Genomic DNA, 55,850 nt, shown 5'->3' on the forward strand with positions numbered 1-55,850 from the left:
CCCTCGCTCCATTACCGACGTGTTGTCACGGCAACAGGGTTAACTCCTACGTAACCGTCCTCGCTCCGTCCGACGCGAGACCGCGGAGTTCCGCTAGGTGGGCGGGTGGTTGCCGGGTCCACGACGACTGGAGCCGTCGACGTACCCTGGCACCTTGGACGGACGAGTTCTCCGCCTACCTCTCCCACAGCGTTTCGATACGCTCCTCGACGCGATCGAGGACGAGGCGACAGACGTCGCGATGGTCATCCGGCCACCGAGCGTTCTCGGCGTTGGTCCGACTGGCGTCCGGCGGCGGGTGGAAGTGCTCCCGCGAGTTGTGCGTGTTCGGATGCCGGTCCCAGCGACACGCCCACACGCTGTCCCGCTGCTCCTCTCTGTAGTGAAACGAGAAGTCGTCGTTGCGATACCAGCGGATATCGAGGTGAGCGGACGCGTCCGTTGGATAATACTCCCCCGCCAATTCGACGCGGAGATGTAACTTCCCCTCGATGATCTCAGCTGACTCGGACATGTTGTGCCCAGTAAATCGAGACCGCATCCGCTCCAACACCGGCCGATCCACGGGCGCGGGACTCGCGCCGTCTTCCGCCGGCACCATTAGCTATGCGATGGCGCCGTCGAGCCTGCGACCTTCTGCCGGGCCCGCTCGTGTAGTCGTCGGTCCTCGATAGCGGTCGCCCAGTCGCCCAGATCCGCGTACACGTCGTCGACGCGCTCGGCGTCGAACGCGAGGACGTCGACGGCGGCGGGAGTGTCGGCGTCGTACTCCTCTTGATACTCCTCGACCCGGTCGGTCAACTCCGAGACGCGGGCCTGCAGTTCATCGACGGTGTGCTCGCGTGACAGCTCGTTCACCCGTCGCCATTCGAAGTAGTCGTCGTTGCGCTCGTATCTGACGGGACGTCCCTCGTGCCGGATGACGATACCGAGGTCGGCGTAGAAGGACAGGTGCGTCCGCGCCGACTCCGCCGAACAGTCCGCCCGATCGGCGATCTCGGCGGCCGTCATCGGGTCCCGGGCGTGCAGTACCGCCCCGTACACGCGTTGCTTCGTGTCCTCCCCTTCGAACGGTCGGTCGAACGGGGGAGGGCCGTCGCGGCCGGCGTCGTCCGTCATACGTCTACCATCGGATTGAGCGTACATATTTTTTCCGGAGCAAAAATATAGGGGCTGACGGTGATCCGTTTCCCTGGTTCGATTCGGCACGACCCCGCGTCGCCACCCCGGCGCCAGCACCGGACAGGACAAGACGTATGCCGCGCTCGTGAAATGTCCACACCGAATGGTGCCCTCCACACCGCTCACGAGACGACGGACCCTCCTCGCCGTCGCGGGCGCGCTCGCCGGCCTCGCCGGCTGTAACGCACGGGAGCGCTCCTCGCCCACGGCGACGCCGACGGTCCCCGACCGCGAGGACGACCCCGACTCGGTTCCGCCGCACCGCCGACTCCGCGGGGCGACCGACGACCCGCTGCTCTGGCTCCCCGACGAAACGACGCCCGGCGACGAGTCGAACCGCCGTCGGCCGACGTTCGTCGCGACACGCGAGGCGGCCGAGCGGATCCGGTTCGCCGACGTCGAGGGTGCCGACGACGCCAGGGCGTTCCTCGAGGAGACGGCGTTCGACTCCGAGACCGTCTTCGTCGAGTACCTCTCCGTGCGGAGCTGCTACGAACTCCAGTTGTGTAGGGTGTCGTGGTCGGAGACCGAGATCGACACGCAGTTCGGGCGCGTGCTCCGGGACGCGGAGGTCGCCTGCGAGGCCGAGGCCCGCGAGTCGACGGCGTGGTTGATCCGGATCTCCGGAGCGTTCGATCCCGACCGGATCACCCGGTTCGGAACGGGCGTGGGCGGCGACTCCTGTGGAGCGGGCGGCCCTCCACGGGAGCGCGAGGGACCGATCACCGCCGACGCGGTGCCGGCGACGAACGGATCGGCGACCACCGAGCCTCCGGAGGGCGACGATGGCTGATCGGACCCGTCGCCGGGTGGTCGCGTGCGTCGGGACCGCACTCGGGGCATCTCTGGCCGGCTGTTCGGCCCTGCCGTTCGGAGACCGGGAGCCGACGATCGCGGGCGACGACCTCGCGGCGATCGCTTCGGAGCCGACGCCGTCGATCCCCGATCGCCTCCCGGTCGACATCGACCCCTCGTACCTCGGATCGGTGGCGGACACGGTCCGCGAGCGGCTCGATACGGTCCCGGCGCCGTTGGACGCCAGCCACGTGCCGAACGGCGCGATGCGGGCGGACCTCGCTCACGCCCGCGCGCACGCGACCGAGGCACTCGCGGCTGCGGACGACGCGCCGACGCCGTGGGAGCGCGCCGACCGGCTCCGACGGGCACGCGGTCGGGCCGGATATCTCGCGGGCGGGTGGGCCGCGGTCGATGACGACCGGACGATCCCGGACGTGCGTGGCGACGCCGAGAGGCTCCGCGAGGACCTCGCCGACTTCCGACGCGCGTGGGCCTACGTCGGCGCCGATCCGATCGACTCCGTCGTGGTTCACCACGCGATCGGTGACCTGCTCCGCGGGTGTATCGCCGACCTGAACGACGTGCTGTCGGCGCGGGAGCGCGCGTCGACGACGGCCCTCGACGTCGCCGAGGCCGACGAAGCCCTCGCCGGCGCTCGCGGGGCGTTACGCGATGCGGACCACCTCTTCGGCCGGCTCGCCGACGCCGACGGCGTTCGCGACCGCCGCGAGACGTTCGCGTCGGCGGCCGCCACGCTCGCGGCCCGCGTCGACGAGCGCCGCCGCGCGGTCGTGAGTACCGAGACGGCGACGGGTGACGCTCGAACCGGTCCTCCCGCCGTGTACGCGTTGGCCGAACTACGGGAGCGGTTCGAGTACGCCGACGACGTCGGGGAGGCGAGGCGAACCGGGGCGTTTCCGCGGGCGATCCTCGCGGCACACGACGAACTCGCGACGATCGGCGCCGTCGAGCGACTCCGCGAGCGAGTCGACGCCGGCGAGGTGATCGATCCCGAGTCGGCCGAGGACGTGCGCGCGATCCGGAGCGACGCTCGGGAGGCGCTCGTCGAGGCCCGCCGGGAGAGCGCGTACCCGACGCTCGACCGGCGCCGACTCCACGAACTCGCGGCCGGGTTCGCCTACGTCGACGACTCGCTCGGCCGATACGACGCCGACGACGAGATCGAGATCGCGCGTTTGCGGAGGGAGCTGGCGAGATACGTCTCCATCGGAGCGACCGCCCGGGCCGTCGGTGACGCCAGCGCGTCGGTCGCGGACGTGTTCGACGCGACCGGGTGAGCGATCTGTCTCGCCACTGGGCCGATGGTTCGACTGTTGCTTCAGTTCGTCCAGCCCGTCTCGCCTGGTGCTATTGAACCGGTCGTCGATCGATAAGAAGAGGTACGAGTGACAGAGCATGCACCCATCACGGCATCGATCTGAGGCGTCTGGCGTGACCGGGAACCGACAACCACGAACGGAATACCGGGCCTTTGTGCGGCAGGTCGTGGCTCGACTATCTGTTCGATGTCTTGCTTCTGAACTCTTTTTTCAGGTGCATCCAGCCGAGCTCCGGCATGTTCTTCAGGAAGTCCCAGACAGCCCTCGGGCCCGCCTCGACCAGCACGCGGATGGCGCCCTTCTTCGGGGTAAAGAAAAGCGGCCGCCCCCGATAGATATCCCGTTCGTAGATCCGGTCGTTCTCCCGTCGCTCGAGCACCTCCCTGACCTTGTTCACGTGGTTCCAGTCGCCCCGCATCACGACGACCCCGTCCGGATTGATGACGTGCACCGAGTTCGGCATCCCGCCGTATTTCCGGTGGGTCGTCCCCTCGAGATCGTCCACGAGGACCGTGCGATCGACATCGTAGTCAGCCGCGAACTTCCTCGCGCGTTCCAGTTTGTCCTGGAACGATTGATGCGCGTCGCAGTGCTCTCCCGGGTGAGCCTCCCGCGTGTACAAGAGGATGAATACGACGTCCTCGAACGCTTGAGAGAGTTTGTCCATAGAGCGGACCTTCGAATCGGTAATCGGACACGTGAGGCTGCCCGTCTCCAGGACCACCCAGGATCCCCTGAAATCCGAAAGGCTGACCGAATTCCCGTCGAGCGTGGCCGCCTCGAAATCGGGGGCCTCGTCACCCGGTCTAGGGCCGTCGAACCTTTTGAAATCGTAATACTCCGGCCCGAAATGCCGGTAATTGTACGTGTCCGTGGCGTCTCCGCGTGCCGTTTCGGGGGTCTCCGTGGTGCTCATACCGGTTGGGTACGGCGTAGAGAAGAGTTAGATGACTGCCTAGCATGATCGGTAGTACATATGAGAGCCGTTCGGGGAGGCGTTGATCGGTGTCCGCAGCCAGGATCGCAGCGAGGAACGCACGTCGTATGAGGGCGGTCACGTTCACCCTCGGACAGCCGTCCGGTTCACATCTTTCCTCCCGTATGTTTGGCCCGGACTCGGAGTTCGAACGGGACCGGATTTATCACCTGAACGTCCTGGCGGACGAAACTGTCGTCCTGCTCGGCAGGCTGCGCGGTGACCTAGATGACGCAGCGAGGCTGTTGAGCGAGAACGCGGACGTCCTTGGTCACAGCATCTCCAGCGAGCAGGGCGGGAGTGCGCTCGTGTTTGTCCATGCTCGACCGCCACCCGAACTCAAGCAGTTCCTCACGCTTCCACGCTCCCACGAGGTGTTTTTCGACTTCCCCATCCGGGGCACGCGGGACGGGCGACTCCGCGTGGTTTTGATCGGAGAAACGAATCAGGTGATCAACGAGGCCCTCGCGGACCTACCGCCAGCACTTGATGTATCCATCGAACGGATCGGGCCCTATCTGGAGACGGGGCCGCCGCTGCTTGCCCAGTTGACGGACCGTCAACGGGAGGTGCTCGGTGTCGCCCTCGATCTCGGGTACTATGACGTGCCACGCCGGGCGACTCATCGGGACATCGCCGACCGATTAGGACTTTCCGTCGGAACGGTAGGGGAACACCTCCAGAAAATCGAGTCCCGAGTGTTCGAGGCGTTCCGATCCTCCCCCCTCGATTGAAGTAACCTCCACGGTTTGGTGCGTATTCGATTTCAGTTCCGCGTCATGAGAAGCTGTAGTCAGCACGGCCACTACGATCTGTCATTCTTTCAGGGAGTCGATAGGCGATTCTCGCTTACAACTGATGTCAGACCGATCGCTTCCGGGACTGGTATCGACTTCGTCGCCGACCGTCGCTCTCGGAGTCGAACTTGCAAGTAGTCGTCCCACAAAATGTGCGACGACGCGGGCACGCAGCCACTCTAGTAGACCGCGGAGATACTGTTGAGCCGCGCGGGGACGCGTCAGTAGGCTCGACTGACACCCTCCCCCGCCGTGTCGGCTCCCACCAGGTGTCAGCCTGTTCGCTGAGCTTCCTCGTCGGTGAGGTATACCACGAGTCGGTTGCGGCCACGGCCGCCTGTATCGGCGACGACTTTCCGTGGTGAATCGCTCGCGAGCGCTTCGAGCTTCTCGAAGACCCGCCGTACCTCCGTCGAAGAGAGTTGTTCGTCGCGTTTCAACCCGAGTTTCTCTTTGACCGTTGCCGCTGTGACGGTGATCCGGCAGCCGTAGGCGTCGTTCGCACGCGTTCCCCACTCGCCGAGGTGGCTGAGCAAGTCACGACAGCGGTGATGCACAGCGTAGACGCGGTCGGTGATGTCGCTGGGACCGTACTTGAGCAGGCGCGTGAGCCGATCCTCGCTCGCGCCGCCGAGTACGTCCTCGGTGTCGATGCCAACCGAATCGGCGACTGATTCGACGATCCGGCGGAGGCGGGTCGTCTCGTGTCGCTGCGACTCGTCTGACGTGGTCGTCTCCTCGGTGCTGACAGTTCGAGCTTGGAGACATTCGATGAGCGACCCGTGCTCGTCGAGGAACGCTTCCTGGTCGTCGGTGAGATAGCCGCTCTCGTCGCCGACGATGAGTTCGTCCAGCCACGAAAGATGCCGGTCGTGTTTGATGTCGACCATGCGCTCAAGCCGGTCGACGCGCTCTTCGAGGTCGGCGATACGCTGTTGTTGCTCGTCGATCGTCTCGCGTTGCTCGGCGATCACAGCTCGTTGTTCGCGGATGAGTTCGGCGATCTCCTCGGTCGTTGGCTGGGCATCAGTCTGGGACTGCTCGGCGTTGTCACTCATGGTGTCGGTTTGTAGCGGGTAGTTGGCTGGCGAAATGGCGGACGCGGTGGTGTGGCGCGCCTACTCGGGGTCACCCCACTGTGGCGTCAGTATGCATTCAGCGGGGTCCTCACCGTCTCCTGGGTCGAAGCGCGCGATCGCCCACCGCGCGTGGTATGCGATATCGACGAGGGCTTTGGGAACCACTGTTGTCTCTGCAGGCAGCGTACAGACGATCGTGTCGCCATCGGCGTCCGCAGTGTCGACTGGTGTCTGGGATTCGAGGACTGTCACAAGGTCCTGGGTGGAGATCGTTCGGAAGCCGACCTCATACACGCTCCAGCGATCGTAGCTTTCCCGCACCAACAGCAGCGAGGATCGGGGTTCCCCGAGGAGATCACTGAGCCGACGGTTCAGCTCTTCGACGGTCATGTCGAGGTCGGCCGCGCAGGTGACCGCCGAGAACTCGGTCGGGAACTCGTAGGTGTCGGTGAGATACTCCCAGAGCTCATCTCCCTCTTGCCAGAGGCGGGTTCCGATGATCGTCATCGATTCGAGTGGGGTTTCGTTGTCGGGAAGCAGGAGGCCATCAGGGCTGGTGGTGAGTTGGATGCGGTCGGCAGTTGGCGTCTCGACGATCGCCGTGGTCTCACGACATTCAACGACGGTGACTGGCTGCTCACGGCCGTCCCACGTGAGAATATGTCCCTCACACAGATCCTCGACGGTGAGTGGAGCGATCGCATAGGGTGCAGTGGGTGTGGTCATTCGGTGTAGCGGTGGCTGCGCGCGACCGCGAGTTGCATCGCCTGGCGAATGTGATACCGCGCGTCGGCGTCTGCGGTCCGGTGGAGTGCCCTCCCGAGGCGCTCCGTCAGTGGGTCTGTCTCGAGTGGCCCAGGGAGTTGACAGCCACACGGGCCGGCTCGGGCACTCCCCGGGCCGGCGACCGACAGGGTCGCGACCGGGTCGCCGCAGTTGGGGCAACTCGGGAACAACTCACGGGCGCCGTGACTGTCGGGATCGAGGACCCTGCCGAGGCGGTCGTACTCGGTTTGAAGGAGTTCCTGGCCGGCATCGGTGAGGAAGTAGTTCCCGTCGATGCTGGTGAGCAGGCCCCTCTCGGTGAGCCCTTCGAGCGCTTCCTCGTACCGGTCGAGATCGGGGTCTGTGTCGGGGATGAGGTAGCTGATCCCGTGCGTGAAGGGCCGGTCAGTTCGGTTGCGGCGGTCGTGCTCGAGACGCGCGATGAGATACAGCGTGGTGCGCTCGATGGAAGGGAGGTCTGTCCAGGCGGCGTCTGCGGCCTCGTTGCGGTGATGTGGGTTGTTCATTGGAGGATACCGTTGGTGGTGGGCGTTGGATAGATCGATGCGGTATATGAGTGGAGGCTCATTTGCAACCCTCCGCGAGCACGAGAGTAAGTTGGTCGCGACGGCGCCGAAGGAGGTCGTACCCGGCGTCGGTGAGTCCGTACTCGTTCGTCCGGTTGTCGACACTCGTTTTCGTGATGAGTTCTTGGTCCGCGAGGTCGTCGAGGATCGGGTAGAGTCGGCCGTGGTTGATCGGCTTGTTGTAGAGGTCTTCGAGGACGTCTCGGATGGCAAGGCCGTACGTGAGTTCGTCCTCGCGTTCGAGCCTAGCAATCGCAAACAGGACGTTGGCCTCGAAGGCTGTGAGATCCGTCCAAGTTAGCTGGGTGCTGGTGCCCCCGTCGGCGATGGTGAGGGCACCGAACCTGCGCGTGGGTGTAGGATGCATACACGCAGCGCGGAGTGCGCCCATAAGGTATTGCACTGCTTGTTCGTCGTCGTATCCGGCACGTTGAAGCCGGGTGAGGCGTGATATGCTCATGTCGCTTCGAGGAGCGGAATTGACCGCTCCGGGTTCTTTGCGACCCCACGCGGCGGTTCGGTGCGAGTACACCGGGCCGCTGTTATGCGTGGGCGGGTGCGCCGCGTAGCGTCGCTTGGCTTTTGTCTATCACTGAGCCCACTTAGTAGTTTCCACGTGGAATCTAGTTTCCACATAGGATATTTTGGGAGAGGTACAGTTTTCCTATTCGAAGAGGATTCGGAAACATGGCCGGTCGAAAACGGCAGGTGAGCGATTCTGAGATCCTTCGTCAGTTTGCGCTTTCTGCTGAGCCTGTGCTTGTCGCCTCAGAGTTGGCAGAGGTATTCGATATGAGTCGCCAAGGTATCTTCGACCGACTGCAGCAGCTTGAGGAGGAGGGGTACGTCGAAAGTGCGATGAAGGCGTCTGCTCGCGTTTGGTGGCTGACGTCTGAGGGAAAGCGCTACGTGGCTGAATCGTCTGAATAATCGTTGACCCACCAAACGTAACCATTGCCGACGCTTTTTCTGCTGACACGGCCTTCCTCGAGAAGATCTTGAAGTCTCTCATTGATTCCTGTCCTCGTCATCGAAAGCCGCGTGGCAACGTCTCTTGCTGACGCAACAGGCCCACTCGTAGACCTGATGGCGTCGATAATTTCTGTGTCGGTGACTTTCTGATTCCCGTGTTCTGAACTCATGTCTCTTAGACTGCTTTTGCTTCCGCGTGGCAAAAATATTATGTAGTCACCGGTACATTGCATAGACAGGCACAGGCGGCTCCATTCGGGCGAATATTTCACAGAATTGCCCCGGTGTTGCAGCACCGGAGCCGGGCTGTGTCAGAACAATCTATGTCCGAGACAAGCCCGTCGCTTGCTAACGGCGACTCGACGAATAAGGGTACCGACGACAACCGCTCTCCCACGCTTGCCAGGTGGTCTACATGACCCGAATCTACGGCGTCACCTGCGTCTCCTGTGGGTCCGTGATGCTGCGCGGGTCTGGCGATGCCCGCATCTGCTCGCGGTGTGGACTCGACCACGGCGCACCCGCACCCCAATGAGGAACTGCCGTGTCGAGCAGCGACGCCAGGCCGACCAGCTCGCCGACACACTCGCGTTGAACGAGTCAGTGATCGCCGTCGATGTCTCGACTCCCGATGTCGGCGCTCGCGACGGCTGGATCATCGAGGCGACGCTCGATCGCGCGTCGATCTCGACCGGTGTGTTGCGGACGCTGGCGGCTGGCGGTGCGATCGTCGTGGACGCGAGCCAACAGGGGCCGACGAATATGGTTGTGACGGCGACGATCTGAATCGGCAGTATGATTTCATTTGATCAAGAAAACGAATACTATAACAAAAAATTGTAATATAATTTAATATTCTAAATCAAAGGCGTCGCTACCCACCAGGTCGGCCATGCACAGGCTCCTCTGAAATCAGGTCGGACAACTGGTAGAGACGGACGTCATCACGCGTTTCAGCGACTCGCTTGAGATCCTCCGTATAGCCGGAACGGCTAAACAAGACGTACAGCGGCTCCCCGTCTGCTGGTTTTTCCGACCACTGAACCTTCGAGGCCGTTCGTTCGAGATCGGCGAGAACACCCTCGCTGACAGGTCGAGCGGTGAACTTGCATTCGCCAGCGACGAGTCCCTCGTCGGCGAGACCGAGAACATCCAGTTCGTGGTCCTTGAACCACCACTGTCCGATGTCACGGAACCGTCTGTCGACGAGGCTCGGGAGTTTCACCTGGCAAAGCCGTTCGAACAGCGGACTCACATAATTCGCCAGCTCGGGTGCGACGAGTTCGTCGTAGGCGTCGTCGTCAAGCAAGCGCAACTGGTCCTGATTGCCGTACACGAATCGGAACCAGAACCGGAACAGCGGCGCCGAGATACGATATCGACCGCGTTTCGAGGCCGTCGGTGATTCCGTCACGGGAATGTGGCGCTCGACGAGGCGGAGTCTGCGGAGCTTCTGGAGGTACGTGCTAAGCGATCCGGATTCCATACCAGCCATGCCCGCGATCTCGTTCGGGGTTCGGCGTCCGTGGGCGAGCGCACGGAGAATACTGAAGTACGTGTTCGGCTGTCGGAGTTCGGTTCGGAGCAGGAACTCGGGTTCGGAGTACAGAAGCCCGCGTTCCGACAGGATCGTCTGTTGAACGTTCGGTCCCAACTGCTGGTCCGGGTCGATCGTTTGGAGGTAGTACGGCGTGCCGCCGTAGATTGACCACGCGGTGACGGCAGTCTCGGGATCGTACTCCGGAAAGAACTGGCGTGCATCGGAGACCCCGAGGGGCATGAGATCGATCGTGGCCGTCCGCCGACCGTACAGCGGTGCGCCTCCGGAGAGCACCTTCTCCTCCATCACGCTGATCGACGAGCCGACAAGGACGAGCGTCATCCCGGTTTCCTGTAGCTCTAGATCCCACACTCGCTGGATCCGTGAGGGAAGCGAGTCATCCTCCTCGATGAGGAACGGGAACTCGTCGATAACGACGACGGCGTCTTCGGTACCGAGTGTCTCGAGGAGCGCCTCCCAGTCACGGCGGACGTTCTGTAGTGACGGGAATTGAGCGGTGGCGGTCTCGGCAAACTGTTCGAGTTGGTTCTGTGCCGTTGACTCGACTGCCTGGTAGTAGACAGCGGAATCCCGATCGGCGATGGATCGGCGGACGAGTTCGCTTTTTCCGAGCCGACGGCGGCCGTACATCACGACGAGATCCGCCGACTCGGACTCGTAACAGTCCCTAAGCTGCTCGAGCTCGGCGGCTCGATCAACGAAGCGATCCATATCAGTAGTGGCACTCTCGCAGTCGTAGAACTTACGATTTCAGAAATCGCAATTTCAGAAATAGCGATTTCGTTATTGACGGTTCCCGTGGGATCAATACGACTTCGCTGGCGCCGTGGAGATCTCTCGGACCGACGAGGGCTTGTCGCTCGGCGATGCGAGGGTCGCCGCATACATGCAGCGAGAACGTGTGACGAAGGAGAGGTCACACAGACGATTTCAGGACTCCAAGCTGGGTTCCTCGAGCGCGTCTCGCAGATGCTTCATCGTGAAGACCTTCGTCAGGCCGTCACAGTCGATCGCGTCGTTGACGTCACGCAGCGGTGTCCGGTCACTGTAGGAGCCATCGATCCGCGGCTCGCCGTCGGCAGGGTCGGATAGCGGCCCGATGATCGCGTGATGTGCGGCCTTCCGGGAGACGGCCGCCCACAACACGTCATCGGCATCCAACTCGCTCATCTTGTCGAAGTCGCGGGGGGCGGCCTCCGGGGCGTCGTTGTTCTTGCGCTCGCCTTCACCCACGACCACGACGTTTCGGTCCGCATCCAGACCGGCAACGTCGACGCGATACTCCATCTCCGGCGGTTCATAATACGGAGTGACCTCCTCCCGCGCCTGAAGGCGCGGGAATCCCACCACGGGATTTCAGCCCGAGCGCAGCCCTGTGGTTTCAAGACGCATACGTTCCAAGCGTCTCCTGCTGGGCTTCAGCATCGGCTTGGCTGTCTTGTGGCGCGGTCAAACGCGCCCCATCCTCAGCCGAGTCATCGTCGTTCGGGTGTTCTCTGGAACGACTCTCTCCGCTGAGGTAGCGGTCTGCAATGTTCACCGCTCCGTTCACGTCCGCTTGGTACTCGTCCATCCAACACGCATCGTTCGTACACTTGAACGTCGCCCGCTTCGGACGATACCCAACCTCACCGCACGCGTGGCACTCCTTCGACGTGTTGCGCGGGTTCTCCGTCTCGACGGGGATGCCCTTCTCGACGGCCTTGTACCGGATCTGCGCGTGGAGTTTGGCGAACCTCCAACCGTGGAGACGGCGGTTCATATACTCGCTGTAATCCATCGACTCCCGTATGTACGTCAGGTCTTCCAGAACGAGAACGGGGTTCTCGACGGACTCAGCGTACTTCACGACTTCTCGGGTGACGCGGTGGAACACGTCGTCTATCTGGTTCCACAGGTCGTCACCGAACGACTCTGCGATATGCTCGCTTCCGCGCGTCTGGAGTCGCCGTGTGGCAGTGAAGTAGATCTTGCGGAGCCGACGGACAGTCTTGCCCTCGTCGGCCCACAGTTCGGGAGCGGTCGGAGAACCGTGCCTGTCGCGGTGACACACCGTGACGAGCGACGCTTCTCCAATATCGACACCGATGGGCGTCGGTTCCTCGGTGGACGCCTCGGAACCGTCCTCCACGTCGCGGGTGGCGGTGACGTGGAGGAACCACGTCCCGTCCCGCTCGAACAGCCGACTCTCGCCCATCTCCGCGTCGCCAGCGTGCAACGCTTCCAGCCAGTCCCGTTGTTCGGGGTTCGGCTGTGCTGGCATCCAGAGGTGGTAGTCCTCGTGGTGCGGGATCTTGACGTACCACTCGATTGCGTTCTCGGGCTTGTGATCGAGCCGTAGACCCTCGTTTGTGAAGCGGACAGGGTGGTCATCGTGAAGTTCGCCCGCGTTGTACGTCGTCGTCAACTGCGGGACGTACTTCTTGAGCGCGTTCTTCGCGTACCCGCTCAGGTCGTAGTTGACCACCACGTCGTTCGCTTCGGTCTGTGTGATACAGCCAGCATCGAAGGCGTCGTGAAGCGCCTGCTGGTACGCCTCTCGCGTCTCTCGGAGTTTCCTCCGCTTGTGTGCGTTCGGCTGAACCAGTTTCAGCTCCAGTGTCTTTGTGAGTTCGCTCACGACTCGTCCTCCTCGTGACGTCGCAAGAACGCCGATAGCGTTCTTGCTGGCCAAACAGAACTCATGAGTTCTGTTGACGCTGGATGTAGTTCGTAATCGTCTCGCTGGAGACGTGTCCCGCCGTCCCTGCGTAGTAGCCCCTCGCCCACTTGATCTTCTCACCGTCGTGGTCGGCGTGTCTGTGGTTGTACTTCCGCGAACTGATGCCTTTGAACCAGTTGGCGAGAAGCGACGGAGCGTGTTTCGGCGGGCTACTGACGAACAGGTGAATGTGGTCGGGTTGAACGGTCAAGTCAAGGATCTCGATGCCCTTGTCGTCGGCTATTTCGTGGATGATGGTTCGCACACGGTCTGCGACCTCGTTGACGAGTACCGAGTTCCGGTACTTCGGCACCCACACTATGTGGTAGTTGAGGTTGTAGGTCGCGTGCCGTGTGGTCTTCATCCGTATTACACACCATGTCTGTGTTGTGTGTTAAAACTACTGTATCAGGTGGGAAATCTAGCCATAGCGTCGTCGGTAGGACTGTACGCTATCGTCCGCTTGACCCCGCCTAAAGACGGGGATATGCGCTCGTGACTCTATCACGATACGATCGCCGGCATCGGCGATCATCTATCCATCTCTCGTAGGGTTCTCGCAGTTTGACCGAGTTCCAGCCGTATTCTTCCCTCTGTCGATGGATACAGAGGATCGGTTCAACAATTGGAACTCTCCGGCGGTCGTACCGTGGTCGGAAGTGAGGCCTCAGAGCGTCGTTCACGACGAATTTCCTTTCTCGTTGGTTCAGGACACCGTCCGCCTCTCGGTGTCGATCACTTCCAAACCCTCACCGACAGTCAGCGTGAGCGTTTCATCACCGATGGTGAACGTGAAGTTCGCTTTGAACGGCTCGGTGGAGACGACCTCCTCTTCGTAATCGGTCAGCGTTCCCAACGCCTGGTTGATCTCGTCGGGTGTCAGTGGATTGACTCCGTGTGAAGCCAGGAACGCGAGGAGATCGGTATCATCGAGGAGACAGCCGGGTGCGATCGCGTTGTACTCGTAGTTGCAGTTCGTGCAGTATCCCTCGAATCGAGCCGCGTATCGGCGGCCACACTGTTCACAGGTTTCCTCAACGGTGTCGTGATCAGCACAGACCGTGACGGAGTGTTCGAGCGGGGCCGAGCATCGCGAGCAGACGCCGCTGCTGTCCGCGACGAAATCGACGTGTCGCCATGTCCATGCCGCGTCGAGAACGCTCGCAGCGCTGCGACCGCGCGTTCCCGCAGGCGGGAAATAAAAGAACCCGAGCGTGCCGTACTCCGTGAACCGTCGGTCACCGGGCGAAGAGAACTGTTTGAACCCCGGACACTCGGTACAGTTCAACTCCACCCGCCCGTCTCGGAACTCCACCTCGATGGGAGCCGAGCAGAACGGACATCGGTGGTCGGTCGTCGTCGGCTCGATACGGGGCGTCTCCGTGACCGCTCCCGAGAGGACGGCCTCGACGACCCGCCGGCCCGCGTCCTCGATTTCGTATCCCTCGTCCGTCTTCCGGACGAAGTGGCCGACGAGTTTGTCGAGGTGGTAACTGTAGTTCGCGGAATCGTCGTATTCGATCCGATCGAACAACTCCGAGTACGTCAGCGGACCGTCCGCTACGGCGAGCGTTTCGAGGACGGTGAGACGGGTCTCGTTCCCGAGCACTGCGAACGCCTCCTCGGGGGACAGCGTCGCGGATTCGTTGTCTGACATAGGAGTGGTTATCGGCCCTTCTACTGATGGACGCAATACTCTTCGGCCGAGTTCACCGTGAGATGACCGACGGTCGAGAGGCCACGACTGGACCACCCCTACCACGCTCCTCTCCGCGAATACTCAATATTCTTAGAATAATTCCGTACAGATTACTGTTATCATCGTGCTGTGCTTGATTGTCATTGGATGACAGAACCCACACCAGTTCCATGGGCATCGGTCGAGCGACGGGGACCAGCACTCTTCCTCAGCGCGGGTGTTCTCCTGGTCGTTGCCGCGGTCTACTACGCGGTCCCGCTGTTGCTCGAGAACGTCGAGCTTAGCTCGTGGCTCGGACTCACGGTCTTACTCGGCCGGTTAATCACACTCCTTGGGATCGCAGGACTCACCGTCCGACTTGTGAATCGGTCGTCTCGTGCAGTGAAAGTGGCTCGAGTCGTCGTGGCAGTCGCAGTGGCCCTCACAGGGGGGCTGTTGGTGTCGGCGGTCCTAGAAAACCTCGGCGTCGGTGTCCCGATCATCGCCGTATTCGGTCTCGGGACCATCGTCCTCTCGATCGTCACGTACGGGTTGGTCGGCGTACTGATCCTACGAACGGGCGCACACGCTCCGGTGATCGGCGGTCTCTTGTTGGCCGCGACGGGCGGGCTGCTGTTCGGGTTCTTTGGCCAGGCGGTACTCCCTGAGAACGTCGTCGGTGCCGTGACCGAGAGTGTTCTGGCGGTCACGAGCCTCGCCATCGGCTACCGACTCAGAATCGGGGTTGAGTCGACACCGCCATCGGATGCAGTATCGGAGACATCCCCTCACCGATAGCCCGCTGCCCCGCCGCTCAATTCCGCCGTGAACACCGTCGCCCGATCACGACCGTGAGTGCGCGAGATACGCAGTCCCGACCTACCAGTCGTTTTCACAGGATTAGCAGGATGACGAACAGAACGGAAGCTATGAGCAGGAGGAGAAGAAACCAGCGGCTTCCGCTTTCATCGCTTTTCTGGAGCTGTTCGCCTCGGTGTTTTGAGTGTGACTGTTGTTCGTACCCCGTGTCATCGTTCATCTTGTTTCTTTATCGAAGGACTAGGAAATAAATCCACCTTCACGGTCCCTTCTTATCAGTTGTTTTGGAGAAATATATTGAATTAATAGAATTTCAGCAGATTTCAACAAGTTGCGATCCTGCTGCATACACCCTCTACATTCAGCAGACATCATTTGCCACCAATTGAACCAGTGGTCATACCGTGAAGTCGAACGCACGTCTGCGGTACCTCCGGTGAAACGCTGTCACTCGTCTTGGATTGCCTTCAGGTCGAGTCGTGGAGCAAACGATTCGTACGCCTCGTCACTTGAAACGATCGTGTCATTATCAGATTCGACGAGGTGGAGTGCATCAAAGGGGGAGAATCCGTGGTCTTCGACGTCGGTTGCAGCTGCGACGACGGTATCCACGTCCCCTCGAACGTCCAGTAGGGCAGCCGCATTTGTCATCAACCCACGACTGAAGTCGTGGGCTTGTCCGTGGACTCCCGGTCTGCCGACGAATCGTCGGAGGCGGTGTACTCGCCATTCCCGTTCAACATCCCAGACTTGAGGGCGAGATGACCGTCGCCCAACCCCGAGGGGCGTTTGCCCTCGGGTACAGTTAGCAATTTGAGGCCGATGTTCTTCGCCGCGTTGTAGTCGCCGTCAACCGAGTACCCACACTCGGTACACTCGAACCATCCATCCGAATTACGGTTCGTGCTGGATTGATGGCCGCACTTCGAGCAGGTCTGACTCGTAAACGCAGGCGGTATTTGCTCGACACGAATACCGTACTCGCTGGCCTTGTACGCGAGCATTTCTTGGAGTTCGCGGAACGCCCAGTTGTGCATCTGACGCTTCACTTGGTCGTTCCCGTTGTCCATTCGCTCGCGGATGTGGGTTAGGCGTTCGACGGCGATGTACGAGCAGTCGTGGGCGTCTGCTTCCTCCACGATACGTCGAGAGATCGTGTGCAGGCGGTTCAGCACGAAGCGGGTTTCTCGCCCCGACAGTCGCCGGAGTACCTGCTTGGCGGAGCGAGTGCCTTTGTGCTGAAGGCTTCGACGCACGCGGAAGTAGTGGTTCTGACCCCACAACAGTTCGCCACCGTCGTAGAACGACCCCGTACTGGTCACGGCGACGTTCTTCAGGTTCAAATCCACACCGAGAACCGTGTCACCGTCGCGTTCTTCGACCTCTTTTTTGATGACGATGTGGAGGTAGAACGCATCCTCGTCCTCGCGGTAGTGGAGCGTTCCCATCCGCTTCTCGTACTCGTCATCGTCGAGATAGGACTTCTGGTAGTCTCCGAGAACGTAGTCGACGGCGACTCGTCCGTCGATGGTCGAGAGGGTGGCGGACCTGTCCTTGATTGTCAGCGTCCGCTTGTCGTAGACTGCTGAGGATTCGGTGAACTGTGGGAGTGGTCGGCTGTTTCCCTTCTTCCAGTCTGCGACGGTGCTTTTCATCGCTTCGACGGCTTTCGAGTAGGCACGAACGCAGAGGTTCGCGGGTAGGTCGGTCTCGTCTCGGAGGTCGTAGTACACCTTGTCGTGTATCTTCGACTTGTTGAGGATGAAGTAGCCGTCGTCGTTCCTGCCGTGTTGGACGGTGTAGTTGCAGGCGTGGTTGAACTGCTCGATAGTCTGATGGAGGTCATCTTCTCGGTCTTCTGGAACCGAGAGTTTGACTGGGATAGTTCGCTTGACCTCCATCTGTAACCTCACATGCGAGGCATTATTTTATAAATTCTGCGACTGTCGTAGGGGAGTCGGACGGCTATCGCTCGTGGATTGTGGAGTCGATTGTCGGATTCCTCCCACGGCTAAAGCCGTGGGCTTCCTCCTTGTGTCTCTGTGACACAGAGGTCCTCGATCGTCACATCCCGGCCGAGGGCATCGGTGAACGTCCGCATCATCGCTCCCCAGAACGCTTCGAACGTCTCCGGGGGGTCGTCGAATTTGAACGCCCGCGCGACGTGTCTCCGGAGTTCGTCGTCGATTCGGTGGGTCGATGTGTCGGAGTCGCTCATCGCAGGTACTCGTAGGCTGCGTGAACCAGTCGGTCTGTCTCCCACGTTCGTGGGTGGGTTTATTAAGCCACAGCCCGGTCAGCCGCTCTCGGCCAGTCCTGGACGCCGGAGGAGACAAGAATCCGCTACGTCGCGTCGAGAAGGCTGGCGAGCAGGTTCTTCTGTGCCCGCTGGAGGTGTTCTCTGACGGTCGAGGCATCGATTCCGAGCTCCGTCGCGAGGTCGTCAGTCGTTGCCTCCCGGGGGACGTCGAAGTACCCGTGTCCGAACGCGAGCGTGAGGACCTCCCGTTGACGCGCCGTCAACGCGTCGAGTGGGTCGCGTGGCCCCTCGTAGTCGGTGAGCGTCCGGAGGACTGGATTCGCCCCGGTGGAACTGAACTCCTCGACGCGGTCGGATAGCGCGTCCTGTTCCCCGACGAGTGTAATGTCGATGCCCTCCCGGGTTACTTCGAGTTCGTTTTGCGAGGCGTCGGACTCGTGGTGCGGCGCGACTTCGTCCTGCACTGCAGGGACCGCCAGTTTGCAGAGATACGTCGTGTGGTCAGAACTGGTCACCTCTTCCCACCACTCGAGATTCGGGATCGAGGAGAACCTCGCGCCGGAGATGGGTTCGGCGACCTCGATCACGAGCAGACAGCCGGGCCGACCACACTGTAGCTCGCTGACGTTCTCGAGACCCGCCTCTCGAACCGACGTGACGAACTCCTCGATACCCAACGCTTCGAGTTGGTCGATCGGAAGGTGAACGGTCGCTTCGCGCATCGTGTCGACCGTGGGATACCGATCCCGTAAACCCCGACACCGGTACTCCGGCGTACGGACGAGAGTCTCTGATCGCCCCGACTGAGATCGAAGTCCGTGCAGTGGTCAGCGTGTGAACGGCAGCGAGTCTTTCGCGGACTGGACAGCGATCCGACTGAGCATGTGAACCGGCCCGCGTTTGGGGAGGCTTTCGACCACGTCGAGCATGTCAGGCGAGTCGCTGCCGGCCAGTGAGAACGTCCATTCGGATTCTGCCTCGAACCGCTCGAGTGCCTCCGTGACACGCTCTCGGACGGCACTCGGCTCGACGGTCAGGTATTCACCGCGATCCAGTAGGACGGAGCCGTCAACGACGACTGTTTCCACGTCCGCCGGTGCGGCGTGGCCGACGAGCTGGCCGGACACGTTTGTCGAGGGAGTGAACTTTGGCACGTCCCACTCGAGGACGATCAGGTCCGCACGCTTGCCGGGCTCCAGACTGCCGATCTCGTCGTCGACACCGAGCGCTCGCGCGCCCTCGATCGTCAGCATCCGCAACAGCTCCACGGAGTCGAACTGGTTGGCACCGTTCTTCAGGTTGGCTGCGAGCCGCGCTTGCCTCGCCTCCCCGAACAGATTGTAGGAGTCGTGCCAGTAGTGGTCGTCGATCCCCAATCCGACAGCCACACCTGCCGCGCGGAGCTGTGGAACCGGCGTCCACTGCATATCCGGGTCAACATTCCAGTGACAGAAGACGGACGGACAGTGTACGACCGACACGCCGGCCTCGGCGGTCCGTTCGATGTCTTCCTCGTCGGCGACGCGATAGTGTGCTCCCACCAGGCGGTCGTTCAATAGCCCGACCTCATCGAGCAGGTCCAGTGAATCATCACCGCCGCTTGAGCGCGCTACCGTATTGCTCTGCTCCAGTTCCAACAAGTGCGTGTGGATCATGATGTCGGGATACTCTGTCGCAAGATCCGCACACTGTTCCCAGAGATCTCCGGTAACCGACCAGTCGTCGTGCGGACAGAGCGTCGCCCGGATTCGGTCATCGTAGCTCCCGTGGTATTCCTCGGCAAACGACCGGAATCGGTCGACCTGCTCGTCAACCGGATGATCCCAAAAGAGGTCGGAAATACTCGGTCCGAAGAACCCCCGGAGTCCGGTCTCGGCGTAGGCGTCGATACCCGCTCGTGGCCGAGCATCCATCGAATTCACCGTCGTTACGCCGCCGCGAAGGAAATTGAGTGCAGCCAACTCCATGCCCGCCTGTATGAGATAGTCGAGATCGCCGGTCCAGAAGTCGTCATACAGCGCAGTCATCCGGCTCGTCAGCTCCGTGAGATCCATGTCACTGACCGCCCCGAACAACGGCGTCAACTCCAGATGCGTATGCGCGTTCACGAGGCCCGGCATGACGAGCGTTCCGTCGCCGTCGATGACGCGGTCGGCGCCGCAGGTCGGATCTCGCTCGCGCGTGGCCCGTACCTCGGTGATCTCGTTGTCCTCGATCACCACTGTCCCACTTTCGAAGATCCTGTTGTCCTCGTCAACTGTCACGATCACGGCGTCGTGAATCACGAGGTCCGCTTCGTCCCTCGTGCTGCTGGCACCGACGGAGGACTCTTGATCTGTTGGGGACGTCATATCTGATCAAATCCGTTTGTGAGATACGTGACTGTAGAGTGTTTCGGAGCCAGAACTGTGATCTGTCAGTCCAGTCTCTCGGCAGTGAATGCGTTTTCTACTTCGAATCAGTGGTATCACGGGCCATGTGATTCGTTTACCGTCCGAATTTCACAGGGTGGTGGGGTCAGCGTTTTTGCGAACAACTAGAGGGAAGATACGCGTTGTCAAGATGACAGAAATCCGATGAAGTCCAGACAATATCAGAAGCGACTGCCCCGCTGGGATAGCTGGGTCGGGGCCGATGCTAACCAAGTGCCAAGAGCTGTTCAGCACCCACCTCGTTATCCTGCCGGTCGGTCACGAGTGTCACGTACACCGTCTCGGCAGCGACCGCTAGCCCGTCGAGGTGGTCCTCGAATTGCAATCTCCAGAGGACTGTTCCCGAAGACAAGTCGAGCGCCACAAGCGACGTGTGGCCTGGTGCAGTTGTTTCCACGGACCGATCGTGCGCGAGTGCCAGCAGCGTGTCGTTTCCGGCGGCGAGTTCGGTCACCTCCCGGTCAAGTTGCCTCGTCCATTCGATAGTACCCGCGTGTGAAGCGGCCCGGATCCGACGGTCGCCTAACGCGGTCACCACGAGGTTGTCTGTCACCACTGGCGGCGTCGGGCTGCTAACCGGCTCCGGTGTCCCTTCAGTGGGTCTGAGTGGTGGCGCGGCGATTCTCCACCGTTCGTCGCCGGATGCCCTATCGAGCGCACGGAGCTTGCCGCCGGGCTCGCCCTCGTCCGTGGCCGTAACGAAGACGAGATCGTCGGTAACAGCCGGACTGATCGTGATTCGAGTGTCAGTAACGAACGGAGACGGAGGGAATGACCACTTCGTCGCTGCTTGTTCGCTCACATGGGCAGGAGTATCGTCGTCAGGATCTTGCCAGGGCAATTCGATCGGATTCCCAGTCAGGTCCACGGCCTCCGCAGTGAACGACGTCGCGACGTATGCCGTCTGATCGAGAATAGCGGGGGAGCCTCGGGCATCGTGGGGAGAGGCCCACGTTATGTCACCGTTCGCGTCAAGGGCTGAAAAATATCCGCCGTATTGCAGGTAGAGTCGTCCATTGGCGATCGTTCCGCTCGCGGTATTCGCGCCGTGACACGGGGTTCCGTGCCAGGTCTGTTCGCCGTCATCGAGATCGAGACCGAACACGCACTCCGGGCCCGTAATATACGCCCTGTCGGTCCCGAGCGTCGGCGTTGGATATCCCCACGGCTCCGATTGGGATCGCCAGACTACCTTGCCATCGGCGGTCCGGAGTCCGACTGTGTCTCCCTCGGCATTCATGACGACACGGTCGTTCCGAACCATCGGCTCATGGCAGAACTCAAATGATTGCCGCCATCGGACAGCGGGGGTAGAGCGTGGGACTACTGCGTCTGGATTATATCGACTGTTCCGCCTGTCGTATCCGTTCGTCGGCCAGTCATCGGATCCGGAAGCGGCGCTTGGGAGCGGGGTCGCTTGCTGTCCACTTGGGAGTGCCGCGCATCCACTGAGGCTACTGACGACACCGACTATGCCAGTACGGAGCACCGCCCGTCTGGAGGGAGAACGGGAAACCATCACGCGTGCCGGGATTTCGGAATCTAATAAATGCTATTATGAGAAATATATAGAAATGCGTGCTGACAGCACCACAGTTTCGGAGGATGGGCCAGTACCGGGTCACATATCCGCTCATTCAGCGTACTTCTTCCAACTATTTGCTCTATTTCCCCTCATCCAAGACATCCCAATCGAATGTTTGTGGGAAATTGCGTGGATTTGGGTGCTGCTACAGAGCGTCGCCACTCCCAATCGGCGACCCCAGTGGGGAATCGGTCGCTCAGTCAGGCGGAATCAACGCCGAAGCGACGATCTCGACACATTCACCCGCAGTTAGCACGGGTGCGTAGTCCATTTCTCCATCGACGCCCGCTTTCAGCAGAAAGTCCGTGAGTCGCCAGATGTTGTACAGCAGCACGGCGAATATGAAGTAGAACAACCGCACGCGGTAGTCCTTCGATGATGTCTTCGCGAGAAAATCGCCTTTGATGCTCTTGTATTCGTTTTCGATCTGCCAGCGCCGACTGTAGCGCCGACAGAACGTTTCGGCCTCCTCGGGGCCGACTCGGAGATTCGTCGCGAAGACGGTCGTCCCCTCGCCGCTCGTCGAGGGAACGTACAGGAACCGCATTGGGTGTGATCCAGTTTCGACGTGGACGAACGCGGATTCAACAGCGACCGCCTGGTTGTCTTCGTCCATCCGTTTGATTGCCTCGCGTTCGGAGCTGGTGATGCGCTTCGGGATAAGGTAGTTCACGTCAAGGTTCGAGAGCGTCTGGAAGACGCGCATCGAGTCGAACTCCCGGTCGCAGAGCACCGTCTCAATGGGGACGTGCTCTTTCGCCCGGTGGACGAGACGCCGGACAACGCGGTGGATCTGGTTTGACCGGTTGTCATCCCACGCTGAACTCTCGCGCACTGGCTCGACCGCGAGGACGAGCGGGATGTTTTGACCGATGATCGAGAGGGTTGTGAACTTGAACGCTCGGCCCTCGCCGTCTTTCGTCCCGCTTACCATCGGCATCTCTTCGACATCCCCGTAGTAGGGAATAGTCGTGATGTCGATGGCGGCAGTAACAGGCCGCCGGAAGGACGTTTCGGAGGCGATGGCCGAGAGCAAACGATCCGTCGTCTCATTAAATCCATCTACGAGGTCTTCGGGGTCGAATTGTTTGACGGCGCGGAGGTGGGTGTCGCCATGCGGGCCGTACTCTTCCCCTCGCCGATACTGGAACCGGGCTGATCCCTGGGCGGTACCACAGCCGGCCATCCCCATGAACGTCTGTAACTCACAGAATTGTGTGTCCTCGTAGGAGGCGTTCGCGGCCCGGCCGGAGTCAAAGTAGCCGAAGGCGTGATCACGCGCGAGCCGCGTCGTCTGGACAATCTCGTCCTGCGAGAACGAATCAACCTCCACTGAGTCCTCCTCTCCTAGAGGCTCGTCGACGATCTCTGCTTTGGGGCGAACTGCGGGCGCGGGTATGTCGCGATCGTGGACTTCTTTGACGACGAAGTGAGCCGCGGTCTGCACGTACTCCTGAACAGCGTCGTCGAATCGATTCCGCCACGCCCGCGAGAACGCCGATGCGTCGGGCACTCGACTGAAGCCAAAGATCGTGGCCACTTCCGGTTGCCGGGTCAGTCGTCGTGCGAATTCGGCATACGAATCACCCGTAATCTCCATGAAAACGAACCCGAGGACCATCGCCCGAAAGGAGAGCGGAGCAGGATGCCACGCTGGATACCCATCTTCGAGTGTGTCGATTGAGCGTTCCAGATTTTCGAATACGGTGACAATATCGGTCTTGCGGAGGTCGGTTCGGATGTCGATCCCGAACTGATACGCTTCACAGAGAGAGCGCATCCGGGATTCGCTATGAGCAGTCGTATCGTTCACGTAAGCGGATGGAAGGAGCGGATCGATATTAAATGAGGAAACGCATTGAACTCGTACTTTGAGATTATAGAAGTCGAGACCGTTTATTGCAAGGACCAGGTTTGTTAAATAGATCGGTTAGTGCGTCTCTGACTGATGCCGGCGCTCTTCAAGGAACTGTTGCATTTGCTCAAGTGCTTTCTGTGCTTCAATTCGATTTTCGTTCAAATTCGACACCGTTGGATCTGGGAGATCAAGTTCATCGGCAAGCATAATAAGTCGGTCGAGGAGCGTGATCTCGAGTCGTTCGTTGATCATTCCAATGCTGATTACATCCAGATCCCGGAGGTCGTCGTCCTCTACCTCGGCCACGAACTGGTCTTTCTCGGCAAGCAGACCCTCCATAATCGGGCTCCCTTGCTCACGGGGCTCCATATCGAGCACCGCGAAAATTTCCTCGATGCGGTCGATCTGGTCAACCGTGTCGCCTTCGTGGCCACCGAAGATCGCTCGTACCTCTTCGCTCGCAGCAGCATCGGAAAGATCGCTGTGCAGATCGAGGATTTCGATCTCGGCGTGGTAGAGTTTCCGGAGTTCCCGGTCGAATAGCTCGCGTTTCGATGTAATCGACATAACTCACACCCCCTCCAGCTCCTCATCAGAGAGCTGCTCGCGCAGGCACTCCTGAACAACGTCTGTGTCGACAGCACCGCTCTCCATCAGCAGATAGAGACTGCCGGCGGACAAGGGTTCGTCCGACTGAAGCCCCTCGAGGAGTTCTGGAATCCCCACATCCGTCGCATCGATGTCCAGCGAGACCGCGTCGACGAGCAGCCCATCTCGATGCCCGGCGCGACGAAGGGCGGTCGTGAACATCCGCTCCGGAACCGTCCCCTCCGATGTCTGCCCGTCACGCATCAGCGCGGCGATACCAATCGTCCGGAGGAGAAACGCCAGTCCATCACGAACCCCGGCTTGGAGATCCTCGTCCGCGTTTTGCCAGTGTTGTCCCCCATCGGAGATCTCACCAAATATCTCGTGCCACTCTTCATCGTCGAGTTCGTCGAGCAGGATCGAGAAATCGAGCATCGAATTATAGACGCGTTCACGGATGTCGCGTCGGCGCTGATACCGTTGCTGTTTCGCGTGTTGCCCCTCGTAGACCTTTTCCCCGGTCAACCACCGCCGATCTTCGGTGGTGAGCATCGCGTTCTTCCTGCCGGTCATAAAGGCGATGAAGGTGGGAAGCAGAATAAAACCCCGTCAAAGTAAATCGATTCTAATAGACTACTGTGGGAAAACGATTTATCCCCAAGGAACAATGGTGAAGTATGGTGCCAGAAAGCGACCGACCTCCGGTAGAGGGAAATAAGGAAGAAACAGAGGTTCCGATCGGTGACACTCCAGACGCTCTCGCGCAGAGCTACACTATGTGGCGCTGTAGCGAATGTGGAGAGATAGGTGATCTTACAGACAAAGAAGTCCTCCCAGAGCAGTGTCCGGACTGTAACGCATCGAAGGAAGCGTTATTCTACAGAGAAGAGGACTGACTCGACCGTCTTTTCTGTAGAATGGACGTCAAACTCCGGATGGGTACCGTCGCCGACGCCGGCCTCTCGCCAAACAGCACACCGACCCTGTTTGACCCTCCGAAGCTCGGCCAGAACCCCGAAATACCAGCGCTGATCTGGTCGCTCTTATCGTTTACTACGGTCTATCAACGACAGTCAATCGGTGTATCGGACGAAAAGGTTCACAAATAGCACTATCTCACTGGGAACGATGGAAGAGGAGCACCGGGTAGAAAAAGACCAATCAGATGGGTTGTCGGTATCGATGCCGACGCTCCGGGAGGCGACGTGGACCTGGGCGCGGGTTGCAGCATCCAGCTTCGGGGGACCGGCCGGCCAGATTGCGGTCATGTTCCGGTACGTCGTCGAGGAACGCGGCTGGGTGAGCGAGCGACGCTTCCTTCACGCCCTCAACTACACGATGTTGTTGCCCGGGCCGGAAGCCCAGCAGTTGTCCGTCTATCTCGGCTGGCTTCTCAATGGGACCAGAGGGGGGCTCATCGCTGGGTGGTTGTTCGTCCTCCCCGGCTTTCTCTCGATCCTCGCACTGAGTATCCTCTACGTTACCTACCGGGAACTCACGGTCGTGACGGGCCTGCTCTTCGGTCTCAAGGCCGCCGTGCTCGTGATCGTGTTCGCGGCCGTCCTCAGTCTGAGCCGGCAAGTGTTCGAAAACCGGGCGATGGTCCTGCTCGCCGTCGCTGCGTTCATCGGCATGTACGTCTTCAATGTCTCGTTCCCCATCATCGTCATCGGCGCAGGGCTGATCGGGTATCTCGGCTACCGACTCGCTCCGGACACGTTCACCGTGATGACCGGGCACGACGCGGACGCCACCACAGCAGTCATCTCCGATGCGCCAGCCGACGGCCGTCCATCCAGACGGCAGGCGTTGGTGACGCTAGCCACCTGGCTGGTCGTCTGGTTCGGGCCGCTTCTCGTACTCGGTGCCCTCCTCGGCCGCAGCAGCGTCCTCGTTCAGGAAGGACTGTTCTTCAGTCTCGTCGCGGCGGTGTCGTTCGGCGGAGCGTACGCGGCGCTCGCGTACGTTGCCCAAGAGGCGGTCCTCACCTACGAGTGGCTGCTGCCCGGCGAGATGCTGGATGGTCTCGGATTCGCAGGGACGACACCGGGGCCGCTCATCCAGGTTGTCCAGTTCGTCGGGTTCATGGGGGCCTACCGGAATCCAGGTACCCTGGATCCGTTGGTCGCCGGTATCGCAGGCTCGGTCGTCGTTACGTGGGTGACCTTCGTTCCGAGCTTTCTGTGGATCTTTGTTGGCGCCCCGTACATCGAATACCTTCGTGGTCGAACATCTATCACGGCGGCATTATCGGCGGTCACCGCCGCCGTCGTCGGCGTCATCGTGAACCTCGGCCTCTGGTTCGCCGTCCAGACACTCTTCGATTCAACTATTCTCGTCGACAGCTACGGAATGCAGCTGCTCCTTCCGATCGTAACATCGGTCAATCTTCCGGCGCTCGGGATCGCGGGACTCGCTGGAGTCCTCCACCTTCGATTCAACCAGAGTGTCCTTCGGACGATCGGGGTGGGTATCGTCGCAGGTATCGTCTACGAACTACTGGTCGCTCTCTGACCCCCTGCCGAGCGACCCGTCGAAACTGGCACAGGAACAGAGAGGTTTATTGTCCAATAAACGATTCCGGGGCGTTCTCGTAGAGTTCCCACATCGTGACTGCTGCGTCTCGGACGTCGTCAGCCCGCGGATGGGACTCGTCGATGAGGTCGTTCCAAGTGAGCAATCCCGGGAACACGAGGGGCAGCGTGTACGTTTCGATACGGTCCCAGTCAGGTGTGGCGCCGGTGAACTCCGTCGCAACGAGTTCGGTCGGCCCGGCCGTATACTGGTCGCCGGCGTAGTCGGGTTCGGCCCCGAGTCCGAGCTTGTAGGGGTACCCGACCCAGTGCCAGCGCTGTCCGGCGCCGTGGTGGACGGCCGGCGTCCAGGTGTAGACCCCGCCCGGTTCCAGCTGTGTCGTATCCAGCGGATGGTCTGTCTGTAGGTCGCGCCACATCTCGACGACCCACTCGCCATCATCCCAGACCCCACTCGCCTTCCAGTCCGCCGCGCTCCCCACAGGGTCGCGGAGCGGCCGGCGTGGAATCATCGCTCCTTCCCACTCCGCGACGGTCGGGTCGAACGGCACGGCGTCCTCCATCTCCAGTGCGTACGTGCCCTCCTGCTGATCGGGGAACGTCCCGTCACGAATCTCGTGGTAATCGAGTGCTCCACCCTCCACGACCGCAGGGTCCCACATGAGCTCGGGGCCGTCCTCGGGATCCCACTCCTGAGTTGTGTACGTGTTGTGGCCCTGGTCGCTGTGGCGATAGTCGAGGACGTGGTGGTCCGTGCCGAATCCCTTGGGATTGCTCCGGTGGGCCCGCCACATCGGGAGGTCGAGGAACACGCCCTCTCGCTTGAGACGTTCGAGCTCCGTTTGCGATTTCATTTCCCGCCAGTCGTTTTCCCACCACTCGCCATCGCAGGCTTGCGGAATGTACTTCCGGATATCTGTCTTGTCGAGGCCATCCGGGCCGAAATGCTCGTGCGCCTGTACCTCGGGTTCCGGAACCTCGCTGGGCAACGACCGCATTCCGTCGTGGACAGTCAACCAACCGCCGAACTCCTCGAAGCCCCTGACTGAGCCGTCGTCGAGCAGAAAACTCACGCGGTCCTCGTAGAACCCAGTGTGCTCTGGGTTCTCGGTAGCGGTCACCCACGGCGACGGATCCGCAAACTGCCGCCACTCTCCGTCCTGATACACCAGCATGTCGTGGATCCACCCGCCGGGGTGGGGCTGATCCCAGCGGAATCGGAAGTAGATGCGGTCCGAACTGAAGGCGATCTGTGTATCCAAGTGTTTCAACGTCTCCGCTGGCAGCCAATCCTCAGTCATCGTGGACGGCCCCCGGAATCGCAGACCATCGAGGTATAGTCACGGGTTGGTGGCTAGGTTTCTGGTTCATGGGTGTGGACACACTCGGTAAATCTGTTTGAGTTAGCCGTCCATAAGAATCTATATACCTGGGCGTTCACGTTGTGAGTATGATGAGCGGGTTCCCCATTCGAACAACAGGCAGTATTCCAGGAAACGTACGTTTGCGGTGGACCGAATCACATGACCAAACACGGCATACTCGCAAGAACCTATGAGTCAGGAACAGGTTTCCGTCGACGTAGAGGAAACGGGCCCACTGGACACCTTCCGGCAGTTCTTCGCCCTCGAGCGAGACGTACTGGTACTGTCGCTGGCGATGTTCGCGTTCAGCCTCGGCTTCCAGATGACCAGTCGATTCATCCCCGAGTACATCGTCGCACTCGGAGCGTCCGGATTCGTTGTCGGTCTTTTCGGGACTGTCAGCAATATCGTCTCGGCAGTGTTCCCGTATCCCGGTGGCGCTATCTCGGACCGCATCGGCTCGCGATACGCGCTCACGCTGTTCGGGTTGATTTCGACTCTGGGCTTCGGCGTCTGGTTGGTCGCACCGAACCTCGGCGTGATCACGATTGCCAGTGTGACGATCCCACCCTGGATCTGGATCTTCGTCGGGTTGCTGCTCGCGCAAGGCTGGAAGTCATTCGGGTTGGGCGCAACGTTCGCCGTCGTCAAGCAGGCGACCGATCCCTCCAGGCTGGCTGCTGGCTTCGCCAGCACTGAGACGTTCCGCCGGACAGCCTTCCTCATCGGTCCGGTACTCGCGGCCGTCCTCATCGGCTTCCACCCGGACTTCACGGTGAGTTTCCAGTACGTCCTCGCCGTCGCCGTCGTCTTCGGAATCATCGGGACAGTCGCTCAGCACGTCCTCTACGACGCCAGCGAGGACACCATCGGCGACTCCTTCGAGGGGGTGGCACAGATTCGGGCAGACCTCCGCGAGATGCCGTCGGCGCTCCGGCCGCTGCTCGTCGGTGACACGCTCGTCCGGTTCGCCAACGGGATGGTGTACGTCTTCTTCGTGCTGGTGATCACCCAGTTCTACCAGGTTGGCTTCGAGACGACCGTCTCACTGGCTGGCTTCTCATATGCGATCGATCTTTCGCCGGAGGCGTTCTTCGGGTACCTGCTCGGCGTCGAGATGTTGATTGCCCTCCTCTCGATGGCGCCAGCCGCGAAAGTCGCCGAGCGAGTCGGCCTCAAGCCCGTCGTCGCGCTTGGGTTCGCAGTCTACGCCCTTTTCCCAACCGTACTCATCAGTGGGCCAGAGGTTCTCACGTCGGTGATGCCTCTCTCGTGGGCGATGATCCTCATCTTCGCGTTCTCCGGGCTTCGCTTCGCTGGTTTACCCTCGCACAAGGCATTGATCGTCGGACCTGCCGAGGCCGACGCCGGCGGCCGCGTGACGGGTACCTACTACCTCCTCCGGAACACGGTCGTTATTCCGAGTGCCGCTCTTGGTGGCTATCTGTGGGAATTCGTGAATCCGGAGATCGCGTTCACTATCGCGGCCGTGATCGGTGTCATCGGGACGGGCTACTTCCTCGCATTCGGGGAAGAGTTTGAGGCGTACGTATGAGCGAATCACAAAACACATACAACAACCACCGGAGGTGTCGGTAGTGCGCCGCCCTCCGTTGTCTCTGGCATGGCTCCTTCGTGGGAGCTTGGCCCTTCTCATCATCGCGTCGTTCGGAGCAAGCACAGCCCTCACAGCGACCTACGAACCCCCTGAGATTCAGGCTGGAACCGTCGAGGATGCAGCAAACGGAACCACGTATGTTGCCGTCCAAGGTTTCCATTTCCAAGGCGAAGGGGCGAAAAAGAAGCCAGCCCGGCTCGTCGCAGCTGGCCCCCAGGCGCAACCAGAGTGGATATACAACGGCTCGAAACGTGGCGTTAGCTGGTTCTATAACACCGATCCACTTCCGAACGGGAACCTACTCGTGGTGAATACTGCACCTGGAAAGACGCTAGTCTACGAGCTGAATCCCGAAACCAAAGAGCGCGTTTGGCAACAGAATTTCAGTATCGAAGACACGCATGACGTGGACCTAATCAACGGCGATCAACTGCTCGTCGCCAACATGCGCGAGTACGAGAACGGGACGAGCAACGACCGGGTGTTCATCTACGACCTCTCCGAAGACCGCATCGTCTGGGAGTGGTACTTCAAAAATCACTATCCGAACGGGACCGACGGCGGAATGAGCGAGGACTGGACACACGTGAACGACGTCGACAAAATCGGAGACGGCGAATACCTGGTCTCCCCACGGAACTTCGATCAGGTCATCGTCGTCAATCGGTCGACCAAGAACATCACGATGCGACTCGGCGCCGACCAGAAGTACTCGGTCCTGAACGAACAGCACGACCCCCAATACCTCGAGTCGAAAAACGGCACGCCGACAATCCTCGTTGCAGACAGCGAAAACGACAGGGTCGTCGAGTATAGCTGTGTCAACCGGACTGATTCGGGAGCGTGTAACTGGCAGCAGATCTGGACAGTGGGTGATGACCAACTGAACTGGCCGCGTGATGCGGACCGACTCCCGAACGGGAATACACTCATCGTCGATTCGCTGGGCCACCGCGTGATCGAAGTGACACCAACGGGTGAGATCGTCTGGGAAGTGTACACGCCGTGGGCACCCTTCGATGCCGAGCGCGCCGCCTACGGAAACGAAGCCGGCGGCCCGACGATGCTCGACCAGAACGTCTCCGGCTCGTACCAACTCTCCGGAAGCGCCGGTGAGACGCCGGGAACAGGCACGGGAACGGCGACGTTCCCCGAGTGGCTCAAAACGACGTTCGGCGGAACGCCGCTCGAATCGCTCACTTCGGAGATCGCCGAGACGTGGGAGGGTGTCTCCCAGTGGATCAAACCGGTCTGGATGGCTCCGTGGAGTCTCGTCTACCTCGTCTTTGGGGCCGTACTTCTGCTTCCATGGATCATCATAGAGGCGGTTATCAATCGGCAGCGGATTTCGGCCAAGGCCCGACAGACTGGCGCACGCGTTCGCCGCCTGAATTCATCATAATATGGAACATGACATCGTACCCCGTCAATGGCTCGGGTCGGGATCTCGGCGGAGTCGGCTCCTCATCGTGCTGATCCTCCTGTCTGCCGCCCTCGGAGGGCAAGCAGTGTTAGCAGATACATCCGAAACCGTCGCACAGTCCGGAGACACCTATCCCGGAGCGACACTCATCAGCGTCCAGGATTACAAGTACGACGGCCGACTCATCGAGGTCAGTCAGAACGGGACCGTCAACTGGGAGTTCGACCCCCCGAACTCGCGGGTCTTCGACGCAGAATACCTCGAGAACGGAAACGTACTCGTCGCGGTTGCTACGAAGACAGCTCCTGAAAACTGTCCACCAGACCAGCTCAACCAGATCGAGGACGAATGCGTTCACAACCGTGTCCTCGAGCTTGACGGGGATGCACTCCAACACAACGAAACCCAGATCGTCTGGCGATACACCTGGTACGACGAATTCGTCCAACACCACGAGGTCCACGATGTGGACCGCCTCGACAGCGGGGAAACAGCGATCATCGACATGGGGAACAACCGAGCGTTCACCGTCGCACAGAATGGGTCGATTACCTGGAACTGGAACGGGACAAAGCGACTGGGCGAAGGGTCAGAGTTCGACCAGCAATACGGGAGTCCCGAGCGACAGGGGCCCGAAAGCGACTGGACCCATATGAACGATATCGACCAGTTACCAAACGGGAACTTCCAGCTCTCGATCCGGAATTTCGACGTGATCGTCGAGGTGAATCCCGAGACCAATCGAATCGTCGATGTCATCGGCCAGCCGGGGAATCACAGCTTCCTCTACGAGCAGCACAATCCGCATCGCCTGACGGAATGGGGGACGGTCCTCGTTGCCGACAGCGAAAACGACCGAGTCGTCGAGTATGATCTCGAGAGCGGAACCGCAGTCTGGACGTATGGCGGTGACGACATCCTCCAGTGGCCGCGTGATGCGGATCGGCTGCCGAACGGCAACACGCTGATTGCCGATTCCCTTCACAATCGCGTCATCGAGGTGAATGCAGCAGGAGAGATCGTCTGGGAGTACTCGGGTGTCCAGCTCCCGTATGCTGTAGACCGAAAAGGCGTTCCCGAGGAACGTGGAGAAACCGTGCCTGGCTGGCAGCTAGAAGGGCGGACGGAGAACGCGAACGCAGCTGTTGGCTTCGTCCGCCAGGTCGAGGGATGGGCGTCATACGTATTCCCAGTCTGGATGAAGCTTCCAGAACTCCTCTCGCTCGTCGGGATCGGGGTGACTACTGTGGCGCTCGTGGTTGATTTCACCTGGCCGTTGGTTTCCCGAAGGCACCGGTCAGACGAAAATTGAAGCGCGACTGGCCAGCGTCCCACAATACGGTGTGACCCGGTTCCGGTCATCCATCCGTTCTGTTCGGTCGCCACCCGCGCAGATAGGCAACACAGACTCCACCAGCGATCGCGCCAAACGGGAGCGAGAGGGTTCGTACGAGGAGGACAGCTGCTGTCGCACTAACGCTCGGGGCGCCAGTAACGAGGACCAGTGCTCCACCCAACAGCAGGTCGTATGCCCCGAGGCTCCCCGGAATCGGGACGACGCTAGCAACCTGTGGGAGCGGGATGATGACCAGAATTGGGAGAAACACACTGTTGCCACCCAATCCTGAGAGGGCGATCCAGAGCGCAGTGGCCGTCAAGAGCTGTTCAACGAGTCCTCCCACTGCAATAAGGACTAGTAGTCCGGGTGTCTCTCGGAAGTCGACGATGCGTTGCCAATACCGATCGACAGCATCCGCGACGATCGCACGGTCATATGGTTGGTCGCGGTAGAGGCCAGAAACCCGTGTGACAACCGGTGTAAGCCCTGCGACGAGACCAGTCGAGAGATATGTTCGCGACCGAAGAATGACGCCACCAAGAACTACGAGGCCAGTAATCGAGACTCCCAGTGTGAGTAGAACTGGTGTTACTTCGGGGGAACCAGCGAGAATGAACAGTCCGGCGAGACCGGAGAAGATAACCTGTGATCCTGATTTTACGTATTTCGCGGTCGAACGGACCCCGAGTGCATCCGAATACCCAGTCCCCGTCGCGACGCTGAAAAATCGTGCCATAATCGGCTCCGAACTGACCGGTCCGGCTGGACTGAGTATATCGAAGAAGTCTCCTGCGAGTGCAAATTGAACGCTCTCCGGCCCGGAGAGTCCGTCGCCCAGCGGTTCAATTGAGGCCCACACACCAATTGCGTCCGCCAACCCCTCCAGAATTACGAGGAGGAGGACGACTCCGACCACCCACGGGCTGACAGCGATCACTCGATTGAGTACCGTCTCTGCACCGACTGTGTAGAGATATCCCCCCAAAATGAGACCGCCCATACCGACACCAACAATAAATCGAACCGCTCGTCGCACAGGTTATATGCTCCTCTGAGCAGTAATTGAGTGATTCAGAGTCGATTCCATATAGTGTACTGATTGCACGTGCTGGTTGACGAGAAGCTAGTTCTGATTAAAGCACATTCGCATTTGTCGACACCTTCGCGATACCGAACCCGACAGTGACAACCGACTGCGCAAGGAGAACAGCGAACGGTATCCGGAGATCACGTTTGAAGAGCAGTCCCATTACGTCTCCGTACTGGGGTCTCCGTCTGTCTCCGTTGCCTCCAGCTCATCGAAGAAGGCAGTGACGCGACGTTCGATCTCGTCACGCTGTCCGCGCATCTCGTCGACGTCGTCACCGCCGGGATGTTCAAGGTCCCACTGCTGGCTCTGACCGGTCCAATCAGGCGGTCGGAACTCATCCACTGAACACCCCATCGTGACGACGGAATCAACGTCCTCGATATCGTCGGGCGTGATCTTCCTGGGCGTTCGGTCGCTGATATCGATATCACGCTCTTGCATCGCGTCGATGACCGCTTGATGGACGTGATCGGCCGGGTCCGTTCCACCGGTCACGATGTCGATATCGAGTCCTCGTTCACTACGTTCCCGCTCTGCAAACGCCGTCGCCATCTGGCTCCGGCCCGCGTTCCCCTTACAGACAAATGCGATCCGATCAACAGACATACTCCCAGTTAGACTGCTCGCAGTAAATAGATTCTCATAGGGCGTATACTCCAACAAATATACGACTAATGATCGTCGGCTGAATGCAATCGAGACTCTCCCCCCCCCCTCCTGTGTGGATCCTGATTTCCTATCCGGTTCTTCTATTTTATTAATATTTTATATTGAAAGTAAGGTACGCATCAAATCCATCCTCCGAAGTTGTGCAGCACTGTTCATACTGACATCCTCCCACGGCTAAAGCCGTGGGGTTCCCCCACTGGGGGTTGAACCCACGGATACGGAGAGGTTCGCAGGTTCGTCGTCGCGTGGGACGATGACCTGCGTTTCGGGCCGTGCCAGTACGGCCCCCGCCTCGGACAGCGGTTTCGAGAACTTGCCCAAGGCTCGTTTGCCGATATTCAGCGCACCGTTCTTGTCGGCGTTGTCGTCCAACCCACACTCGGGACACTCGAAGCGGCCCTGCGTCTCACGGACGCCCTCACAGGCACACCGATTGCAGGTCTTCGACGTGTCGTATTCTTCGACCAACTGCACCTCGATGCCCGCGTCGTGGGCCTTGTACTCGATGTAGTTGAGCAGGCTGGCGAACGGCATCTTGTGGGTCTTGTCGTTGACGTACCGTCCTTTGTCGTTGTCCGTGCGAATCCCGCCAAGGTCGCCCACAACGATGACCGCGTTCCGTTCTTCGGCGTCTCCCACGATTTGCCGAGCAATCTTGTGGAGGCGGTCGTCAACCTTCCGCGCCTCAGCGTCACCGATACACTCGACTACCTGCTGTCCCTGTCGGGGTTTCGCCTTCCCGATGGACTTGCGGAGTTGCTTGTAGTGTTCGCGGATACGGCGCACTTCCTTGCCGTAGAACGTGGTCTTGCGGTCGGAGAGGAACGCGCAGGTAGCGACCCACCGTGCGCCCATGTCGATGGCCAGTACGTCGTCGTACTCGTCTTGGACGGTCACAGACCGCTTCACGACGAGATGGACGTACCAGTCACCGTCACGGCGCACCAGTTCGCTGTCCCGAATATCGCCCTCACGGACGAGTTGTTCGTCTTTGTGTGGGACGTGGGCGGGGCACCAGATGGAGTTGCCCCGTCCACGCTCGGGGTCGTAGACGGGAACTTTCACCCACCACGACGAGAGAACGGTGTCCTCGTCGTAGGTCACGTCGAACACGTCGTTGCGGAGGACGACAGGCTGTTCGGTGTCGGGGTTCGGGTCTTTCTGTCGCTGGACTTTCGACGCCTGCTGGTCAGTCGCGGAGTAGAGGTTGGCGTCTCCGCCGTGAACCTCGGTCTGGAACGCCTCGTACTCACGGGCGAGCAGGTCAGCCTTCCTGTTGGTCAGCGAGTGGAGTTTGACCCGCACCGTGGTTGAGACGTTCCGTTGCATCATTATTCACCTGCTTGGGCGTCGATGTACTCCTCGATGACTTCGCTGGATACGTCGCCCGCACTTGAGACGAAGTACGAGCGCGTCCACAGCGACGGCAGACCGAAGTCGAACTCGTCCCGAAGTCGGCGCGAGGAGTAGCCCTTGACCTGTTGCATTATCTTGTTCGGGGCGAGCGTCGGGTCGCCCGTGATGAACAAGTGTACGTGGTCGGGGCGAATCGCCAACTCCAGTATCTCTAACCCGAGTTCGTCGGCCTTCTCCTCGATGAGTGCTTCGAGACGGTCGCGCACTTCGCCCTCAAGCACCGATTTGCGGTACTTCGGGCACCAGATGAAGTGGTACTGGAGTTTGTGGATGTTGGTACGTTCCCTGTCGAACCCACGAGGCATCGTCAGTATATAGAGTATCCTCACCTAAAGATGTTACACAAGTATCTAACCCCAGCCGTGGCTACGAGCGTAGATAGATTCCCAGTTGTCGGCTTCATCCCACCCGTAAACGGGTGGGCTTTCGCCTCGCTACCGCTGTAAACTCTCAATCGGAAGACACGGGGTCGCTTCCCGCTGATACGGACGGTTCCACGCCCACCACCGGCAAACCCGGTGGGGAGTACGTGGTTCGGATTCGTTCGCCGTCCTCACAGTACCCCTACCCGTCACTGGAGACGGTCGGCAACGACCGCGCAAACGAGGGGGCGACAGCATACCAAAACACGCCCCGTTCGCGGTTGCACTCCGCATTCGTCGGCGGAGTACGGTCGATGGCACGACCCGTGTCCGCCCACGTTCCAACCGTGGGTGGTTGCCCGGTATTCGGACGCCTCGGTTCAGGCGGTATCGGGTACGGCACAAGCGGATACCGCGTCCGCCTCGGACGCCGAATACGCCATACCCTCGTTTCGAGGGCCGACGTGTAGCGCACGAACCCGGTACCCTCCAGCGGGAGGAGAAGTTGCCTTCGGGGTAGCGTTGGACGGCCCGACGCCCCACGAAGGAATCCTCGCGCTTTAGCGCGGGGAGGATGTCAATGATACCGAGGTCGATACCCGCTGTGTTGTCGCCCGGTGCGTCTTCGACTGGAATTTCCTTCTTGCAGACGAGGTGGAGTTCCCACTCGTCACCGTTCCAGACGCCACGCACCTGCTGGATGGTCTCAACCTCTACGTCAGGGCGGGTTTCGTACTCGGCGAGGATGAAGTCAGACAGACTCTCTTTCAGGTTGAAGCCTTTCGAGAGGCGAAGTTGGCCGTGTTTGTCGTCGTGCTTGATGGCCCGTTTCTTCCACGTCACAGTAGAGCGTGGGTGTCGGTCGCCACGTTTCCGGTAGCCCGGTGGGTTGTTTCCGTCGGCGGAGTTGTACCAGCCGGTGAACGCTTCAGCAAGTTCTTCGAGAACTCGCTGACTTGACTGAGAATGCAGGTCACTGTAGCGTTCGTGGTCTTTCAACGCCGATTTCAGGTCGGCTTCCTCGGGTATCTCACCGTCGTCGTCCCACCGTTCTTGGATGTAGTAGCGTCCGACGTTCCACAGTTTCGAGGCGGAGAACCCGCACTGGTCGAGATCGTCACGAACCTGTTCGTGGTTCGTGATGCGTGCGACGTACGTGCGGGTCGTCTCCAGCATCGTACTGCGCTCATAACTCATTATGAGTATTTGAGTATCAAAACAAACGACCGAAAGTACAATATCCGGTTAGAGTGCCATCGAGGGAGTGCAGGTCAGAGTGTCGGATTCATCCCGCGCCTGAAGGCGCGGGTATTCTCCTTGTTCTCTATAAGTCACCTGTATCGACCATTACCGGGTCAGAAATATCGACTTCTGGGTGTTTCAGGAGAGCCAACGGGACGCGAACGACGAGAACTGAGCCGGGCGGGGGAGGGAGCGGTTACTCCCGGCCGGCCATCCGGCGCGCGACCGCGAGGAGGTCGCCGTGGGCGGCGCCGTTCGACGCGACGAGCCCCCGGCTGTCGGGACGCCAGTTCTCGCCCGCCAGATCGGTGACGACGCCGCCGGCGGCCCGGACCGCGTGGACGCCGGCGACGCTGTCCCAGGGAGGCGTCCGGCGCGGCGTCACGACCCCGTCGAGCGCGCCCGCGGCGACGCGCCCGAGGGCTAGCTGGAGGCTGCCGACCCGTCGGATCTCTCCGAAACGTTCGAGGGCGGCCGCGACGCCGGCGGCGTACGCCGCCCGCTCGCCGAACGGGGGGACGACCGCGCAGGCGACCGCGAACGTCGCGGGGTCCCGGCGGTCGCTGACGGCGACGGGCGTCCCGTTGCGGCTGACGGCGCCGTCGACGACGAGGGAGCGCTCGTCGACGGCCGGGGCCGCGACCGCGGCCGCGAGGGGTTCCCCATCTTCGACGAGCGCGACCGCCGTCGCCCAGGCGGGCAGCCCGCGGACGAAGTTGTACGTCCCGTCGATGGGGTCGATCACCCACGCCGTGCCCTCGGCGGGGAGCGTCTTCGGCGCGTCGCCCTCCTCGGCGACGACCGCGTCCTCGGGGAACCGCTCGCGGACGGACTCGAGGCAGGCGCGCTGCGCCTCGCGGTCGGCGACGGTCACGACCGACCCCGCGTCGACCGCGGCGCCGTCACCCTTGACCTCCGCGTCGAGGCCGGTCCGGAAGCGGTCGACCGCCGCGGCCGCCCCCGCCTCGGCGACGCGCTCGACGTGCGCGGGGCGTCCGTCGGCGTCGCCGTCGACGTCGTCGTCTGGCCCGGCCGCCGTCACGACTCGGACCCTCGCGAGGCGGCGGCTGCCTCGGCCGGGTCCGCCACGCCCTCGCCGGCGCCCTCCGAGTGGTAGAGCGCCTCGCCGGTCTCCGGGTCGAAGAGGTGGAGCCGGTCCGGGTCGCACTCGACGTGGACGGTCTCGCCGGGCTCGAACTCCTCCCGGGGGTTCTCGCTGCGAACGCGAACGTCCCGGTCGCCGACGCTCCCGAGGATCAGCAGCTCGTCGCCGAGGTTCTCGGTGACCGACACCTCGATGTCGAACGAGTACTCCGTGGGCGCGTCGACGGGCGTGGCGTCCTCCGGGCGGACGCCGAAGTTCGCCGGCTCGCCGACGACCGGCTCCAGCGACGGCTTCGCCGGCAACGGTACCTCGAAGTCACGGTGGACCGCGACGTACTCGCCGTCGCGCCGCCCGCGCTCGACCGCCACCGGGACGACGTTCATCGACGGGCTGCCGATGAACTCCGCGACGAACTGGTTGTCCGGGTAGTCGTACAGCCGCTGGGGCGGGTCGACCTGCATGATCTCCCCGCCCGCCATGACGACGACCCGGTCGGCCAGCGTCATCGCCTCCTCCTGGTCGTGGGTCACGTAGACGGTCGTCGTCCCGAGTTCGCGGTGGAGCTCCTGCAGTTCGGCGCGCATCTGCACGCGGAGCTTCGCGTCGAGGTTCGACAGCGGCTCGTCCATGAGGAACACGTCGGGATCTCGAACCAACGTGCGGCCGATGGCGACCCGCTGTTGCTCGCCCCCGGACAACTCCGAGGGCTTGCGGTCCAGCAGGTCCTCGATGTCGAGCGTCCGGGCCGCCTCATCGACCCGACGGTCGATCTCGTCGCCGTCGAAGTCGTTCGAGGACGTGATCCCGAACGTGATGTTCCGACGCGCGGTCATGTGCGGGAACAGCGCGTAGTCCTGGAACACCATCGAGACGCCGCGCTGTGCGGCGTCCAGGTCGGTCACGTCCCGGTCGCCGATGCGGACGCGGCCCGCCGAGACGGTCTCCAGCCCGGAGATGAGCCGCAGGGTGGTGCTCTTGCCGCACCCCGACGGCCCGACGAGGACGACGAACTCCCCGTCGCGTAGTTCGATGGTCAGTCCCTCGACCGCCGTGACGTCGTCGAAGCGCTTCGTGACGTCCTGTAGTTCGATGCGTGCCATGGTTACAGTTCGAGCCCCATCGTGGTGAGGAGGTTCTTGCGCAGCGCGAGCAGCAACACCAGCATCGGGATCAGCGAGATCACCGCGCCGGTCATCATCAGGTTGTACTGGGTGAGCGTCCCCTGCTGGGCCGACTGCAGGAACCGCAGGCCCACCTGGATCATCTGTCTGTCGCGGGTGTTGATCGCGATCAGCGGCCAGAGGTACGCGTTCCACGTGCTGACGAAGAGGATGACGCTCAGCCCCGAGGTCATGCCCTTCGTCATCGGGATCAACACCCCGCGGAGGAACGTGAGCGGGCCGACGCCGTCGAGGCGACAGGTCTCGACCAGTTCCACCGGGATCGACTTGAAGTGCTGGCGATACAGGAACACGCCCGTCGCCGTCGCGAGGAACGGGACCGTCACGCCGAGCCACGTGTCGTGCCAGCCGAGCGTCACGACGAGTTCGTACAGCGGGACGACCCGGATGATGAACGGCACCATCAGCGTCAGCAGGATGAAGAAGAACGCGAGCTGTTTCCCGCGGAAGTCGTAGAAGACGATCGCCATCGCGGCCAGAAGCGACAGGGCGATCCCCCCGAGGGTCGTGACGCCAGCGATGAACAGCGTGTTCAGCGTCAGCCGGAGGAACCCGAACTCGAACAACACCTCCCGGTAGTTCGAGATCATGACGTCGAGGCCGCCGGGGCGGACGTAGTTCAGGTCGTACACCTGGGCCGTCGTCTGTGTGGTCAACAGCAGCGCCAGCCCGATCGGCGCGACCAGCACGAGGCTCGTGGTCAGCAGCGCGAGGTGTGACCCGGGGTGGTCGGCGAGGTCGTCGAGCCAGTGGCGCAGCCGCCGGCCCGTCTCGCTGCGCATCTGCCCCACGTCGAACGTGTCTTCGGTTGCCATGCGTTATCCCCCGTAGTGTATCCGCCGGTCCGAGACCAGGATCTGTCCCACCGCGAGCACGACCGCGATGAGGAAGAGGAACACCGACTGGACGGCCGCGAGGCCGATGTCGAAGTTCTCGAACCCGGTCCGGTACAGCTGGTAGATCATCAGGTTGGTCGCCCCCAGCGGCCCGCCGTTGGTCGCCAGATCGACGATCGCGAAGCCGCCGAAGAACCCCCCGAGCGTGTTCAACACCAGCAGGAACAGCAGCGTCGGCGCGATCATCGGCAGGTACACCCGGAGCAGCATCCGCCACTTCGGAACCCCGTCGAGGCGCGCCGTCTCGGTGAGCGTCTCGGGGATGTTGTGGAACGCCGCGAGCAGGAAGATGGTGTCGAACCCGAGGGTGTACCACAGCGTCCCGATCGCGACCAGCCAGAACGCCTGCGTCCCGTTGACGGTGTAGTCCCAGTTCAGTCCGGTGAGGGCTTCCACCGGGGCGGTGATCATCCCGATCGACGGGTGCAGGAGGATCAGAAGGACGGTCCCGGCGACCGCTCCCGGCATGGCGTACGGCCAGATGGTCGCGACCATGTAGGCGGTCTTGCCGCGCTCGACGGTGTATATCCAGAAGGAAACGAGGATCGAGACGACGAGCGTCCCGACGACGGTGACGGCCGCGAACTTCAGCGTCACGAGGACGCTGTTGTGGTACTCCTCCCACGCCAGAACCTCGACGTACTGGTCGAGGCCGACGAACGTCCCGCCCTGGCCGAAGAACTGCGTCTCGTAGAGGCTGAGCCAGACTGTCCGGCCGGCCGGCCAGTAGAGGAACAGCCCGAAGATGGCCAGCGTGGGGAGCAGCCAGAGGATCGCCTGTGGCGTGCTGTCGTATGCTTCTCTGCTTGTCATGTGATGGGTCTGTGGAATCCGTGTGGTCGGTCGAGCGGGCGTTCCGGCCGCCGGGGCGGGCGGGGTCGACCCGCCCGGGTCCCGGTTCGGCGAGGCGCTATCGGTTGTCCTGGAGGATCCCGTCGATCGCCTCCTTCTGACTCGACAGCGCCTCGTCGACGGGCGTCCCCTGACGTATCTTCGTCCAGGTGTCCATGAGGTCCTGGTTGATCTTGGGTAGCTGCGGGACGATGCTCATCCGGGTCGTCGGCCCCGTCTCGCTCTCCTCCAGCGAGCGGAAGCCGGCGGTCCAGGCCGGCCGCTCCTCGAAGAACCCCTCCTCCTCGAGAAGCTGCCGGGAGTCGGCGTTGATCGGGAAGTACCCCGTCCGCTTGAACCACTCCGCCTGCGGCTCGGGGCTCGTGATCCAGTCGAAGAACTCGACGATGGCCTCCCGCTCGGCGTCGGATTTGACCGCCTGCCGCGGGACGAACAGCGACCCGCCGCCGATCCGGTTGCCGAAGCGGTCCTCGGTCGGGCTGAACAGGGGTGCGGCACCGAGTTCGAACGGCTGGCTCGCCTCCTCGGCGATCGTCGCCGTCCGGCCGAGCCCGGCCGTCGACCCCAGCGTGATCCCGACCTTCCAGCTCTGCATCGCGGCCCCGGAGGCGTCGCCCCATCCCTGCTGGGTGGGCATGTACAGTCCGTCGTCGAGCATCCCCTTCCACCAGCTGTAGATGGTCCGGGCGGGCTCCCGGTCGAAGTAGATCTCTGACGGGCCCTTCTGTGGCGCCGCCCTGCCGTTCTGCTCGTTGTACATGAACGAGTCGTTCCAGCCGTGCCACTGGCCGACGAACCACCGGACGTTCGCCCAGGCACAGCCGTGTTCGGCCTGCGTCTCCGAGACGAGCTGCTCGGAGACCTGCCGCACCTCGGCGAACGTCCGCGGCGGCGAGTCGGGGTCCAGCCCCGCCTCCTCGAACATGTCCCGGTTGTAGTTCATGATCGCCGTCGAGTTGTTCATCGGCATCGAGAAGAACTTGTCAGACCCCGGGAATTTGAAGTAGTCCGTGAGCGGCGAGATGAACCGATCCTCGAAGTCGATCCGGTCCCCCAGCAGGTCGCTGGCCGGGATGAACTGGTCGGAGGCGATCGCGGCGACGCCGTCGCCGGTCGAGAAGTGCCCGATGTGGGGGGCGTTCCCCGCGTTGATCGCCGACATCGTCGCCTGGAACGTCGGGGTGTACCCGCCCTTCGAGGTGAGCTCGACGGTGATCCCGTTGTCCCGGCCGTTGAACTCCGAGACGATGTCTTCGAGGTGCCCCCCGAGCACGTCCCCGAAGATGTGCCAGAACTGGAGCGTAGTCTCCCCGCCTCCCCCCGTCGTTCCCGCGGTCGATCCACCCCCGCTCGATCCGCCGTTCCCCGAGCCGCCGCCCCCGGACCCGCCGGAGGCCGCACACCCCGCGAGCCCCGCGACCCCGGTCGCACCCGCGGTCGCGACGAACGCCCGTCGCGTCGCCATCGATCCGGCCCGTCCGCCGCCGTCGTTGTCTGTCATGGCTACGGGCGATCGTCCGGAAACCCGGATAGTGATGGTTGCTATGAGGTGTTCGGGCCCGTCGGACCCCGTTCGGAGACTACGGATACCGCCGGTCGAACGGGGATCGCTCTGACCGCCCCGGCGTGCTACGGAGCACGCTGTACCGCTACCGGTCGCTCATAGTCGGTCATTTGTGACCGCGCACCGAACCTCCGGTCGAACCGGCCGGCGACGGGCCGAACGACGGTCCCCGTTTCGGACCAGCCACCGCCCGAACCCGCCGGCGGCGAGGGAGCACTGCACAACCGTGACCGGACAACCGACCCACCCGATCGAACGGACAGTCCAGATGGCCGGCGGATCGACGTTCACCCTCTCGCTCCCCCGCGAGTGGGGGGACGACCACGGCCTGTCGAAGGGGGACACGCTGTACCTCTACCCGAACAGCGACCGGCTGATCGTCGCGCCGTCGACGATCGACGCCGAATCGAACGCGACGCGGATCGACGTCGCCGACGTCGCGGAGGAGGGGATCGTTCAGCGGATCAGGGGCGCGTACACCGCCGGCCTCGATCGGATCGTCGTCGCGAGCGAGAGCGGCCTCGACGACGACCTCCTCAGGCGCGTCACGGACGCCGTGGAGAGCTTCATCGGGATGGAGGTCCAGACGGTGGCCGACGACGAGGTGGTGATACAGGACCACCTCGACCCCGACGCCGTCTCGATCCCGCAGTCGATCGAGCAGATGCGACAGCACGCGGTCGAGATGCAGCGGGACGCGGTCACGGCGGTCCGGACGGACGACGACACCCTCGCCCGGATCGTCCGGGAGCGGGACACCCACGTCGACCGGCTCTTCGCGTTCGTCTCCCGCTGTCTCCACAGGGGCCTGGAGGACGTCAACGAACTCGGCCGGCTCAACGTCACCCGCAAGGACGCGTTCCACTACTACAAGGTAGCGCGGGAGCTGGAACGCGTCGCCGACAGGGCCGAGCGGATCGCCGACGCGGCGGTCGAACAGTCGGCTCCACCCGACGAGGACCTCGGGGAGCGCTTCGAGACGCTGGTTTCCACCGCGACGGACGTCGTGACCCTGGCGCTGGCCGGCAACACCGGCCGCGCCATCGAGGCACACCGGGCGGTGACCGAACAGCTCGACGAACTGGACGCCCAGCTTGCCGCCCGTGGCGACCCCGACGCCTACCGCTACGGGAGAGATCTCGTGGAGAGTGCCCGCCGGACCTCCGCGCACGGACTCAACATCGTGAACATGACCGTCGAGGCGTCGGTTGCGAACAAGCTTCGACCCGACGAGCAGGGACAGTACGGCAGATCACAGCCGACGGCACGCCTCGGACGGGGAACCAACTGACACTCCGAACGCTCCGCCCTCGCCGACCTATTCGCACAGTGTCGTCTACGGGGACTGTACCGGACCCGTTTCGCGGTCGGCGTGCCTGCCTGCCCCTCCAGTCGCCTGAAGGGCGTCTCCTTCACGCCGGAACGACGAGCGCGGATCTCGGGTACACCATCCCGTTGAACCGTAGTCGACCTACTGAACGGTCACGTCGCTACTCGATCGGTGGTACTCGACGCGACCGAAGGGACGGTGATCACGGGTGAGTGGTGAGCGACCCGAGCGACGCAGCGGTGCGGGCGGTCTTCGCGTCGAGCCACGAGCGACGCCGACTCGGAACCGGGGGCGTTCGGGCGGTCGCCCCCGTTCGTGCGGACGTACTCACCCGCACCGCCGCGACAGCGTCGTTCGCACTCGTCGCGCGGGACCCCGGGGCGACTCAGTCAGTCGTCCTCGACCGACAGCGCAGCAGGCGCCGTCTCGACCACGCTGACGCCCGCCGCGGGAACGTCCGGGCCGCCGATCGTCCAGGTCGCGTCGCGTGGCGCCGTGACTGTCGCTTGCTCCAGCCCGAAGTTGAGGACCCAGGTGAGCCCGTCACGCTCGGCGAACCGGAGCGTCTCGGGCAGGCGCTCGTCGGTGTAGGCGACCCCGGCGCGGTCGAGCAGGTCGGTCACCAGCGCGTCGGCGAGACGCGTTTCGGGCCAGACGCCGCAGTACGCGACGCTGCCGGCGCCGTGGTCCCGAGAGACGATGGCCGGTTCCCCGTCGGCCACGCCGGCCGTGTGTCGACCCTCGACGGTTGCTGCATCGGGCGAGAGCCACTCGCCGAAGGTCCGGTACTCGAAGCCGTCCCCGCGATAGGTCACGGTCGTCTCCACGTGCGCCGGGAGGCTCTCGTGGCGGGCGACGGTCGCGCCGACGAGGTCCGTCAGCGGCCCCGGCGGGAGTTCCTCCCGGAGCTGGTTGGCGGGCGTCTTCACGCCCGAACGCAGCGTCACGAGGAGGTGACCGCCGTCCTCGACGAACGACGCGAGCTGGTCGGCCAGCGTCCCGTCGGCGAGGTACAGCGTCGGGGCGACGACCGCCTCGTAGCCGCCGAGGTCGTCCTCGGGCGGGACGACGTCGACGCCGACGCCGCGAGCCCGGAGCGCCCGATAGTAGGTTCGGGCGTGCGTCCAGTAGTCGAACTCCGGGGCGTGGGGCTGGGCCGACAGCGCCCAGTCGTGTTCGAACGCGTCGAGCAGCGCCACCGACCGGTCCGGCGGCGCGAGGTCGAGGTCCGCGAACTCGTCCGCCACACGGTCTGCGTCGCGGTACCCTCTGTCCGCGCTGCCGTCGCGTCGCCGCAGCCCCGCGTGGTACTGCTCTTGCCCCTGTCGGCAGCGCCGCCACCGGAAGTACAGTACCGCGTCGCCGCCGTGGGCGACCGCCTGGTGGGCCCAGAGTCGCATCGCCCCCTCGGCGGGCTGCGGGGCGTAGGGGGGCCAGTTCACGTCACCCGGCTGCTGTTCCATCACCCAGAAGGGCGCGCCGTAGCGGTCGTGGTTCAGCGACACCTCGTCGGGGTCGCCCGTCCGCAGCTCCGCGGGCGTGGCCGCGCCCTCGCGGCGGTCCTGGACGAACCCGGTGGGGTACGAATCCCAGGCCGGGAAGTCGAGGTCCGCGCCGAGGTCGTGGGCGTCGAGCGTCCCGAAGTCGCCCATGAAGTTGTGGGTGACGAACCAGTCGTCGTTCGCGTCCCTGAGCACCTCCGTCTGCAGGCGGTTGTACGACGCCACGCTGTCGTGTGAGAAACGAGCGTAGTCGAGCAGCAGCGAGGGGTGGTGTTCCGCGGGCGTGTGCCGCGGCGGGTCGACGGCCGCGAACGAGCCGTAGCGCTGGCTCCAGAAGGTCGTGCCCCACGCCTCGTTCAGCGTCGCGGGGTCGCCGTACCGCTCGGCGAGCCACCCGCGGAAGGCGGCCGCACAGTCGTCGCAGTAACAGCGGATCGTGTCGTGGACGCCGTACTCGTTGTCGGTCTGCCACCCGATCACCGCGTCGGTGTCGGCGTAGCGGGACGCGAACGCCTCGACGATCCGCGCGGTCTCCCTGCGATAGACCTCCGAGTTGAAACAGTAGTGGCGCCGGGAGCCGAACCCCCGGACGGTCCCGTCCCGCTCGGTCTGGAGGATCTCGGGGTGCTCGTCGACGAGCCACTTCGGCGGCGTCGCCGTCGGCGTGCAGAGCACGACGTCGAGCCCCTCGGCGGCGAGGGTCTCGACCGCCTCGTCCAGCCACTCGAAGGAGATCGCGCCGCGCTCGGGTTCGACCGTCGACCAACTGAACTCCGCCAGCCGAACGACGTCCAGGCCCGCCGCGGCCATCTGCGCGGCGTCGGTCGCCCACCGCTCCCGCGGCCAGTGTTCCGGGAAGTAACAGACCCCGACCCGCGGCTCCGTCCGGTCGGTCGAACTCACGACGGGTCACCCCGCTCGAAGTCGACGCTCGTGACGCCCGGATCGGCGGTGAGGCGTACCGCCCCGACGTCATCGGGTCCGCCGTCCCCGGCGCCGTCGTCCCCGGGGCTCGTCCATCCCTCGGGGACCGCGACGACGAGTTCCATCGGCCGGGGCGCGTCGAGATCGACCGTGAGCCGGCCGCCGTCGTCGGTGCCGGTCCACTCGACGCCGCCGACCTGCCCGGCGGCGTTCGCGAGGTGTCGGCTCCCGACGAGGTGCGGTCGGTCGCGGGCCGGCACACAGTGGAGGAGGAGGACGTCGTGCGGGTCCAGCGAGCGCTCGACGGGGCCCTCGACCAGTTGCTCGGCGAAGGGATCCCAGACGCGGACGGGTCCGTCGAACCGGTCCGCGGGCGCGACCGTCACCGTCCGGTCCTCGTCGGTCCAGTTGAACGCCGCGATCGCCAGCGCGCCGTCCGCCGGTCGCTCCGCGACCATCCGGTCCGGGAACTCCCGATACCCGACGCCCTCGACCGTCCCGTCCGAGATCGGGGGGAGCGTCCGTTCGAGCAGGTCTCGCCCCGCCGCGTCGATCTCCTCGACGGCGTCGCTGAACACGTTCGCGCCGCCGGTCAGGGCGACGACCGTGGCGAAGGCCCGCCGTTCTGCGTCCGTGAGCTGCGTCGTCGTCCGGACGAGCTGGCAGTCCGGGTCGGTGACCCAGAGCCGCCGGTGACAGAACTGCCGGTTCAACACGTTGCGGATCGCGTTCTCGTGGGCCGGCTCGCTCGCCGGGTCGTCGTCCCTGCGCCAGTACGGCGCCGTGTCGGGGCCGACGCGCATCGCCTCGACGATGCCGACGCTCGGGAACGCCGGCGCGCCGCACCCGAGCAGGAACGTGTCCTCGCCGACGGCCGCACGGATCGTCTTCATCCCGCGGCGGTACGCCTCCGCGCGCGTGACGTCGTCGTGGCGCTCGCCCGGAAGGGCGGCGGCGTACAGGAAGTCCAGCTTCAGGTACGAGAACCCCCACTCGTCGACGATCGTCTCGAACGTGTCCTCCAGCCAGGCATTTGCCTCCGGGTGGGTCGTGTCCAGTCCGTACATCTCACCGTGGCGTTCGCCGGCGTCGACCGGTTCGCCGTCCCCGTCAGTGACGAGCCACTCGGGGTGGTCGGCGGCGAAGTCGGAATCGCCCTGAACGTAGAAGGGGGCGAGCCACAGCCCGGGGCGATAGCCCGCGGCCTCGATGTCGGCGCCGAGGTCGCCCATGTCCGAGAACCCCTCGTCGAGGGTCCGCCAGTCACCGAACGCGGTCTCGTAGCCGTCATCGACTTGGACGATGTCGACGGGCACGTCCCACTCCCGGAGGGCGTCGACGTTCGTCCGGACGTCGTCCGCGGTGACGTCGGTAAAGTAGTGGTACCAGGAACACCACCCCGTCGGCGTATCCGTCGGCGTTCGGGCGTCCATCCGGTCGCCGACGGCGGCCGCGGCGGCGGGGAGGGCGTCCTCGACCGGCCGGGTCGCGTCGATCCGCAGCGTCGCGCTCCGGCGCGTCCCGCCGGGCGGGATCGTCACGCCGTCGCCGGGACAGACCGCCGAGACTCGCGTCCGGTCTCCCGTCGTCACGTCGAACCGCGAGAGGTAGGCGTCGTGGTCGAGGAAGGCCATCGTCAGGTGCCCGGGGTCGCCCGACAGCGCCGTGAGATAGTGGCTCGTGCGTCCGTCGTCCGGGGCCGCGAGATCCAGCATCTGCGGGCGGTTCTCCGGGGGTTCCGACGGGAACGTGTCGTCGAGCGGTAAGGCGGCCGTCGGCGTCCACGACTGGTAGCCGTGTTCGAACATGCGGTCGGCGTCCGCGAACGGGGTCGTCGCATCCGCGAGCGGGCTCAGTTCCCGCAGCGCGACCGGCTGATCGGTGTCGTTGGTGACGGCGACCGACACGTCGACGCCGGCGTCGGCCGCCTCGATCCGGACGGTCGTCTCCAGGGGGCCCTCGTGGGTGACGCGAACGCCGATCCCGTTCTCGACGACCGTCGCCGTGCCCCGGTCGCTCGGAAGGCAATCGTCGTCGACGGCGACCCGGACGCGGCCGGTTGCCAGTGCAGTGCCGTCGCGCTCGACGGTCAACTGTGCGGTCTCGGGGTCGTAGCTGACGCTCGTCGCGCCGGCGGACCGTTCGACCGTCATCGGTCGCCCTCCCGCCGGGCACGGTAGTCCGGGAGCCGGTCGTCCTGCATCACGGCGCTGCGGCCGCCGTCGACCGTGAGCTGGGCGCCGGTGACGAACCCCGCCTCGTCGCTCGCGAGGAACGCGACCGCCGCGGCCACGTCTTCGGGCCGCCCGATCCGACCGACGGGGTGGATCCCTTCGAGCTCCTCGCGGTAGTCGGGGTCGATCTCGTCCATCGTCCGCTCGATGGCGACCCATCCCGGGTTGACGGTGTTGACCCGGACCTGCGGGCCGAAATCGAGCGCCATCGCCCGCGTCATCCCGTCGATACCCGACTTCACCGCGTTGTACGGGAACATCTCGGGCATCGTGAGGAACGCGTGATTCGAGGAGACGTTGACGACGGCCCCCTCGTCCATCGCCGCCTCCGCGTGTTTCGCGGTCAGCCAGTACGACCGGAAGTCCGTCTCGACGACGAACGACCAGTCCTCCATCGTCGCCTCGCCCGCGCCGGTGTTCGTCTCGACGCCGGCGTTGTTGACGAGCACGTCGAGGCCGCCGTAGGTGTCGACGGTCGCCTCGACGAGCGCCGCGATGTCGTCGGGGTCGCGCACGTCCGCCCGGACGAACTCGGCGTCGCCCCCGGCGGACCGGATGTCCTCGGCGACCGCGGTGCCGTCGGCCTCGGTCCGCCCGGTGACGATCACCCTAGCGCCCTCCGCGGCGAGCCGGCGGGCGATGCCCTCTCCTATGCCGCGGGTCGACCCGGTGACGAGCGCGACCTCGTCCCGGAACCGCCGTGCGGCACGGTCGGCGTCGGTCGTCACGCGTGCTCACCTCGTCTCCGAGGCGTCCGCGGTGCGTTCACGGTCGGTACAGCGATCGGTAGCGGCTGGTGTCTGTGGTTCATCGGTCGTGTATTACGGAGCGGATCGTGCTGACGGTGCGGTCAGGTGTGTGGCTGACAGGATCGGTTCATCGGACGGGAGACGCGTGAGACGCTCACGCGTCCCTGTATCGGTCCGGCCGGAGAGCGCGGAGACGGGCGACTTATGACGCGCCCGGGCGTCGGTCCGTCTCGATGAGCCAGGAGGTGACGCCGGGAGCCGTGTTGTGGGCGGCGGCTCGCGTGCTCTACACCGAACTCGTCACGGTCGTGAGCACGAGCCTGGCGTTCGTCGTGGTCGCCCTTCCGCTCGTGACGGTCGGTGCGGGCGTCCTCGCGCTGGTCGAGACCTGGACGACTATCATCGGGAAGCGGGACACCGGAGCCCCGGTGACAGAGCGCGCCCGGCTGCGGCTGTTCGTCCGGTCGGTCCGGCGGCACCTGTGGGCCGGGCTGCCCTACAGTGTCGCTCTGCTCGGGGTCACAGGACTGACGGCGGTGTACGCCGCGGTCGGGCTGTCGACCCGGTCGGGCGTGTTCGTCATCGCGGCGATCGTCGGAGTGTACGCCGTCATCGGCGTCACTCTCTGGTGTCTGCGGGCCGCGAGCGTGGCGGTGCGGACGGAGCCGACGCCGCCCGCTCGCGTCGCCATCGAACGGGCCGGCCTCACGTTGCTCGATCGGCCCTACTTTACCGTCCTCGTCGCGACGCTCGCGGCGGTCGTCGTCGTGCTCGGCGCGCTCGTTCGCGTTGCCGTGCCGCTGCTCGTGCCCGCCGTCCTCGCAGTCGTCGAGGTGGTGGCGTTCGAGGAGCTGGCCGGCGAGGGGGCGGCCGCCGTCCGGGCGACGTACACTCGGGAGTCGTAGGGTCATCCCTTCATCCCGCTCAGGGTCATTCCGCGGATGAAGTACTTCTGGGCCGACATGAACACCAGGATGACCGGGCCGACGATGACGGTCGCGGCGGCCATCACCAGCCCCCACTCGGTGAAGTACTGGTTCCGGACCGCGTACAGTGCGACCGGCAGGGTGTACATCGACTCGCTGTTCGCGATGATCAGCGGCCACTCGAAGTTCTTCCAGGTCGTCACGAAGGTGTAGATCCCGAGCGTCGCGAGCGCCGGCTTCGCGAGCGGGAGGTACACCTTGTAGAACGTCTGGAACTCGTTGCAGCCGTCGATCTTCGCTGCGTCGCCCAGCGCCGACGGGAGGCCCTTGAAGTGTTGACGCAGGAGGAAGATCCCGAGGGGATTCGCGATCAGCGGCGCGATCAGTCCCTTGTAGGTGTTGACCCATCCGAGTTCCGAGAGCAGCACGTACACCGGGATCAGCGTGACCATCGCGGGCACCATGACGGTCGCGACGAACAGCAGGAACAGTTTCTCCCGGCCGACGAAGTCGATCCTCGCCAGCGCGTACCCCGCGAGGCTGTCGAAGACGAGGTTGAACAGGGTCACCGTCCCCGCGAACACGATCGTGTTAAGGAACCACCGGAACACGGGCTCGCTAGCGAACAGGACCCGGAAGTTTTCGAGCGTCGTGACCTCGGGGATCAGCGACACGGCCCCCGCCGTGGGATCTGCGCTGAACGCCGTGGATAGCATCCACCAGAACGGCAGCGACCAGATGATTGCGCCGAGCGTGACGCCGCCGTACAACAGCGTCGTCTTCGACCAGTAGCGGGCGCCGGATGCCTCGTACCCGGGGTACTCGTAGTTCGAGCGGCCCATCAGTAGGCCACCTCCTCCTGCTGTTCCATCCGGTAGCGCCAGTAACTGAACACGAACACGACGGCGAACAGGAGGAACGCCATCGCCGAGGCGCGGCCGAAGCTCGACTGCTGGAACGCGACCTCGTAGATCAGGACGACCACCGTGGTGGTCGCCCGCGCGGGCCCACCCTGCGCGAACGCCAGGGCGATGCCGAACACTTGGAAGGTTCCGATGATCGCCAGAATGGTGACGAAGAAATGGGTGTTGCGGAGGTTCGGCCAGGTGACGTGTCGCATGCGCTGCCAGGCCGTCGCACCGTCGATCCGAGCCGCCTCGTACAACTCCTCGGGGATGTTCTGGAGGCCGGCGAGATACAGGATCATGTTGAACCCGATGCCGCCCCAGAGCCCGATGAGCATCAGCGCGCCGAGGGCGGTTTCGGGACTGTTCGCCCACGGGTGATCCAGCCCGAAGGGACGCAGGAACTGGTTGATGACCCCGTTTTTGGCCATCAGCCAGCGCCAGATGACGCCGCTCGCGGCGGCCGACAGCATGACCGGGAGGAAGTACGCCGAGCGGTACACCTTCTTGCCGCGGATGCGGCTGTCCAGCGCGAACGCGACGACGAACCCGCCGACGATCTGGAGCGGCACGACCAGCGACGTGTAAATGACCGTGTTCCGGACGGCGAACCACCAGAGGTTGTACGACGGGCTCGACAGTGCGGCCCAGTCGTCCGCCCACGGTGCCGGCGTGAGAACGTCCGCGTAGTTCGCGAGCGGCAGCGTCATCCCGAACAACTGCATGTTCGCCGGCGTCGTCGTTCCCATGAAGATGTTGTACTCGTGGAACGACAGGTAGAACGCGTACCCGATCGGCCCGAGCAGGAAGATCGAGAACACGATCACGTTCGGCAGGACGAACAGGAACCCGGCGAGGTTGTTCTCGTCCTGCGGCCGATCGAGGAGTGCCGCGACCGTCTCGCGGGCCTTCCTGGCGAACTTGCCGGGGGTCGCGAGGGTGCGGTCGAGCGCGCTCACGGCGCGTCACCCCCGGTCGCACCCGAGACGCCGCCGCTCCCGATAACACCGGGAGCGGTTTCCTCGGTCCGGGTGCGGTTGAAGATCGCGTCGCCGGTCGTCCCGTCGAAGACGTGGACGTGGTCGGCGGGGAACCGGGCCCGCACGCGGTCGCCCTGCCGGACGACCTGGGAACCGCCGATCGTCGCGACGACGTCGCCGAACTCGTGTTCCAGGTGCACGACGTTCTCGTTGCCCATCGGCTCGACGATCGAGGCCGTAAACTCCGTCGTGCGGGGACCGCTCTCGTCGACCAGTTCGACGTCCTCGGGGCGGATGCCGAGGACGACGGTGTCGCCTTGGACGAGCGTCGTTAGCTGCTCCCGCTGACCCTCGGTGAACGTGTACTCGAATCCGTCGAGGACGAGCGCCTCGCCGCCGTAGGTCGCCTCGACGAGGTTCATCGACGGCGACCCGATGAAGGAGGCCACGAACTCGTTCTCGGGCTGGTAGTACAGCTCCATCGGGGTGCCGATCTGCTGGAGGCGGCCGTCGTTCAACACGGCGATCCGGTCGCCCATCGTCATCGCCTCCGTCTGGTCGTGGGTGACGTAGACGGTCGTCGCCTCGAGTTCGTCGTGGAGCTGCTGGAGTTCCGCGCGCATCTGGGCGCGGAGCTTCGCGTCGAGGTTCGACAGCGGCTCGTCCATGAGGAAGACGTCCGGGTCCCGCACGATCGCGCGACCGAGCGCCACCCGTTGTTGCTGTCCCCCCGACAGCGCACGCGGCCGGCGGTCGAGCAGGTCGGTGATGTCGAGGAGCTCGGCGGCCTCCCGGACGCGACGGGTGATCTCCTCGTCGTCGAGGTCGGTCGCCATCTCCAGCCCGAAACGCATGTTCCCGCGGACAGTCTTCTGCGGGTACAGTGCGTAGTTCTGAAACACCATCGCGATGTTCCGGTCTTTCGCCTTCACATCGGTCACGTCCCGGTCGCCGATGCGGATGGTGCCCTCGGAGACGGTCTCCAGGCCCGCGATGGTCCGCAGCGTCGTCGACTTGCCGCAGCCGGATGGACCGACGAGGACGAGAAACTCCCCGTCTCGGATGTCGATCGAGAGATCGTCGACGGCGACGACAGTCTCGCTGTCGCTCTCGAACCGCTTCGTCACGCCGTCGAGCGTGGTTCGTGCCATGATCTGATTGGATTGATTGAATACGATGAGGGCCGCCGCCGGCTACAGCGCGTCGTTGATCTGGCGCTCGGCGTCCTTCATCGCCGTGTCGGGGGCCTTGTCGCCCGTCAGCGTCGCCTCGGCCTCGGTCATCAGCGTCGATAGGATCGTCGGGGTCTGTGGGCCGAACAGGAACGGCCGACCGATGTCACCCAGCTGCCCGAGATTGCTCAGCAGCGGGCGGTCGTCGTAAAAGTCCTTCTCCAGCAGGGCGGGTCGGGCGGGGAGCGCGTTGCCGGTCTTGACCCACTGCCACATCCCCTCCTCGCTGGTGAGCGCCTTGACCAAGCCCGCCGCCTGTGGTTTGGCGTCCGTGTTCGCCGACGCCGACCAGGAGGTGGTGAAAACGATGGTCGCCTGGCTGCCGCCGTCCGCCTTGGTCATCGAGACGTCGGTGACGTCGTATACGTCGCTGTAGTCCGATTTGAGCGTCCCGATCGTCCAGGCTCCGGTCATCATCATCGACGTCTGCTCCTTGCCGAGCGACGGCGCGCCCCAGGTGCCCTGGATGTCCGACCCCAACAGGCCCGCGAGGTCGTCCTCGATCATCCCGTTGAGGAAGTCGAGCGCCGCGATCGCCTCCGAGGAGCCGACGACGCACTCGCTCAGGTCCTCGGTCAGCACGCGCCCGCCGTTCTGCCAGATCAATTGAACGAGCGTGTTCCGCGGCTGCGAGTTGAACACCATCGGATACTCGATGTCGGTGTTCGACTTCACGGCATCGGCGGCCGCGCGGACGTCGCTCCAGGTTTCGGGGGCCTCGACGCCGGCCTCCTCCAGGTGGGCGGTGTTGTGGAAGAAGCCGATCGGCGAGATGTCCTTGGGGATGCCGTAGATGGTCCCGTCGTAGGTGAACGCGGTCAGCATCTCGTCGTAGATGCCGTCGAGGTCGTAGTCGTCCGCGTTCCGGACGTACTGGTCGAGGGGCAAGAGCGCGCCGTTGCGCATGAACTTGGGCGCGTCGTCCGCGATCAGGTAGAACACGTCCGGCTCGTTTCCGCCAGCGAACTGCGTCTGGAGCTTCTGTGAGTACTGTTCGAAGGGGGTCTGTGCGTACTCGATCTTCGCGACGCCGGGGGCGCTCTCGGCGTAGTTCGTGAGGATCCGCCGGTTGATCTCGACCTCACGTCCCTCCCCCCAGCTGCGGACCTGCAGGGTCACGGGCTCGGGCGGCTCGGTCGTGGTCGCGGCGCCGTCCGTCTCCGCACTGCCGGTCGTCCCGCCGCCGTCACCGTCCGTCGTACTGCCGCCGCCGCCACCACCGAAACACCCGGCCAGACCGGCGATGCCGGTCGCGCTGGCGCCCGCCAGGAGGCGACGCCGCGTGAGTTGGTCGATATCGATTCCGTCGTCGGTCCCGCGTTGTCGTGTCATTGTCGTGGTCTGTCGTGTCGGTCGGTTTGTCGATCGGTCCGTGTCCGTTCGTGTGCCTTCACAGGCTGTGCTCCCGTTCACTCGGCCGGCTTCGGGGGCGGCCAGTGTGTCGCTCCGTCCCCCCGCGATCTGCCGACCGTGTGCCTGGCCCCAGTCATGACTACCACTCGGCGACGCTGCCGTCCTCGTGGCGCCAGACCGGGTTGTGCCAGTCCACGTCCCCGGCGGCGTCTCGGACGTGGGCCTCGTCGATATCGATGCCGAGGCCGGGTGCCTCCGGCAGCGCGACGAACCCGTCGCGGTAGTCGAACACCGACGGGTCCGCGAGGTAGTCGAGGACGTCGCTCGTCTCGTTGTAGTGGATGTCGAGGCTCTGCTCCTGAATCAGCACGTTCGGTGAGCAGGCGTCGACTTGGAGGCACGCCGCGAGGGCGATCGGCCCCAACGGACAGTGTGGCGCGAGCGCCACGTCGTAGGCCTCGGCCATCGCCGCGATCTTCTTGACCTCCGTAATGCCGCCGGCGTGACTCAGATCCGGTTGGATCACGTCGACGACGCCCTGCTCGAAGATCTCCTTGAAGTCCCACCTGGAGAACATCCGCTCGCCGGTCGCGATCGGGACCGACGTTCGGCTCGCGATCTCCGGGAGCGCGTCGTTGTGCTCCGGCAACACCGGCTCCTCGATGAAGAACGGCTCGTGGGGTTCCAGTGCCGTGGCCAACCGCTTGGCCATCGGTTTCGACGCCCGGCCGTGGAAGTCGACGCCGATGTCGATCGAGGGCCCGACGGCTTCCCTGACCGCCGCCAGCCGGTCGACCGCGTCGGCGACCGCCTGCGGGCTATCGACCCGGCGGAGCTCCGCCGTGGCGTTCATTTTCAGCGCCGTGAACCCCTCCTCGACTTTCTCGGCGGCCGCCTGGGCGACCCCTTCGGGACGGTCGCCGCCGACCCACTGATACACCCGAACCCGGTCACGGGCGCGACCGCCGAGGAGCTCGTACACGGGGGCACCGAACCGTTTGCCCCTGATGTCCCACAGCGCCTGATCGATGCCGGCGAGTGCGGACATCAGCACCGGGCCACCCCGGTAGAAGCCGCCGCGG

At 63.2% G+C, this 55,850-nt stretch carries 54 protein-coding genes and 2 pseudogenes (1 of these 56 running past the window's edge); 14 read left to right on the forward strand and 42 right to left on the reverse strand.

Features of this window, described 5'->3' with window-relative positions; translation table 11 throughout:
* Window positions 1–175 precede the first annotated feature (175 nt).
* Entirely contained in the window at window positions 176–514 is a 339-nt protein-coding gene (locus ACQUQ1_RS14595; protein WP_435065044.1) for a hypothetical protein, read from the reverse strand.
* A gap of 86 nt (window positions 515–600) precedes the next feature.
* Window positions 601–1,119 (reverse strand): DUF7342 family protein, encoded by a 519-nt coding sequence (locus tag ACQUQ1_RS14600; RefSeq protein WP_435065045.1) that lies wholly within the window; start codon window positions 1,117–1,119, stop codon window positions 601–603.
* A gap of 166 nt (window positions 1,120–1,285) precedes the next feature.
* Between ACQUQ1_RS14600 and ACQUQ1_RS14605 the strand changes: the two genes are divergently transcribed.
* A complete protein-coding gene (locus tag ACQUQ1_RS14605; protein ID WP_435065046.1) occupies window positions 1,286–1,975 on the forward strand; it encodes a hypothetical protein in 690 nt (229 codons plus the stop codon).
* A complete protein-coding gene (locus ACQUQ1_RS14610) occupies window positions 1,968–3,278 on the forward strand; it encodes a hypothetical protein (protein WP_435065047.1) in 1,311 nt (436 codons plus the stop codon). Before ACQUQ1_RS14605 ends, ACQUQ1_RS14610 begins: the two co-directional genes overlap by 8 nt.
* A gap of 217 nt (window positions 3,279–3,495) precedes the next feature.
* On the opposite strand, the gene ACQUQ1_RS14615 is transcribed toward ACQUQ1_RS14610, so the two are convergent.
* Window positions 3,496–4,236 carry a peroxiredoxin family protein gene (locus tag ACQUQ1_RS14615; RefSeq protein WP_435065048.1) on the reverse strand — a complete coding sequence of 247 codons (741 nt, stop codon included), beginning with the start codon at window positions 4,234–4,236 and terminating at the stop codon, window positions 3,496–3,498.
* Between the two features lie 128 nt (window positions 4,237–4,364).
* On the opposite strand from ACQUQ1_RS14615, the gene ACQUQ1_RS14620 reads away from it, so the two are divergent.
* Window positions 4,365–5,030: a helix-turn-helix domain-containing protein gene (locus ACQUQ1_RS14620; protein WP_435065049.1), complete on the forward strand. Its 666-nt coding sequence runs from the start codon at window positions 4,365–4,367 to the stop codon at window positions 5,028–5,030.
* A gap of 335 nt (window positions 5,031–5,365) precedes the next feature.
* Here the strand turns inward: ACQUQ1_RS14620 and ACQUQ1_RS14625 are convergent, their stop codons facing one another.
* From ACQUQ1_RS14625 to ACQUQ1_RS14640, 4 genes are read right to left on the reverse strand one after another with little or no spacing between them, the layout of a single operon-like run.
* A complete protein-coding gene (locus tag ACQUQ1_RS14625) occupies window positions 5,366–6,151 on the reverse strand; it encodes a hypothetical protein (protein WP_435065050.1) in 786 nt (261 codons plus the stop codon).
* Window positions 6,152–6,211: 60 nt separating this feature from the next.
* On the reverse strand, window positions 6,212–6,898 hold the full coding sequence (locus ACQUQ1_RS14630; protein WP_435065051.1) for a hypothetical protein: 687 nt from the start codon (window positions 6,896–6,898) through the stop codon (window positions 6,212–6,214).
* The gene (locus tag ACQUQ1_RS14635; RefSeq protein ID WP_435065052.1) at window positions 6,895–7,464 is read right to left on the reverse strand and encodes a hypothetical protein; all 570 of its coding nucleotides are present in this window, start codon (window positions 7,462–7,464) and stop codon (window positions 6,895–6,897) included. Before ACQUQ1_RS14635 ends, ACQUQ1_RS14630 begins: the two co-directional genes overlap by 4 nt.
* Before the next feature lie 58 nt (window positions 7,465–7,522).
* Window positions 7,523–7,891: a helix-turn-helix transcriptional regulator gene (locus tag ACQUQ1_RS14640; RefSeq protein WP_435065053.1), complete on the reverse strand. Its 369-nt coding sequence runs from the start codon at window positions 7,889–7,891 to the stop codon at window positions 7,523–7,525.
* 320 nt (window positions 7,892–8,211) lie between these two features.
* On the opposite strand from ACQUQ1_RS14640, the gene ACQUQ1_RS14645 reads away from it, so the two are divergent.
* Window positions 8,212–8,454 (forward strand): winged helix-turn-helix transcriptional regulator, encoded by a 243-nt coding sequence (locus ACQUQ1_RS14645; protein ID WP_435065054.1) that lies wholly within the window; start codon window positions 8,212–8,214, stop codon window positions 8,452–8,454.
* Here ACQUQ1_RS14645 and ACQUQ1_RS14650 read toward each other — a convergent pair.
* Window positions 8,430–8,666 (reverse strand): winged helix-turn-helix transcriptional regulator, encoded by a 237-nt coding sequence (locus ACQUQ1_RS14650; RefSeq protein WP_435065055.1) that lies wholly within the window; start codon window positions 8,664–8,666, stop codon window positions 8,430–8,432. The genes ACQUQ1_RS14645 and ACQUQ1_RS14650 overlap by 25 nt on opposite strands.
* Before the next feature lie 433 nt (window positions 8,667–9,099).
* Between ACQUQ1_RS14650 and ACQUQ1_RS14655 the strand changes: the two genes are divergently transcribed.
* Window positions 9,100–9,282 (forward strand): hypothetical protein, encoded by a 183-nt coding sequence (locus ACQUQ1_RS14655; RefSeq protein WP_435065056.1) that lies wholly within the window; start codon window positions 9,100–9,102, stop codon window positions 9,280–9,282.
* 88 nt (window positions 9,283–9,370) lie between these two features.
* On the opposite strand, the gene ACQUQ1_RS14660 is transcribed toward ACQUQ1_RS14655, so the two are convergent.
* From ACQUQ1_RS14660 to ACQUQ1_RS14680, 5 genes are all read right to left on the reverse strand, one after another.
* Window positions 9,371–10,768: an ATP-binding protein gene (locus tag ACQUQ1_RS14660; RefSeq protein ID WP_435065057.1), complete on the reverse strand. Its 1,398-nt coding sequence runs from the start codon at window positions 10,766–10,768 to the stop codon at window positions 9,371–9,373.
* A gap of 219 nt (window positions 10,769–10,987) precedes the next feature.
* Window positions 10,988–11,407, reverse strand: coding sequence for a hypothetical protein (locus tag ACQUQ1_RS14665; RefSeq protein ID WP_435065058.1), 420 nt, complete (start codon window positions 11,405–11,407; stop codon window positions 10,988–10,990).
* 31 nt (window positions 11,408–11,438) lie between these two features.
* Entirely contained in the window at window positions 11,439–12,677 is a 1,239-nt protein-coding gene (locus tag ACQUQ1_RS14670) for an RNA-guided endonuclease InsQ/TnpB family protein (RefSeq protein ID WP_435065059.1), read from the reverse strand.
* Between the two features lie 61 nt (window positions 12,678–12,738).
* Window positions 12,739–13,122, reverse strand: a complete 384-nt coding sequence (tnpA, locus tag ACQUQ1_RS14675; protein ID WP_435065060.1) for an IS200/IS605 family transposase — start codon at window positions 13,120–13,122, stop codon at window positions 12,739–12,741.
* Between the two features lie 342 nt (window positions 13,123–13,464).
* Window positions 13,465–14,415, reverse strand: a complete 951-nt coding sequence (locus ACQUQ1_RS14680) for a winged helix-turn-helix domain-containing protein (RefSeq protein ID WP_435065061.1) — start codon at window positions 14,413–14,415, stop codon at window positions 13,465–13,467.
* A 189-nt stretch (window positions 14,416–14,604) separates the two neighbouring features.
* Between ACQUQ1_RS14680 and ACQUQ1_RS14685 the strand changes: the two genes are divergently transcribed.
* The gene (locus ACQUQ1_RS14685; protein ID WP_435065062.1) at window positions 14,605–15,234 is read left to right on the forward strand and encodes a hypothetical protein; all 630 of its coding nucleotides are present in this window, start codon (window positions 14,605–14,607) and stop codon (window positions 15,232–15,234) included.
* Window positions 15,235–15,328: 94 nt separating this feature from the next.
* On the opposite strand, the gene ACQUQ1_RS14690 is transcribed toward ACQUQ1_RS14685, so the two are convergent.
* The 10 genes and pseudogenes from ACQUQ1_RS14690 to ACQUQ1_RS14735 all read right to left on the reverse strand — a co-directional run bounded on the left by ACQUQ1_RS14690 (window position 15,329) and on the right by ACQUQ1_RS14735 (window position 24,551).
* Window positions 15,329–15,475 (reverse strand): hypothetical protein, encoded by a 147-nt coding sequence (locus tag ACQUQ1_RS14690; protein ID WP_435065063.1) that lies wholly within the window; start codon window positions 15,473–15,475, stop codon window positions 15,329–15,331.
* Between the two features lie 227 nt (window positions 15,476–15,702).
* Window positions 15,703–15,909, reverse strand: a pseudogene (locus ACQUQ1_RS14695) (hypothetical protein); the annotation flags it as partial.
* Window positions 15,906–17,156, reverse strand: a complete 1,251-nt coding sequence (locus ACQUQ1_RS14700; RefSeq protein ID WP_435065064.1) for an RNA-guided endonuclease InsQ/TnpB family protein — start codon at window positions 17,154–17,156, stop codon at window positions 15,906–15,908. The pseudogene ACQUQ1_RS14695 and the gene ACQUQ1_RS14700, both read right to left, overlap by 4 nt.
* 110 nt (window positions 17,157–17,266) lie before the next feature.
* On the reverse strand, window positions 17,267–17,473 hold the full coding sequence (locus ACQUQ1_RS14705; protein ID WP_435065065.1) for a hypothetical protein: 207 nt from the start codon (window positions 17,471–17,473) through the stop codon (window positions 17,267–17,269).
* A gap of 125 nt (window positions 17,474–17,598) precedes the next feature.
* Window positions 17,599–18,237 carry a helix-turn-helix domain-containing protein gene (locus ACQUQ1_RS14710; RefSeq protein WP_435065066.1) on the reverse strand — a complete coding sequence of 213 codons (639 nt, stop codon included), beginning with the start codon at window positions 18,235–18,237 and terminating at the stop codon, window positions 17,599–17,601.
* A gap of 105 nt (window positions 18,238–18,342) precedes the next feature.
* The gene (locus ACQUQ1_RS14715) at window positions 18,343–19,866 is read right to left on the reverse strand and encodes an amidohydrolase family protein (RefSeq protein ID WP_435065067.1); all 1,524 of its coding nucleotides are present in this window, start codon (window positions 19,864–19,866) and stop codon (window positions 18,343–18,345) included.
* Window positions 19,867–20,152: 286 nt separating this feature from the next.
* On the reverse strand, window positions 20,153–21,211 hold the full coding sequence (locus ACQUQ1_RS14720) for a PQQ-binding-like beta-propeller repeat protein (RefSeq protein WP_435065068.1): 1,059 nt from the start codon (window positions 21,209–21,211) through the stop codon (window positions 20,153–20,155).
* A gap of 517 nt (window positions 21,212–21,728) precedes the next feature.
* Window positions 21,729–23,312, reverse strand: a complete 1,584-nt coding sequence (locus tag ACQUQ1_RS14725) for a transposase (RefSeq protein ID WP_435065203.1) — start codon at window positions 23,310–23,312, stop codon at window positions 21,729–21,731.
* A 150-nt stretch (window positions 23,313–23,462) separates the two neighbouring features.
* Window positions 23,463–23,957 carry a DUF892 family protein gene (locus ACQUQ1_RS14730; RefSeq protein ID WP_435065069.1) on the reverse strand — a complete coding sequence of 165 codons (495 nt, stop codon included), beginning with the start codon at window positions 23,955–23,957 and terminating at the stop codon, window positions 23,463–23,465.
* A 3-nt stretch (window positions 23,958–23,960) separates the two neighbouring features.
* Window positions 23,961–24,551 carry a hypothetical protein gene (locus ACQUQ1_RS14735; RefSeq protein WP_435065070.1) on the reverse strand — a complete coding sequence of 197 codons (591 nt, stop codon included), beginning with the start codon at window positions 24,549–24,551 and terminating at the stop codon, window positions 23,961–23,963.
* A gap of 104 nt (window positions 24,552–24,655) precedes the next feature.
* Here ACQUQ1_RS14735 and ACQUQ1_RS14740 point away from each other — a divergent pair, with 104 nt between their 5' ends.
* Genes ACQUQ1_RS14740 through chrA form a run of 3 tightly spaced genes read left to right on the forward strand, consistent with a single transcriptional unit; the run spans window position 24,656 to window position 26,492 of the window.
* The gene (locus ACQUQ1_RS14740) at window positions 24,656–24,874 is read left to right on the forward strand and encodes a DUF7130 family rubredoxin-like protein (protein ID WP_435065071.1); all 219 of its coding nucleotides are present in this window, start codon (window positions 24,656–24,658) and stop codon (window positions 24,872–24,874) included.
* 21 nt (window positions 24,875–24,895) lie between these two features.
* A complete protein-coding gene (locus tag ACQUQ1_RS14745; RefSeq protein ID WP_435065072.1) occupies window positions 24,896–25,087 on the forward strand; it encodes a hypothetical protein in 192 nt (63 codons plus the stop codon).
* A 19-nt stretch (window positions 25,088–25,106) separates the two neighbouring features.
* The gene (gene chrA, locus ACQUQ1_RS14750; protein WP_435065073.1) at window positions 25,107–26,492 is read left to right on the forward strand and encodes a chromate efflux transporter; all 1,386 of its coding nucleotides are present in this window, start codon (window positions 25,107–25,109) and stop codon (window positions 26,490–26,492) included.
* A gap of 46 nt (window positions 26,493–26,538) precedes the next feature.
* Here chrA and ACQUQ1_RS14755 read toward each other — a convergent pair whose 3' ends face one another.
* Entirely contained in the window at window positions 26,539–27,813 is a 1,275-nt protein-coding gene (locus ACQUQ1_RS14755) for an ethylbenzene dehydrogenase-related protein (protein WP_435065074.1), read from the reverse strand.
* A gap of 253 nt (window positions 27,814–28,066) precedes the next feature.
* Here ACQUQ1_RS14755 and ACQUQ1_RS14760 point away from each other — a divergent pair, with 253 nt between their 5' ends.
* The 3 genes from ACQUQ1_RS14760 (at window position 28,067) to ACQUQ1_RS14770 (ending at window position 32,229) form a co-directional block, all read left to right on the forward strand.
* Window positions 28,067–29,431: an MFS transporter gene (locus ACQUQ1_RS14760; protein ID WP_435065075.1), complete on the forward strand. Its 1,365-nt coding sequence runs from the start codon at window positions 28,067–28,069 to the stop codon at window positions 29,429–29,431.
* An 88-nt stretch (window positions 29,432–29,519) separates the two neighbouring features.
* Window positions 29,520–30,896 carry an arylsulfotransferase family protein gene (locus ACQUQ1_RS14765; protein WP_435065076.1) on the forward strand — a complete coding sequence of 459 codons (1,377 nt, stop codon included), beginning with the start codon at window positions 29,520–29,522 and terminating at the stop codon, window positions 30,894–30,896.
* Window positions 30,897–30,963: 67 nt separating this feature from the next.
* Window positions 30,964–32,229: an aryl-sulfate sulfotransferase gene (locus ACQUQ1_RS14770; RefSeq protein WP_435065077.1), complete on the forward strand. Its 1,266-nt coding sequence runs from the start codon at window positions 30,964–30,966 to the stop codon at window positions 32,227–32,229.
* Between the two features lie 46 nt (window positions 32,230–32,275).
* Here the strand turns inward: ACQUQ1_RS14770 and ACQUQ1_RS14775 are convergent, their stop codons facing one another.
* From ACQUQ1_RS14775 to ACQUQ1_RS14820, 10 genes and pseudogenes are all read right to left on the reverse strand, one after another.
* The gene (locus tag ACQUQ1_RS14775; RefSeq protein ID WP_435065078.1) at window positions 32,276–33,292 is read right to left on the reverse strand and encodes a lysylphosphatidylglycerol synthase transmembrane domain-containing protein; all 1,017 of its coding nucleotides are present in this window, start codon (window positions 33,290–33,292) and stop codon (window positions 32,276–32,278) included.
* Window positions 33,293–33,505: 213 nt separating this feature from the next.
* A complete protein-coding gene (locus tag ACQUQ1_RS14780; protein ID WP_435065079.1) occupies window positions 33,506–33,952 on the reverse strand; it encodes a low molecular weight phosphatase family protein in 447 nt (148 codons plus the stop codon).
* 237 nt (window positions 33,953–34,189) lie between these two features.
* The gene (locus ACQUQ1_RS14785) at window positions 34,190–35,344 is read right to left on the reverse strand and encodes an RNA-guided endonuclease InsQ/TnpB family protein (protein ID WP_435065080.1); all 1,155 of its coding nucleotides are present in this window, start codon (window positions 35,342–35,344) and stop codon (window positions 34,190–34,192) included.
* A gap of 2 nt (window positions 35,345–35,346) precedes the next feature.
* Window positions 35,347–35,736 carry an IS200/IS605 family transposase gene (gene tnpA / locus ACQUQ1_RS14790; RefSeq protein WP_435065081.1) on the reverse strand — a complete coding sequence of 130 codons (390 nt, stop codon included), beginning with the start codon at window positions 35,734–35,736 and terminating at the stop codon, window positions 35,347–35,349.
* 627 nt (window positions 35,737–36,363) lie between these two features.
* A pseudogene (locus ACQUQ1_RS14795) lies at window positions 36,364–36,969 on the reverse strand (RNA-guided endonuclease TnpB family protein); the annotation flags it as partial.
* A 262-nt stretch (window positions 36,970–37,231) separates the two neighbouring features.
* Window positions 37,232–38,077, reverse strand: a complete 846-nt coding sequence (locus tag ACQUQ1_RS14800; RefSeq protein WP_435065082.1) for an inositol monophosphatase family protein — start codon at window positions 38,075–38,077, stop codon at window positions 37,232–37,234.
* Window positions 38,074–39,240, reverse strand: coding sequence for an ABC transporter ATP-binding protein (locus ACQUQ1_RS14805; protein WP_435065083.1), 1,167 nt, complete (start codon window positions 39,238–39,240; stop codon window positions 38,074–38,076). The genes ACQUQ1_RS14800 and ACQUQ1_RS14805 overlap by 4 nt, the downstream gene beginning before the upstream one ends.
* Before the next feature lie 2 nt (window positions 39,241–39,242).
* The gene (locus tag ACQUQ1_RS14810) at window positions 39,243–40,136 is read right to left on the reverse strand and encodes a carbohydrate ABC transporter permease (RefSeq protein ID WP_435065084.1); all 894 of its coding nucleotides are present in this window, start codon (window positions 40,134–40,136) and stop codon (window positions 39,243–39,245) included.
* A gap of 3 nt (window positions 40,137–40,139) precedes the next feature.
* Window positions 40,140–41,030, reverse strand: a complete 891-nt coding sequence (locus tag ACQUQ1_RS14815; RefSeq protein ID WP_435065085.1) for a carbohydrate ABC transporter permease — start codon at window positions 41,028–41,030, stop codon at window positions 40,140–40,142.
* Between the two features lie 97 nt (window positions 41,031–41,127).
* Window positions 41,128–42,570, reverse strand: a complete 1,443-nt coding sequence (locus ACQUQ1_RS14820) for an extracellular solute-binding protein (protein ID WP_435065086.1) — start codon at window positions 42,568–42,570, stop codon at window positions 41,128–41,130.
* A 289-nt stretch (window positions 42,571–42,859) separates the two neighbouring features.
* Here ACQUQ1_RS14820 and ACQUQ1_RS14825 point away from each other — a divergent pair, with 289 nt between their 5' ends.
* On the forward strand, window positions 42,860–43,924 hold the full coding sequence (locus ACQUQ1_RS14825; protein WP_435065087.1) for a PhoU domain-containing protein: 1,065 nt from the start codon (window positions 42,860–42,862) through the stop codon (window positions 43,922–43,924).
* A 428-nt stretch (window positions 43,925–44,352) separates the two neighbouring features.
* On the opposite strand, the gene ACQUQ1_RS14830 is transcribed toward ACQUQ1_RS14825, so the two are convergent.
* The 3 genes from ACQUQ1_RS14830 to ACQUQ1_RS14840 are packed head-to-tail and all read right to left on the reverse strand — an operon-like array spanning window position 44,353 to window position 49,351.
* Window positions 44,353–46,368 carry a beta-galactosidase gene (locus ACQUQ1_RS14830; protein WP_435065088.1) on the reverse strand — a complete coding sequence of 672 codons (2,016 nt, stop codon included), beginning with the start codon at window positions 46,366–46,368 and terminating at the stop codon, window positions 44,353–44,355.
* Window positions 46,365–48,542 carry a glycoside hydrolase family 36 protein gene (locus ACQUQ1_RS14835; RefSeq protein WP_435065089.1) on the reverse strand — a complete coding sequence of 726 codons (2,178 nt, stop codon included), beginning with the start codon at window positions 48,540–48,542 and terminating at the stop codon, window positions 46,365–46,367. Before ACQUQ1_RS14835 ends, ACQUQ1_RS14830 begins: the two co-directional genes overlap by 4 nt.
* Window positions 48,539–49,351 carry an SDR family NAD(P)-dependent oxidoreductase gene (locus ACQUQ1_RS14840; RefSeq protein ID WP_435065090.1) on the reverse strand — a complete coding sequence of 271 codons (813 nt, stop codon included), beginning with the start codon at window positions 49,349–49,351 and terminating at the stop codon, window positions 48,539–48,541. Before ACQUQ1_RS14840 ends, ACQUQ1_RS14835 begins: the two co-directional genes overlap by 4 nt.
* A 254-nt stretch (window positions 49,352–49,605) precedes the next feature.
* Here ACQUQ1_RS14840 and ACQUQ1_RS14845 point away from each other — a divergent pair, with 254 nt between their 5' ends.
* Window positions 49,606–50,277, forward strand: coding sequence for a hypothetical protein (locus ACQUQ1_RS14845; protein ID WP_435065091.1), 672 nt, complete (start codon window positions 49,606–49,608; stop codon window positions 50,275–50,277).
* 2 nt (window positions 50,278–50,279) lie between these two features.
* Here the strand turns inward: ACQUQ1_RS14845 and ACQUQ1_RS14850 are convergent, their stop codons facing one another.
* The 5 genes from ACQUQ1_RS14850 to dgoD form a co-directional block, all read right to left on the reverse strand.
* Window positions 50,280–51,140: a carbohydrate ABC transporter permease gene (locus tag ACQUQ1_RS14850; protein WP_435065092.1), complete on the reverse strand. Its 861-nt coding sequence runs from the start codon at window positions 51,138–51,140 to the stop codon at window positions 50,280–50,282.
* On the reverse strand, window positions 51,140–52,162 hold the full coding sequence (locus tag ACQUQ1_RS14855; protein WP_435065093.1) for a carbohydrate ABC transporter permease: 1,023 nt from the start codon (window positions 52,160–52,162) through the stop codon (window positions 51,140–51,142). Before ACQUQ1_RS14855 ends, ACQUQ1_RS14850 begins: the two co-directional genes overlap by 1 nt.
* On the reverse strand, window positions 52,159–53,334 hold the full coding sequence (locus tag ACQUQ1_RS14860) for an ABC transporter ATP-binding protein (RefSeq protein WP_435065094.1): 1,176 nt from the start codon (window positions 53,332–53,334) through the stop codon (window positions 52,159–52,161). Before ACQUQ1_RS14860 ends, ACQUQ1_RS14855 begins: the two co-directional genes overlap by 4 nt.
* Window positions 53,335–53,376: 42 nt before the next feature.
* A complete protein-coding gene (locus ACQUQ1_RS14865) occupies window positions 53,377–54,747 on the reverse strand; it encodes an ABC transporter substrate-binding protein (protein WP_435065095.1) in 1,371 nt (456 codons plus the stop codon).
* 160 nt (window positions 54,748–54,907) lie between these two features.
* On the reverse strand, window positions 54,908–55,850 hold the 3' portion of the coding sequence (gene dgoD / locus ACQUQ1_RS14870; RefSeq protein WP_435065096.1) for a galactonate dehydratase. The gene runs 206 nt beyond the window's last position; only the last 943 of its 1,149 coding nucleotides appear in the window; the start codon falls outside the window, past its right edge; the stop codon is at window positions 54,908–54,910.

The organism is Halobaculum sp. EA56 (assembly GCF_051195075.1).
Classification (GTDB): Archaea; Halobacteriota; Halobacteria; order Halobacteriales; family Haloferacaceae; genus Halobaculum.

Coding starts and splice junctions, on each gene's coding strand:
- ACQUQ1_RS14600 (WP_435065045.1), bottom strand. CDS start 1,119: ATGACGGACGACGCCGGCCGCGACGGCCCTCCCCCGTTCGACCGACCG.
- ACQUQ1_RS14760 (WP_435065075.1), top strand. CDS start 28,067: ATGAGTCAGGAACAGGTTTCCGTCGACGTAGAGGAAACGGGCCCACTG.
- ACQUQ1_RS14740 (WP_435065071.1), top strand. CDS start 24,656: ATGGTGCCAGAAAGCGACCGACCTCCGGTAGAGGGAAATAAGGAAGAA.
- ACQUQ1_RS14685 (WP_435065062.1), top strand. CDS start 14,605: ATGACAGAACCCACACCAGTTCCATGGGCATCGGTCGAGCGACGGGGA.
- ACQUQ1_RS14815 (WP_435065085.1), bottom strand. CDS start 41,030: ATGACAAGCAGAGAAGCATACGACAGCACGCCACAGGCGATCCTCTGG.
- ACQUQ1_RS14785 (WP_435065080.1), bottom strand. CDS start 35,344: ATGCAACGGAACGTCTCAACCACGGTGCGGGTCAAACTCCACTCGCTG.
- ACQUQ1_RS14650 (WP_435065055.1), bottom strand. CDS start 8,666: ATGAGTTCAGAACACGGGAATCAGAAAGTCACCGACACAGAAATTATC.
- ACQUQ1_RS14645 (WP_435065054.1), top strand. CDS start 8,212: ATGGCCGGTCGAAAACGGCAGGTGAGCGATTCTGAGATCCTTCGTCAG.
- ACQUQ1_RS14865 (WP_435065095.1), bottom strand. CDS start 54,747: ATGACACGACAACGCGGGACCGACGACGGAATCGATATCGACCAACTC.
- ACQUQ1_RS14820 (WP_435065086.1), bottom strand. CDS start 42,570: ATGACAGACAACGACGGCGGCGGACGGGCCGGATCGATGGCGACGCGA.
- ACQUQ1_RS14620 (WP_435065049.1), top strand. CDS start 4,365: ATGAGGGCGGTCACGTTCACCCTCGGACAGCCGTCCGGTTCACATCTT.
- chrA (WP_435065073.1), top strand. CDS start 25,107: ATGGAAGAGGAGCACCGGGTAGAAAAAGACCAATCAGATGGGTTGTCG.
- ACQUQ1_RS14805 (WP_435065083.1), bottom strand. CDS start 39,240: ATGGCACGCATCGAACTACAGGACGTCACGAAGCGCTTCGACGACGTC.
- ACQUQ1_RS14710 (WP_435065066.1), bottom strand. CDS start 18,237: ATGCGCGAAGCGACCGTTCACCTTCCGATCGACCAACTCGAAGCGTTG.
- ACQUQ1_RS14630 (WP_435065051.1), bottom strand. CDS start 6,898: ATGACCACACCCACTGCACCCTATGCGATCGCTCCACTCACCGTCGAG.
- ACQUQ1_RS14700 (WP_435065064.1), bottom strand. CDS start 17,156: ATGGAGGTCAAGCGAACTATCCCAGTCAAACTCTCGGTTCCAGAAGAC.
- ACQUQ1_RS14810 (WP_435065084.1), bottom strand. CDS start 40,136: ATGGCAACCGAAGACACGTTCGACGTGGGGCAGATGCGCAGCGAGACG.
- ACQUQ1_RS14615 (WP_435065048.1), bottom strand. CDS start 4,236: ATGAGCACCACGGAGACCCCCGAAACGGCACGCGGAGACGCCACGGAC.
- ACQUQ1_RS14780 (WP_435065079.1), bottom strand. CDS start 33,952: ATGTCTGTTGATCGGATCGCATTTGTCTGTAAGGGGAACGCGGGCCGG.
- ACQUQ1_RS14860 (WP_435065094.1), bottom strand. CDS start 53,334: ATGGCACGAACCACGCTCGACGGCGTGACGAAGCGGTTCGAGAGCGAC.
- ACQUQ1_RS14625 (WP_435065050.1), bottom strand. CDS start 6,151: ATGAGTGACAACGCCGAGCAGTCCCAGACTGATGCCCAGCCAACGACC.
- ACQUQ1_RS14745 (WP_435065072.1), top strand. CDS start 24,896: ATGGACGTCAAACTCCGGATGGGTACCGTCGCCGACGCCGGCCTCTCG.
- ACQUQ1_RS14735 (WP_435065070.1), bottom strand. CDS start 24,551: ATGACCGGCAGGAAGAACGCGATGCTCACCACCGAAGATCGGCGGTGG.
- tnpA (WP_435065081.1), bottom strand. CDS start 35,736: ATGCCTCGTGGGTTCGACAGGGAACGTACCAACATCCACAAACTCCAG.
- ACQUQ1_RS14690 (WP_435065063.1), bottom strand. CDS start 15,475: ATGAACGATGACACGGGGTACGAACAACAGTCACACTCAAAACACCGA.
- ACQUQ1_RS14705 (WP_435065065.1), bottom strand. CDS start 17,473: ATGAGCGACTCCGACACATCGACCCACCGAATCGACGACGAACTCCGG.
- ACQUQ1_RS14605 (WP_435065046.1), top strand. CDS start 1,286: ATGGTGCCCTCCACACCGCTCACGAGACGACGGACCCTCCTCGCCGTC.
- ACQUQ1_RS14595 (WP_435065044.1), bottom strand. CDS start 514: ATGTCCGAGTCAGCTGAGATCATCGAGGGGAAGTTACATCTCCGCGTC.
- ACQUQ1_RS14850 (WP_435065092.1), bottom strand. CDS start 51,140: ATGGGCCGCTCGAACTACGAGTACCCCGGGTACGAGGCATCCGGCGCC.
- ACQUQ1_RS14725 (WP_435065203.1), bottom strand. CDS start 23,312: ATGCGCTCTCTCTGTGAAGCGTATCAGTTCGGGATCGACATCCGAACC.
- ACQUQ1_RS14660 (WP_435065057.1), bottom strand. CDS start 10,768: ATGGATCGCTTCGTTGATCGAGCCGCCGAGCTCGAGCAGCTTAGGGAC.
- ACQUQ1_RS14610 (WP_435065047.1), top strand. CDS start 1,968: ATGGCTGATCGGACCCGTCGCCGGGTGGTCGCGTGCGTCGGGACCGCA.
- ACQUQ1_RS14635 (WP_435065052.1), bottom strand. CDS start 7,464: ATGAACAACCCACATCACCGCAACGAGGCCGCAGACGCCGCCTGGACA.
- ACQUQ1_RS14680 (WP_435065061.1), bottom strand. CDS start 14,415: ATGTCAGACAACGAATCCGCGACGCTGTCCCCCGAGGAGGCGTTCGCA.
- ACQUQ1_RS14730 (WP_435065069.1), bottom strand. CDS start 23,957: ATGTCGATTACATCGAAACGCGAGCTATTCGACCGGGAACTCCGGAAA.
- tnpA (WP_435065060.1), bottom strand. CDS start 13,122: ATGAAGACCACACGGCACGCGACCTACAACCTCAACTACCACATAGTG.
- ACQUQ1_RS14755 (WP_435065074.1), bottom strand. CDS start 27,813: ATGACTGAGGATTGGCTGCCAGCGGAGACGTTGAAACACTTGGATACA.
- ACQUQ1_RS14720 (WP_435065068.1), bottom strand. CDS start 21,211: ATGGTTCGGAACGACCGTGTCGTCATGAATGCCGAGGGAGACACAGTC.
- ACQUQ1_RS14835 (WP_435065089.1), bottom strand. CDS start 48,542: ATGACGGTCGAACGGTCCGCCGGCGCGACGAGCGTCAGCTACGACCCC.
- ACQUQ1_RS14715 (WP_435065067.1), bottom strand. CDS start 19,866: ATGACGTCCCCAACAGATCAAGAGTCCTCCGTCGGTGCCAGCAGCACG.
- ACQUQ1_RS14845 (WP_435065091.1), top strand. CDS start 49,606: ATGAGCCAGGAGGTGACGCCGGGAGCCGTGTTGTGGGCGGCGGCTCGC.
- ACQUQ1_RS14640 (WP_435065053.1), bottom strand. CDS start 7,891: ATGCATCCTACACCCACGCGCAGGTTCGGTGCCCTCACCATCGCCGAC.